This window comes from Arthrobacter sp. T572, assembly GCF_056780115.1.
The window spans coordinates 1-56,717 of sequence record NZ_JBRAZQ010000002.1 but is presented as its reverse complement, the minus strand read 5'-3'; the positions used below and the strand labels follow the sequence as shown (position 1 = coordinate 56,717).

54 protein-coding genes and 3 tRNA genes (1 of these 57 running past the window's edge) are annotated in these 56,717 nt (G+C 63.4%); 33 read left to right on the top strand and 24 right to left on the bottom strand.

Annotated elements, in window-relative coordinates; all coding sequences use genetic code 11:
• Window positions 1-241 carry the 3' portion of a DUF5997 family protein gene (locus ACUYMZ_RS01355; RefSeq protein ID WP_426005068.1) on the top strand. The gene continues 206 nt to the left of window position 1, outside the view, so 241 of the gene's 447 nt are visible here — the last part of the coding sequence; its start codon lies off the left edge, out of view; the stop codon is at window positions 239-241.
• A gap of 51 nt (window positions 242-292) precedes the next feature.
• Here ACUYMZ_RS01355 and ACUYMZ_RS01350 read toward each other — a convergent pair whose 3' ends face one another.
• A complete protein-coding gene (locus ACUYMZ_RS01350; RefSeq protein ID WP_481601848.1) occupies window positions 293-673 on the bottom strand; it encodes a VOC family protein in 381 nt (126 codons plus the stop codon).
• Between the two features lie 164 nt (window positions 674-837).
• Here ACUYMZ_RS01350 and ACUYMZ_RS01345 point away from each other — a divergent pair, with 164 nt between their 5' ends.
• Complete coding sequence (locus ACUYMZ_RS01345; protein ID WP_481601847.1) at window positions 838-1,386, top strand: hypothetical protein; 549 nt, start codon at window positions 838-840, stop codon at window positions 1,384-1,386.
• A gap of 34 nt (window positions 1,387-1,420) precedes the next feature.
• Here the strand turns inward: ACUYMZ_RS01345 and ACUYMZ_RS01340 are convergent, their stop codons facing one another.
• From ACUYMZ_RS01340 to ACUYMZ_RS01330, 3 genes are all read right to left on the bottom strand, one after another.
• A complete protein-coding gene (locus tag ACUYMZ_RS01340; protein ID WP_481601846.1) occupies window positions 1,421-2,935 on the bottom strand; it encodes an APC family permease in 1,515 nt (504 codons plus the stop codon).
• 23 nt (window positions 2,936-2,958) lie between these two features.
• Window positions 2,959-3,837: a universal stress protein gene (locus ACUYMZ_RS01335; protein ID WP_481601845.1), complete on the bottom strand. Its 879-nt coding sequence runs from the start codon at window positions 3,835-3,837 to the stop codon at window positions 2,959-2,961.
• A 75-nt stretch (window positions 3,838-3,912) separates the two neighbouring features.
• Window positions 3,913-5,286 carry a flavin monoamine oxidase family protein gene (locus ACUYMZ_RS01330; RefSeq protein ID WP_481601844.1) on the bottom strand — a complete coding sequence of 458 codons (1,374 nt, stop codon included), beginning with the start codon at window positions 5,284-5,286 and terminating at the stop codon, window positions 3,913-3,915.
• Window positions 5,287-5,393: 107 nt separating this feature from the next.
• Between ACUYMZ_RS01330 and ACUYMZ_RS01325 the strand changes: the two genes are divergently transcribed.
• The 4 genes from ACUYMZ_RS01325 to ACUYMZ_RS01310 are packed head-to-tail and all read left to right on the top strand — an operon-like array spanning window position 5,394 to window position 8,166.
• The gene (locus ACUYMZ_RS01325) at window positions 5,394-6,128 is read left to right on the top strand and encodes a TetR/AcrR family transcriptional regulator (protein WP_481601843.1); all 735 of its coding nucleotides are present in this window, start codon (window positions 5,394-5,396) and stop codon (window positions 6,126-6,128) included.
• An 18-nt stretch (window positions 6,129-6,146) separates the two neighbouring features.
• Window positions 6,147-6,569: an NAD(+)--rifampin ADP-ribosyltransferase gene (gene arr / locus ACUYMZ_RS01320; RefSeq protein WP_481601842.1), complete on the top strand. Its 423-nt coding sequence runs from the start codon at window positions 6,147-6,149 to the stop codon at window positions 6,567-6,569.
• Window positions 6,570-6,614: 45 nt separating this feature from the next.
• Window positions 6,615-7,220 (top strand): helix-turn-helix domain-containing protein, encoded by a 606-nt coding sequence (locus ACUYMZ_RS01315; RefSeq protein ID WP_481601841.1) that lies wholly within the window; start codon window positions 6,615-6,617, stop codon window positions 7,218-7,220.
• A complete protein-coding gene (locus ACUYMZ_RS01310; RefSeq protein WP_481601840.1) occupies window positions 7,213-8,166 on the top strand; it encodes an EamA family transporter in 954 nt (317 codons plus the stop codon). The genes ACUYMZ_RS01315 and ACUYMZ_RS01310 overlap by 8 nt, the downstream gene beginning before the upstream one ends.
• Here ACUYMZ_RS01310 and ACUYMZ_RS01305 read toward each other — a convergent pair.
• Both ACUYMZ_RS01305 and ACUYMZ_RS01300 read right to left on the bottom strand, forming a co-directional pair.
• Window positions 8,163-8,375 (bottom strand): DUF4177 domain-containing protein, encoded by a 213-nt coding sequence (locus ACUYMZ_RS01305; protein WP_426005057.1) that lies wholly within the window; start codon window positions 8,373-8,375, stop codon window positions 8,163-8,165. The genes ACUYMZ_RS01310 and ACUYMZ_RS01305 overlap by 4 nt on opposite strands.
• A gap of 182 nt (window positions 8,376-8,557) precedes the next feature.
• Window positions 8,558-8,947 (bottom strand): hypothetical protein, encoded by a 390-nt coding sequence (locus tag ACUYMZ_RS01300; RefSeq protein ID WP_426005055.1) that lies wholly within the window; start codon window positions 8,945-8,947, stop codon window positions 8,558-8,560.
• Between the two features lie 134 nt (window positions 8,948-9,081).
• Between ACUYMZ_RS01300 and ACUYMZ_RS01295 the strand changes: the two genes are divergently transcribed.
• The 10 genes from ACUYMZ_RS01295 (at window position 9,082) to ACUYMZ_RS01250 (ending at window position 20,987) form a co-directional block, all read left to right on the top strand.
• On the top strand, window positions 9,082-9,735 hold the full coding sequence (locus ACUYMZ_RS01295) for a hypothetical protein (RefSeq protein ID WP_481601839.1): 654 nt from the start codon (window positions 9,082-9,084) through the stop codon (window positions 9,733-9,735).
• Window positions 9,736-10,041: 306 nt separating this feature from the next.
• Window positions 10,042-10,908 carry an AraC family transcriptional regulator gene (locus ACUYMZ_RS01290; RefSeq protein ID WP_481601838.1) on the top strand — a complete coding sequence of 289 codons (867 nt, stop codon included), beginning with the start codon at window positions 10,042-10,044 and terminating at the stop codon, window positions 10,906-10,908.
• A gap of 115 nt (window positions 10,909-11,023) precedes the next feature.
• On the top strand, window positions 11,024-12,151 hold the full coding sequence (locus tag ACUYMZ_RS01285) for an L-talarate/galactarate dehydratase (RefSeq protein ID WP_442424920.1): 1,128 nt from the start codon (window positions 11,024-11,026) through the stop codon (window positions 12,149-12,151).
• A gap of 10 nt (window positions 12,152-12,161) precedes the next feature.
• Entirely contained in the window at window positions 12,162-12,860 is a 699-nt protein-coding gene (locus ACUYMZ_RS01280; RefSeq protein WP_481601837.1) for a FadR/GntR family transcriptional regulator, read from the top strand.
• Window positions 12,861-13,221: 361 nt separating this feature from the next.
• Window positions 13,222-14,631, top strand: a complete 1,410-nt coding sequence (locus ACUYMZ_RS01275; RefSeq protein ID WP_481601836.1) for an FAD-binding oxidoreductase — start codon at window positions 13,222-13,224, stop codon at window positions 14,629-14,631.
• 40 nt (window positions 14,632-14,671) lie between these two features.
• Window positions 14,672-16,324: an ABC transporter substrate-binding protein gene (locus ACUYMZ_RS01270; RefSeq protein WP_481601835.1), complete on the top strand. Its 1,653-nt coding sequence runs from the start codon at window positions 14,672-14,674 to the stop codon at window positions 16,322-16,324.
• Entirely contained in the window at window positions 16,321-17,274 is a 954-nt protein-coding gene (locus ACUYMZ_RS01265) for an ABC transporter permease (RefSeq protein WP_442424923.1), read from the top strand. The genes ACUYMZ_RS01270 and ACUYMZ_RS01265 overlap by 4 nt, the downstream gene beginning before the upstream one ends.
• On the top strand, window positions 17,271-18,125 hold the full coding sequence (locus tag ACUYMZ_RS01260) for an ABC transporter permease (RefSeq protein ID WP_481601834.1): 855 nt from the start codon (window positions 17,271-17,273) through the stop codon (window positions 18,123-18,125). Before ACUYMZ_RS01265 ends, ACUYMZ_RS01260 begins: the two co-directional genes overlap by 4 nt.
• 1 nt (window position 18,126) lies before the next feature.
• Window positions 18,127-19,791: an ABC transporter ATP-binding protein gene (locus ACUYMZ_RS01255; RefSeq protein WP_481601833.1), complete on the top strand. Its 1,665-nt coding sequence runs from the start codon at window positions 18,127-18,129 to the stop codon at window positions 19,789-19,791.
• Window positions 19,788-20,987 carry an aminotransferase-like domain-containing protein gene (locus tag ACUYMZ_RS01250; RefSeq protein WP_481601832.1) on the top strand — a complete coding sequence of 400 codons (1,200 nt, stop codon included), beginning with the start codon at window positions 19,788-19,790 and terminating at the stop codon, window positions 20,985-20,987. Before ACUYMZ_RS01255 ends, ACUYMZ_RS01250 begins: the two co-directional genes overlap by 4 nt.
• Window positions 20,988-21,114: 127 nt before the next feature.
• On the opposite strand, the gene ACUYMZ_RS01245 is transcribed toward ACUYMZ_RS01250, so the two are convergent.
• A tRNA-Leu gene (locus ACUYMZ_RS01245) sits at window positions 21,115-21,197 on the bottom strand.
• A 384-nt stretch (window positions 21,198-21,581) separates the two neighbouring features.
• Between ACUYMZ_RS01245 and ACUYMZ_RS01240 the strand changes: the two genes are divergently transcribed.
• Genes ACUYMZ_RS01240 through pknB form a run of 7 tightly spaced genes read left to right on the top strand, consistent with a single transcriptional unit; the run spans window position 21,582 to window position 31,298 of the window.
• The gene (locus ACUYMZ_RS01240) at window positions 21,582-22,331 is read left to right on the top strand and encodes an FhaA domain-containing protein (protein ID WP_426005040.1); all 750 of its coding nucleotides are present in this window, start codon (window positions 21,582-21,584) and stop codon (window positions 22,329-22,331) included.
• A gap of 5 nt (window positions 22,332-22,336) precedes the next feature.
• Window positions 22,337-22,816 carry an FHA domain-containing protein FhaB/FipA gene (locus ACUYMZ_RS01235; RefSeq protein WP_426007632.1) on the top strand — a complete coding sequence of 160 codons (480 nt, stop codon included), beginning with the start codon at window positions 22,337-22,339 and terminating at the stop codon, window positions 22,814-22,816.
• 3 nt (window positions 22,817-22,819) lie between these two features.
• Window positions 22,820-24,610: a PP2C family protein-serine/threonine phosphatase gene (locus ACUYMZ_RS01230; protein ID WP_481601831.1), complete on the top strand. Its 1,791-nt coding sequence runs from the start codon at window positions 22,820-22,822 to the stop codon at window positions 24,608-24,610.
• Window positions 24,607-26,037, top strand: coding sequence for an FtsW/RodA/SpoVE family cell cycle protein (locus ACUYMZ_RS01225; RefSeq protein WP_426005038.1), 1,431 nt, complete (start codon window positions 24,607-24,609; stop codon window positions 26,035-26,037). The genes ACUYMZ_RS01230 and ACUYMZ_RS01225 overlap by 4 nt, the downstream gene beginning before the upstream one ends.
• On the top strand, window positions 26,034-27,491 hold the full coding sequence (locus ACUYMZ_RS01220; RefSeq protein WP_426005037.1) for a penicillin-binding transpeptidase domain-containing protein: 1,458 nt from the start codon (window positions 26,034-26,036) through the stop codon (window positions 27,489-27,491). Before ACUYMZ_RS01225 ends, ACUYMZ_RS01220 begins: the two co-directional genes overlap by 4 nt.
• Window positions 27,488-29,311 (top strand): protein kinase domain-containing protein, encoded by a 1,824-nt coding sequence (locus ACUYMZ_RS01215; protein WP_481601830.1) that lies wholly within the window; start codon window positions 27,488-27,490, stop codon window positions 29,309-29,311. The genes ACUYMZ_RS01220 and ACUYMZ_RS01215 overlap by 4 nt, the downstream gene beginning before the upstream one ends.
• Before the next feature lie 10 nt (window positions 29,312-29,321).
• On the top strand, window positions 29,322-31,298 hold the full coding sequence (gene pknB / locus ACUYMZ_RS01210) for a Stk1 family PASTA domain-containing Ser/Thr kinase (protein WP_426005033.1): 1,977 nt from the start codon (window positions 29,322-29,324) through the stop codon (window positions 31,296-31,298).
• Window positions 31,299-31,314: 16 nt separating this feature from the next.
• Here the strand turns inward: pknB and ACUYMZ_RS01205 are convergent, their stop codons facing one another.
• From ACUYMZ_RS01205 to ACUYMZ_RS01195, 3 genes are read right to left on the bottom strand one after another with little or no spacing between them, the layout of a single operon-like run.
• A complete protein-coding gene (locus tag ACUYMZ_RS01205; RefSeq protein ID WP_426005031.1) occupies window positions 31,315-31,956 on the bottom strand; it encodes an aminodeoxychorismate/anthranilate synthase component II in 642 nt (213 codons plus the stop codon).
• Entirely contained in the window at window positions 31,953-32,099 is a 147-nt protein-coding gene (locus ACUYMZ_RS01200) for a hypothetical protein (protein WP_442424942.1), read from the bottom strand. The genes ACUYMZ_RS01205 and ACUYMZ_RS01200 overlap by 4 nt, the downstream gene beginning before the upstream one ends.
• Before the next feature lie 27 nt (window positions 32,100-32,126).
• Window positions 32,127-32,933 (bottom strand): class E sortase, encoded by an 807-nt coding sequence (locus ACUYMZ_RS01195; RefSeq protein WP_481601829.1) that lies wholly within the window; start codon window positions 32,931-32,933, stop codon window positions 32,127-32,129.
• A gap of 173 nt (window positions 32,934-33,106) precedes the next feature.
• Between ACUYMZ_RS01195 and ACUYMZ_RS01190 the strand changes: the two genes are divergently transcribed.
• The 7 genes from ACUYMZ_RS01190 (at window position 33,107) to ACUYMZ_RS01160 (ending at window position 37,925) form a co-directional block, all read left to right on the top strand.
• On the top strand, window positions 33,107-33,361 hold the full coding sequence (locus tag ACUYMZ_RS01190; protein ID WP_426005028.1) for a cell division protein CrgA: 255 nt from the start codon (window positions 33,107-33,109) through the stop codon (window positions 33,359-33,361).
• Between the two features lie 43 nt (window positions 33,362-33,404).
• Complete coding sequence (locus tag ACUYMZ_RS01185; protein WP_481601828.1) at window positions 33,405-33,914, top strand: methylated-DNA--[protein]-cysteine S-methyltransferase; 510 nt, start codon at window positions 33,405-33,407, stop codon at window positions 33,912-33,914.
• The gene (locus ACUYMZ_RS01180) at window positions 33,914-34,465 is read left to right on the top strand and encodes an RNA polymerase sigma factor (protein ID WP_481601827.1); all 552 of its coding nucleotides are present in this window, start codon (window positions 33,914-33,916) and stop codon (window positions 34,463-34,465) included. The genes ACUYMZ_RS01185 and ACUYMZ_RS01180 overlap by 1 nt, the downstream gene beginning before the upstream one ends.
• 77 nt (window positions 34,466-34,542) lie before the next feature.
• Window positions 34,543-35,133, top strand: coding sequence for a methylated-DNA--[protein]-cysteine S-methyltransferase (locus ACUYMZ_RS01175; protein WP_481605788.1), 591 nt, complete (start codon window positions 34,543-34,545; stop codon window positions 35,131-35,133).
• Complete coding sequence (locus tag ACUYMZ_RS01170; protein ID WP_481601826.1) at window positions 35,130-35,840, top strand: alpha-ketoglutarate-dependent dioxygenase AlkB family protein; 711 nt, start codon at window positions 35,130-35,132, stop codon at window positions 35,838-35,840. Before ACUYMZ_RS01175 ends, ACUYMZ_RS01170 begins: the two co-directional genes overlap by 4 nt.
• Window positions 35,841-35,891: 51 nt before the next feature.
• On the top strand, window positions 35,892-36,509 hold the full coding sequence (locus ACUYMZ_RS01165) for a DNA-3-methyladenine glycosylase I (RefSeq protein ID WP_481601825.1): 618 nt from the start codon (window positions 35,892-35,894) through the stop codon (window positions 36,507-36,509).
• Window positions 36,510-37,268: 759 nt separating this feature from the next.
• Entirely contained in the window at window positions 37,269-37,925 is a 657-nt protein-coding gene (locus ACUYMZ_RS01160; RefSeq protein WP_481601824.1) for a GyrI-like domain-containing protein, read from the top strand.
• 3 nt (window positions 37,926-37,928) lie between these two features.
• Here the strand turns inward: ACUYMZ_RS01160 and ACUYMZ_RS01155 are convergent, their stop codons facing one another.
• Both ACUYMZ_RS01155 and ACUYMZ_RS01150 read right to left on the bottom strand, forming a co-directional pair.
• On the bottom strand, window positions 37,929-38,780 hold the full coding sequence (locus ACUYMZ_RS01155; protein ID WP_426005022.1) for a rhomboid family intramembrane serine protease: 852 nt from the start codon (window positions 38,778-38,780) through the stop codon (window positions 37,929-37,931).
• A gap of 9 nt (window positions 38,781-38,789) precedes the next feature.
• Window positions 38,790-39,332 (bottom strand): peptidylprolyl isomerase, encoded by a 543-nt coding sequence (locus ACUYMZ_RS01150; RefSeq protein WP_426005021.1) that lies wholly within the window; start codon window positions 39,330-39,332, stop codon window positions 38,790-38,792.
• A 153-nt stretch (window positions 39,333-39,485) separates the two neighbouring features.
• On the opposite strand from ACUYMZ_RS01150, the gene ACUYMZ_RS01145 reads away from it, so the two are divergent.
• A complete protein-coding gene (locus tag ACUYMZ_RS01145; protein WP_426005020.1) occupies window positions 39,486-40,454 on the top strand; it encodes a hypothetical protein in 969 nt (322 codons plus the stop codon).
• A gap of 125 nt (window positions 40,455-40,579) precedes the next feature.
• Entirely contained in the window at window positions 40,580-41,455 is an 876-nt protein-coding gene (locus ACUYMZ_RS01140) for a glycosyltransferase family 2 protein (protein ID WP_426005018.1), read from the top strand.
• A 25-nt stretch (window positions 41,456-41,480) separates the two neighbouring features.
• Here the strand turns inward: ACUYMZ_RS01140 and ACUYMZ_RS01135 are convergent, their stop codons facing one another.
• Window positions 41,481-42,389, bottom strand: coding sequence for a DMT family transporter (locus tag ACUYMZ_RS01135; protein ID WP_426005016.1), 909 nt, complete (start codon window positions 42,387-42,389; stop codon window positions 41,481-41,483).
• 119 nt (window positions 42,390-42,508) lie between these two features.
• On the opposite strand from ACUYMZ_RS01135, the gene ACUYMZ_RS01130 reads away from it, so the two are divergent.
• The gene (locus ACUYMZ_RS01130; protein ID WP_481601823.1) at window positions 42,509-44,497 is read left to right on the top strand and encodes a glycoside hydrolase family 84 protein; all 1,989 of its coding nucleotides are present in this window, start codon (window positions 42,509-42,511) and stop codon (window positions 44,495-44,497) included.
• Window positions 44,498-44,623: 126 nt separating this feature from the next.
• On the opposite strand, the gene ACUYMZ_RS01125 is transcribed toward ACUYMZ_RS01130, so the two are convergent.
• The 11 genes from ACUYMZ_RS01125 to dnaA all read right to left on the bottom strand — a co-directional run.
• Window positions 44,624-44,699, bottom strand: a tRNA-Ala gene (locus ACUYMZ_RS01125).
• Between the two features lie 70 nt (window positions 44,700-44,769).
• Window positions 44,770-44,889: a DLW-39 family protein gene (locus ACUYMZ_RS01120; protein ID WP_426005012.1), complete on the bottom strand. Its 120-nt coding sequence runs from the start codon at window positions 44,887-44,889 to the stop codon at window positions 44,770-44,772.
• Between the two features lie 43 nt (window positions 44,890-44,932).
• Window positions 44,933-45,006, bottom strand: a tRNA-Ile gene (locus ACUYMZ_RS01115).
• Between the two features lie 114 nt (window positions 45,007-45,120).
• On the bottom strand, window positions 45,121-45,783 hold the full coding sequence (locus ACUYMZ_RS01110; RefSeq protein ID WP_481601822.1) for a DUF3566 domain-containing protein: 663 nt from the start codon (window positions 45,781-45,783) through the stop codon (window positions 45,121-45,123).
• Window positions 45,780-48,452 carry a DNA gyrase subunit A gene (gyrA, locus tag ACUYMZ_RS01105; RefSeq protein ID WP_481601821.1) on the bottom strand — a complete coding sequence of 891 codons (2,673 nt, stop codon included), beginning with the start codon at window positions 48,450-48,452 and terminating at the stop codon, window positions 45,780-45,782. The genes ACUYMZ_RS01110 and gyrA overlap by 4 nt, the downstream gene beginning before the upstream one ends.
• Window positions 48,453-48,513: 61 nt before the next feature.
• A complete protein-coding gene (gene gyrB, locus ACUYMZ_RS01100) occupies window positions 48,514-50,592 on the bottom strand; it encodes a DNA topoisomerase (ATP-hydrolyzing) subunit B (RefSeq protein ID WP_481601820.1) in 2,079 nt (692 codons plus the stop codon).
• A gap of 339 nt (window positions 50,593-50,931) precedes the next feature.
• On the bottom strand, window positions 50,932-51,486 hold the full coding sequence (locus ACUYMZ_RS01095; RefSeq protein WP_426005005.1) for a DciA family protein: 555 nt from the start codon (window positions 51,484-51,486) through the stop codon (window positions 50,932-50,934).
• Window positions 51,473-52,666 carry a DNA replication/repair protein RecF gene (gene recF / locus ACUYMZ_RS01090; RefSeq protein ID WP_426005004.1) on the bottom strand — a complete coding sequence of 398 codons (1,194 nt, stop codon included), beginning with the start codon at window positions 52,664-52,666 and terminating at the stop codon, window positions 51,473-51,475. Before recF ends, ACUYMZ_RS01095 begins: the two co-directional genes overlap by 14 nt.
• 23 nt (window positions 52,667-52,689) lie before the next feature.
• Window positions 52,690-53,574: a phosphogluconate dehydrogenase (NAD(+)-dependent, decarboxylating) gene (gene gnd / locus ACUYMZ_RS01085; protein WP_481601819.1), complete on the bottom strand. Its 885-nt coding sequence runs from the start codon at window positions 53,572-53,574 to the stop codon at window positions 52,690-52,692.
• 32 nt (window positions 53,575-53,606) lie between these two features.
• Window positions 53,607-54,731 (bottom strand): DNA polymerase III subunit beta, encoded by a 1,125-nt coding sequence (gene dnaN / locus ACUYMZ_RS01080; RefSeq protein WP_481601818.1) that lies wholly within the window; start codon window positions 54,729-54,731, stop codon window positions 53,607-53,609.
• A 564-nt stretch (window positions 54,732-55,295) separates the two neighbouring features.
• Window positions 55,296-56,717 (bottom strand): chromosomal replication initiator protein DnaA (gene dnaA / locus ACUYMZ_RS01075; protein ID WP_426004998.1); only part of this gene is annotated, 1,422 nt, incomplete at its 5' end.

The following is a 56,717-nucleotide window of genomic DNA, read 5'->3' as shown; positions in this document are numbered from 1 at the left end:
CATCTCCATCAGCGGCCTCACCCGCGGCGGCGTGACGGAACCACTCACGACGGCGGAAATCGCCGAACTGCTGCAGGCTCCCCCACAGTGGCTGGTGGTTGAGCGCGCCACCCATGCCGCCGTCCGCGCCGACGCCTTGCGCGTCAAGGAAGAGCAGCGGAAAAAGGCAGCCACCAAGGAAGCCAAGGAGAACGCGGCCGCCAAGCGCGCAGCTCCCAAGGGAACCAAGCGCAACTCATGATCCATCAAAGCCGGCGGCCGGGACGGCAATGTCCCGGCCACCGGCTTTTAACTAGTCCTGGTGCAGTTGGACGAAGTTGCCGCAACCGTCGTCGAAGACCGCGCTGATGCCGGAGGGATCCTCTGCCGGCTCCCCCTTGAACACGACTCCGGCCGCGAGCAGGCGCTCATACTCTGCCCGTACGTCCGGAACGCCAAGCACCACAGCCGGCATCCCGGCGTCGTACACGGCGTTCATGTAGTTGGCGCCGATGGGGTTGTCGCTGGGTTCAAGCAGCAGACCTGTTGCGTTGTCATCGGCACCGGGATTCTTGATGATGAACAGGTTGTACTCCGGCATGGCCATCAGCGTGCCGAAACCGAGCGTACCCGTGTAGAACGCGTGGGCTGCTGCGGGGTCCTTGACATGGATACTGCACATTTTCAGTCTCATGGGCTTAGGCTACGCTCCGGCCCCGACAGTGTCCCGCGGGCAGAATCACCCTCAACCGGACAAGACACCGGCGCACGCCGTGGTGAATTGTCCGGTGGAGGTGTCGCGCAGCCAGCCGCTGCCGCATACTGAAACCACAGCCTTTGCGTCCGGGAGGTGCTCCGATGCTCTTGTGGGGATTGGCCCTGGTCCTCGCCACCGCGGCCACGACGTTTCTCCTGCACCGCAAGCTCACCCACGGCAGAGGCCCGGAGCCGGACACCATTTTCTGGGATGTGTTCGCAGGGCTCACCATCATTGCGCCAGCCATCCTGGTTCCCTCGGTGCAGTGGCCACCGGCCGGATTGGTGATGGTCGCCCTGGCAGGAACGACGGCGGCCGGAACCCTGGCTGCCATCCGGAAAGTCGAGCGCGTGCAGGCTGCGGACCCGTGGCGGCGGGCAGGTTTTGCTGACGACTCCGCCCGGCATACCGAGATCCTCACCCAATGGCGGCGCTACGAGTTGGACCCTGCACAGACCATTGACTACCCGGGCATGACCGACGTCCGGATCACGGAAACCGCAGCCCTCGCCAAGGCCATGCGGGAGGCCGAGCGCTGCAAGGTGACTGCGGGCACCGACTACAGGGCCGCCGTCGAGCACCTTGCAGAGGCCCTGCGTGAAGCCGAACGGGCGGCGGGCGTCCCCAGCACCCTCCCCTCGCCGAGATGACACTTAATGACAATCCTGGGCCGCAACATTGTCATCAATTGCCACCTCGGCGGGAGAAGTTCCTGAAGAACTCCGGGCGCACCCGATACATCACCAGCATGATCACGACGCCCAACAGGATCACTCCCATGCCCAGGATGAACACCAAACCCACGCCACCGACCGACGAACCCGAACCGTACGCCGGGTCCAGGGAGTCGATGGCGGTCTTCACGAACATGACCAGCAGGATCACGCCGCCAAGCAGGGGTGCCAGGAACTTGAAGAAGAATGACCGCACGCCGGCAAACGCCGCAGCCCTGAAGTACCAGACGCAGGCCAATGCCGTGATGCCGTAGTAGAAGCAGATCATCATGCCCAGGGCCGTGATGGTGTCCCAGAGCGCATTCTCGGAAACGGTACGGGTGACCACGTAGAAGCCCGCCGCGGCGATGGCTGCTGCAATGGTGGCGGTGCTCGGGGATTTGAAGGTGGGGCTGATGCGGCCGAACTTGGGCGAAATGGCGCGGTAGTGGCCCATCGCCAGCAAGGTCCGGGCGGGTGAGACGAACGTCGACTGCAGGGATGCCGCGGAACTGCTCAGGATGGCCAACGACATCAAAATCGCGAACGGACCCATGACCGGACCGGCCAGGACAGCGAAGATGCTCGACTGGTTCTCCGGGTTGCCCGCCCCCAGGCCCGTGTCCCCAACACCCGCAAAGGACAACGTCGCCAAGGCCACGGTCATGTAGATGACCACAATCACCAGCACGGTCACGGTTGCGGCGCGTCCCGGTGTCTTTTCAGGGTTCTTCGTTTCCTCGTTCATGGTCAGCGTGACGTCCCAGCCCCAGTAGATGAAGATCGAGAGGGACACACCCGCTGTGAATGTCGTGAAGGAGTCAACCGCAAACGGGTTGAACCAGTCGGGCGAAATGGCCGTGGCATCGAAGGCCGTGCCATTGGCAACATGCGCGAACGCGGAAACTGCGAACCAACCAAGGACCAGCAACTGGAAGGCCACCAGCACGTATTGCACGCCCTTGGTAGTCTCCATGCCCCGGTAGGAGATCCAGCAAGCCACCGCGATAAACACCAGCGTGGTCGCGATGTTCAAGGGAAGAATCTTGCTCAGCTCTGCAAGCGAGGGATCACTGAACACCTGCCCGAGCATCAGATAGAAGAAGTCCACGGCAACCGCGGCAAGGTTGGATAGCACAATGATCGTCGCCGCGATGAGCCCCCAGCCGCCCATCCAACCGATCCACGGACCAAAGGCGCGCGTTGCCCACGTAAAGGAGGTTCCGGCGTCGGGCATGGCGTTGTTGAGTTCGCGGTAGCCCAGCGCCACCAACAGCATCGGGATGAAGCCCACCAGGAAGATCGCGGGCAGGTGGACACCCACCTCGGAAACAGTAGGGCCAAGGGCGGCGGTGAGCGTGTACGCCGGCGCGATGCAGGAAACACCGATCACGACGGCGCCGATGAGGCCCACCGATCCGGCTTTCAGGCCCTTCTCACTCAGGGCCGAATCTTTCGACTGGACCGTCTTTGGTGCAGTTGACATGGGTATTGCCTCTCGAGCGACGGCTAAGAGCGCTGTCGCGTGTAGTCGCGGGGAACCACGATCATGGGAACTGGCAGGGCACGCAGGATCCGGTTCGCGGTGGTGCCCAGGAAGGTGGCGCGGTGCTGCGCCAGGCGGCTGGAGCCGATAAGCAGGATTTCGCCGTCTTCCCACTCGAGCCGGTCCACGGCCTCCTCGATCGTGCGGCCTTGCGCGACGACGATTTCGGGTTCAGCGCCTGCGTCACCGGGGGCGGAGCCGGAGTCGGAACCCCCGACGGCGGCAAGACGGTCGGCGGCATGCACCCAGGCGGCGTCGGCGAGCCCGGGCGAGTTACCGCCGTCGAGCGCCAACAGGGAGACGAGCCGCAGGGGAAGCTGCCGGTCACGCGCAGACTCAACTGCCACGTCGAGCAGTTCATCGGCACCGGCGCGGGCGCCGAAACCACAGCTGAGCCGGGTAACTGACTCTGTCCGATCAAACCCGTGGGGCGCCAAAGCGACCGGGACCGGCGATGAGTGCAGCAGCGAACTGGCCACTGAACCGATGGTGAACCGCTTGAACAGGCCGTTGTTGGTGGCACCGATGACCAGCGCGGCCGCATCGAACTCAACCGCGGCGTCAATGAGCGCCTGCGCTTCGGAGTCCCCGCGGCGAATGTGGGCGCGGGCTGTGACGTCGTCGGGAACCAGGGCCAGGCCGTCGTCGAGCCACTGCCGGGCTTGCTCGTTGAGGATCGAGTCGTAGCCGGGCTCGGGCGGGTACACGGCGTTGTACGGGGAGTCCTCAGGGACCACCAGGACCAGGTCCAGGCTGGCGTCCTGGCCGCGGGCCAGCGCGATGGCGAGGTGCACGGCGTCGCGGCCCCTCGCGTTAGCGGTGTAGCCGACCACGTAGCGCATGATTCTCCTTAAACAGTGCTGCCGGCAGTCCGGGGACGGCACTTCCCCCGGACTGCCGGTTGCTTGATTCTGCGGCTAGACCGCTACGGAAGCCAGCTTGTTGGCTTCGACGATCCGAGCGGCGGTCGCCTGGCCCATGCGGACCGCGCCATCCACGTGCTGGTAGCCTTCGGCGGCGAGGTCGGACGAGGACCAGTAGATCGGGCCGACGTTCGCGTGCTGGTCCTTGCCGTAGCGGTGCAGGCCGCCAAGGTCATAACTGGACGCGTATGCGCCGCGGGTCCATTCCTCCGAGCCCCAGTCGGACTCGTAGTAGACCTCGGGGGTCAGGGCCTTGTCGCCGAGGAAGCCGGCGATTGATTCCAGGATGGCCTTCTTACGGTCCTCGGCGCTGAGCTCGAAGACGGCATCGGCCTTTTCGTCGGATACGAAGCCCACCAGGGTGCCGCGGGTGTCGCCGTGGTTGGTGTTGTCGTAAACCTCCTGGACCAGCGCGCCGGCGCTGAAGCCCGTGCCGGACAGTCCGTCTTCGCGCCAGAACGGGGTGTCGTAGACCGCGTGCACCTTGATGACCAGGCCCAGGGACTGGTGCTGGTGCATCTGGTGCTGGCGGCGCGGCAGCGGCGGGTTGAAGGAGACGCGGGAGTACAGGTTCGGCGGGACGGCCATGATCACGTAGCGGGCGTTCACGGTGGCGCCGTCGGAAACGACAGTGACGTTGTTCTCTTCCCAGGTGATGCTGCGGACCGGGCTGTTAAGGACGACGTCGGAACCCAACTCCGCTGCCTGGAGCAGCGAAACCTGCTGCATGCCGCCGATCACGCGCTTGTCCAGGATGAAGTCCTCATCCGTCAGGTGCGTGAAGGAACCGGCCGAGGCAGCCATGAGGATCGCCTGCAGGGCAGAGAAGGCATGGGCGGGTTTGGTGAGCATGCCGCCTGCGATGAAGAGGCCGATGTTGTTGCAGGCTTCCTCGTCATTGGAGTTCTGGCGGAGCCAGTGGTGGAAGGAGATGGTGTCCAGCTCCCGGGCCTTGGGGTGTGCCCAGGGTTCGGTGGGGCCGATCTCCGCGGCGAGCTCATCCAGGATGGCGACGAGCTTGTCCATCTCCGCCTTGGTGGTCTCGTTGACCGGGAAAGTGTCCCCGGTGTACTGGACGCGCTTGCCGTCTGCGCCAATGTAGACGGATTCGCCATCGCGGTAGCGGGAGTACATTTTCAGGCCGAGTTCGTCCAGCAGCTCCATGAGGGCCGTCTGGTCAGGGGAAACCCACTGGCCACCGATTTCCAGCATTGCGCCGTCGATGGTGTCGGTCCAGGTGCGGCCGCCCACGCGGTCGCGCGCTTCGAGCACTGCGACGCTGAGTCCGGCCTTCTTCAATTCGCGTGCCGCCGTCAGCCCTGACGGTCCGGCACCGACGATCACAACGTCGCGATCAAGATTCTGCATGATGTCCTCTCCGTGGCCGTCCGTTGGTGACTGACCAATAAATGAATGTCATTCATTTATCTCCATGGTAGCCCGGGAATCGGCACCTGTGAAGCCCCGATGGAATAATGCAGGGGACACTGGCAGCAGAAAGGCTCCCGATGCCCGCACCCACACCCGAGGCCGCACCCGCGGCTGTTGGCTCAGCCCCCGCCGCCGGCAAGTCCCGCCGTCGTGCCGGTCGCCCGGTTGCGCGGATCCTGGACCAGCACGGAATTACGACGGCGGCACTCGAGTTGATCAGCAGCAAGGGTTACGACGGACTCACCATGGCGGCGCTGGCCCGCTCACTGGGCGTTGCACCGTCTGCGCTGTATAACCACGTCTCCTCCAAGGACGACGTGCTGGTGCTGCTCGAGGATCACCTCGCGGCCATGGTGGACGTGTCCGCCTTCGGCAAGGAGCCGTGGGAAGCTGCCGTGCGTCGTTGGGCCTGGTCCTACCGCGACGTCTTCTCCGAGCACACTCCCCTGATTCCGATCATCGCCGTGCTCCCCGTTGCCAACGCCCCCAAAACCTTGGCGATGTACGAGGCCGTGACAGCCGGGTTCCGGGATGCCGGATTCCCCGAAGAACGCATCATCTCCGCGATCGTTGCGTTGGAGGCCTTCGTGTTCGGCGCCGCTTACGACGTCACCGCACCGGAGGACATTTTCGACGCCGGCAACCTCGCCGAAGACGTCCCCAACTTCACCTCCGCGGTGGACCGCTTGTCCCTGGCGGGCCACGAGCGCCCCACGGATGCGGCGTTCAGCCTGGGGCTGGAAGCGCTCATCGCGGGGTTCGGGGCGATGCGGGCCTGATTTGCCTAGGCTAGGTCCATGACTGAACCGCTGGATGAAGGTCCCTTCTATCACGGTACGAAAGCTGAAGTTCAGGTGGGCGACATCCTCTCGCCGGGCTACCGCTCCAACTACCGGCCCGACGTCGTCATGAACCACATCTACTTCACAGCGTTGCGCGACGGTGCAGGACTGGCGGCGGAGCTCGCCGTCGAGCTTGCCTCCGGCAACGGGACACCGCACGTCTACCTCGTTGAGCCGACCGGGCCGTTCGAGAACGATCCGAACGTTACGGACAAGAAGTTTCCCGGCAACCCCACGCGCTCGTACCGCAGCACTTCTCCGCTCAGGGTGGTTGAGGAAGTCAACGACTGGACACGGCTGACACCCGAAGCGCTGCATATGTGGCGGGAGCGGCTGAATGCGCTCCTTGCTGATGACCGCGGAGAGATTATCAACTAGCAGCTTGGATTCATAATGCCAAGCTAGTGCAGTATGCTGCACTCTATGGATCAGAGTGCGGAATCGCTGTCACGTGCCATCGGCATGCGGGTGAACCAGGAACGCAAGGGCCGCGGCTGGACACTCGACCAGCTGGCTGAACTGGCGGGCGTCAGCCGCCGGATGCTGGTAAATGTCGAGCAGGGCGGCGTGAATCCTAGCATCGGAACACTGCTGCGGCTCAGCGATGCGCTGGGGGTGGGATTGCCGGCCTTGGTCGAACCTCCGGCATTACGGGCGGTGAAGGTGGTCCGCGCAGGCGAGGGTGCCGTGCTGTGGACCGGGCCCTCGGGAGGCCGCGGCATCCTGGTCGCGGGCACTGAGTCTCCCGACGTCGTCGAGCTTTGGGACTGGACGCTTGCCCCCGGCGAGCGGCATGAAAGTGAGGCGCACTCCGACGGCACCCGCGAGCTGCTGCAGGTACTGGAGGGCTCCCTCACCGTGCTGATCGAATCAGAGGGCCACGAGCTCAACACCGGCGATGCGTTGACGTTCCGAAGCGATGTTCCCCACTCCTATGTAAATCCCTTTGCGTTGCCCACCCGCTTTACGTTGGCAGTCTTTGAACCGGGCGTTGGAGCTGGACATCGCACGGAGAATCCCAATGCGTAGCGCCCTGACCCGTACTCTCACGGCAGCTCCGCCCTGGTCGATGGCCGTCGCAGCAATGCTGACCATTCAGCTGGCCAACGCCCTGTCGGTATCAGTCATCGGCCAGGTGGGACCTGCGGGTACCGCTTGGGTGCGCATGTGCTTCGGCGTTGTGTTCCTGTGGACGATCAGCCGGCCGGCCATTCGTTCCATACGCCGGCGGGATCTTCCGGCGCTGATAGCCCTTGGAGTGGTCACGGGTTTCATGACCGCTTTCTTCCTTGCCGCCGTCGAGCGCATCCCGCTGGGCACCGCCGTCGCCATTGAATTCCTCGGACCCCTCACGGTAGCCGGCATCATGAGTCATCGCCGGAAGGCGCTGGTGTGGCCATTGCTCGCACTGATCGGAGTGGTTCTCCTGACGGAGCCGTGGCACGGCACCATCGACCTGGTTGGTGTGGGCTTCGCCCTGGCCGCAGGCGCGTGCTGGGGTTTGTATAACGTGCTCACCCAGCATGTGGGCGACCGCTTCTCGGGGATCAGCGGGCTGTCGCTCACCATCCCCGTTGCCGCCTTGGCCACCCTGCCCGTTGGCTTGCCGCAGGTATTGGGTGGGTCGCTTGAATGGTGGGTGCTGCCGGTTGCCGCGGGAATCGCGCTGATTACCCCCGTGATCGCGTTTGGCCTGGAGATGCTTGCCTTGAGACGCATGACCCATACGGCCTTTGGCACTCTGCTGTCGATTGAACCTGCCTTCGGTGTGCTGATCGGGTTGCTGGTGCTCGCGCAGGCGCCGACGCTGATGCAGGTTCTCGGGATCGCCCTGGTTGTAGTGGCGGGGACGGCGGCGCAGCAGGGTGGCAGGCGGTCTGCCAAGCCGGTGGTGACGACGGACGTGCCGGCGACACCGGGCGGCGTGGCGACGCCGGGCGGCGTGAGGAACGAAGACGGACGCGTTGAAAGCTAGTTGAGGCGTTCGAACACCATCGTCGCTTGAATCCGGTCGCCTCCACCAATCATCCCTTTGCTGCCGCTGCTCGCGGTGGTGATGGTGTGCAGGCGATAGCCTTTGGCAGCTTGGTCGTTGATGGCTTTCTCGAGGGACGGCAAATTCCCCGATCCGGCTCCCATCAGCTTTTCTTTCAGGATCACCTGGAGAACGACATACTGCTGCATGAGTGAAATCCCTTCGGTTGGTGATCAATTGAACGCAATGCTAATGGATCCGTGGGGTGCGGCACGCATTGTCGGATTCTACCGGCGGTGGCGATGGGTGAGGAACGTGACAGTGAGACCTTCTCAATGCGGTGAACGGAAAAGCGGTAGCGAGAAGGCCAGCGCAAGACAGGCCTATCCGTTCAGTCCTTTACGCTGAGCTCACCTATCAGGGCTACAGGGGTGTTTAGTACGGGGCAGGCCCAAAAACCTTGATCATCGATCAGTTGGGCGGCCAGAGGGTGATTGTTGGGATGCCAAGGGCAACAAGGCCAATTACTGTTAGTGGGGCTGTTCTCTTCGATAACCCATTCTTGGACCTGGTCCGCCACTGATACAAGCTGCTCGGCCTGTGGTAGGTCCTCTTTGACCGACACACCCTGACCTGTGGAATCTCGCGTACTGTAAATCATCGCCGAGAGCATCCGCGGGTCGTCGTCCCAGTCGCTCTCTTCGATGCGTGGTTCTTCAAGCCCGGCGGAACTCACATCCCGCAACACCTGACGGATGATCTCTACGATCTCTACTCTCATGAAGGCCTCTCTCACTACCGCTATGTGCCCGCCTCCGCTGCTCGAGCCTCTTCATCTGCTACGTTACCCCTGACCGCGGCCGCTAGTTCGACGTGACAGAACACCGGGATCAATGTTCAATCTATGGGGGAGATATGCGGCATCCTGGCATCAAATTCAGGCAAGCAATCATAGGCATTCTTACAGCGCTTGGCTTGTCGCTTCTAGGAGTTACTCCCGTCGCCCAAGCCGACACCACGCAAGACTCCCAAGTATTCGTCATAAATGACCCCACTCCAGCTGCCGATTCAACACTAGAGATTGTGTTCGATATACCCTTATCCAAGGAATCCACCCGCGATGTAAAGACCTCACTGGGCGACAAGCCTTTGATACAGCCCATGAGCTACGTTGCACCTCCGCTGGTACACGGTCCAGCGGTCAATCAGAATATCAGCTGCAAAATTGGGAACTACCGTTTCTCGGATACTAACGGCGCTTTCCAGATCCGGAATAATTGCCCCTACAATAATGCTAACTGGAGTTACCAGATCTCCTCCTTACTTCGGGGTAAAATAACAAGCAATGTCAGTGAATCAGGCCTTGTTTGGTACAAAGCGGGGGTTCGTCAAGGGAAGAATGCACCCCACACAGTTCCTGCGAACTATTATTTCCACGGCACTATGAGCAATGTAAGAAACTATGAAACGGTTACCTATGGCGATCAGCTCTCATTCCGAGTCCTCATCGCCGGACGAGCTGGTTCGGCAGTGCTCACCATTGGAGGCACGGTGAAGATGGTCCCTTAGATGAGGGAATCCGTCTCAAGGTGACGAGCCATCGGCTAGCCCGGCGCACTCCATTGCCGTCCACATGGCCTATATTCCAGCGCGTGCATGTGGCCCGACACTTACCGCTTCGCGTGCGCGCCGTCCGGGTGGCAATGGTGCCGCCAGAAGTGTGCCATTTACCTCCCAGCGTCAACGCACAAATGCAAAAGCGCCCCGGGAGGTGCGCCCTGGTGTGCTCTGCAGGATGGGCGACGATCGAATCGGACCGCAATAGTAGGGTTCGGGGTGAACCGGACGAGCAGGCTTGTAGTCGAAGGGAGAACCGTGATCTCAGCGCTAAACCAACTCGTCGACTTTATTGATGGCCACCTCACTGAGGAGATCAATGTTGATGACTTGGCGATCAGTCTCGGCATGACGGAGTACCACCTCCGTCGGATGTTCTCATCGCTGGCCGGCATGCCGCTTTCCGAGTACGTCCGCAGGCGCCGAATGACGGTGGCTGCAACGGACGTTCTCGGAACGGGTGACCTGCTGGCTATTGCGGTGCGGTATGGCTACGGTTCCACCGAGGCTTTCAGCCGGGCATTCCGGTCAGTGCACGGCTTCGGTCCGAGCGACGTGCGCCGAAACGGCGGACCCCTTCGCACACAACCGCAGCTCAGGTTCCGCCTGACCGTAGAAGGGAACACCACAATGGACACTCGCATCGCAGACCGGCCGGCATTCAAACTCATCGGTCATTCGGCACGTGTCCCACTGATACACAGCGGCCCAAACCCGCACATCCAGGCACACATCGCCTCACTCCCGGTATCAGAGCACGCACGGCTCAAGGAATTGAGCAACACCAACCCCGCTGGCCTGCTCCAGGTGAGTGCCGACGTCGACCCTGACTATACGGAGGGCAGCGAGCTGACCTACCTTCATGGCGTCGCGGTCACCGAAACAACACCGGTGCCCGAAGGGCTCGACACGATTGAGGTCCCCGCCGGCACGTGGGCGGTGTTCCACGCCGAAGGGGCCTACCCGGAGGTTCTTCAGTCCACGTGGGCCTCCACTGCCACCGATTGGTTCCCCTCCAACCCGTGGCGGCTCCGCCCGGGCCCAGCGATCGTGGCAGTTCTCGATCGCGCGGCCGACTTCCGGACAGCGAGCTGTGAACTCTGGCTACCGGTGGAACGCGGCTGACGGATCAGCCCGCCGCCAGGTCAGTGGCCATCCGGCGGGCTCCTCCGAAAAATTATCTCTTGTAGCACAAGTACCAAACTTGTATCCTAAGTATCACACCCACTTAGGAGACCCAGTGAGCCCCGTAGATCTCATCCGGCACGTCAAACTGTCCACCGCCCGGCTACCCCTCAGCGTGCCCATCAGCGACGCCAAAGTCTTTACGGGCCGTCAGAAGCCCATGACCGAGGTCGTGTTCCTGTTCGCGGAAATCACCACGGAACAAGGTCACAGCGGCGTTGGCTTCAGCTATTCCAAGCGGGCCGGAGGCCCCGCGCAGTACGCCCACGCCAAGGAAGTCGCGGAGGGCATCATCGGCGAGGACCCCAACGACATCGGCAGGATCTACACCAAGCTCCTCTGGGCCGGGGCGTCAGTGGGAAGGTCAGGGGTGGCAACGCAGGCGCTGGCAGCGATCGACATCGCGCTCTACGACCTCAAAGCCAAGCGTGCCGGCCTTCCCCTGGCCAAGCTCCTTGGCTCGTACCGCGACTCGGTCCAGACGTACAACACCTCCGGCGGCTTCCTCAACGCCACCTTGGACGAAGTCAAGGCAAGGGCCACGCAATCCATCGAAGATGGCATCGGCGGCATCAAGATCAAAGTTGGACTGCCTGATTCCAAGGAAGACCTCCGCCGCGTTGCCGGAATCCGGGAGCACATCGGATGGGACGTCCCGCTCATGGTGGATGCCAATCAACAGTGGGACCGCGCCACCGCCTTGCGGATGGGCCGCCAGCTCGAGGAGTTCAATCTCATCTGGATCGAAGAACCCCTGGACGCTTACGATTTCGAGGGCCACGCGCACCTCGCACAGGTCCTGGACACCCCCATCGCCACGGGTGAGATGCTGGCTTCGGTCGCGGAGCACAAGGGCCTCATCAGCGCGCATGGCTGCGACATCATCCAGCCGGACGCCCCACGGGTCGGCGGCATCACCCAGTTCCTGCGGCTCGCCGCGTTGGCGGATGAAAGAGGCCTTGGCCTGGCCCCGCATTTCGCCATGGAAATCCACCTCCACCTCGCCGCCGCCTACCCCACTGAACCCTGGGTGGAGCACTTCGACTGGCTGGACCCGCTCTTCGAGGAACGGCTGGAAACCAAGAACGGCCGCATGATCGTTCCGGACCGCCCCGGTTTGGGCGTCACCTTGTCCGAACAGGCCCGCGCCTGGACCACCGAGTCCGTGGAGTTCGGCGCGTAACCTTGAACGCATGAGCCGAAACCTGACCGCGGACCTCGCCGCCGACCTTCGCAACCGGATCGTCGACGGCGTCATCCAGCCAGGTGAGAAGCTCCCCAGCGAAAACACCCTCATCAGCGAGTTTGGCGTGAGCCGGACCGTTGTCCGCTCCGCACTCACCCGCCTGCAGGCCGAGGGACTGGTGGAAACCGAACGCGGGCGGGGCAGCTTCGCGCTGACCCCGCCCGCCGACGGCCCCACCCAGGCGCCCGGCACCCGGCAGGTTTCCACCGCTGAAGACCGCCTGAACATGCTGGACTTCCGCATCGGTGTCGAAGCGGAAGCGGCAGCCCTGGCGGCGCAGCACCACTTGGACCGCCAGTTGAAGGCTGTCCACGGTGCCCTGGAACTATTCACCGCCAGCTCCGGCCACCCTGCGCACGCCATGAAGGCCGACTACGAGTTCCACCGCGCAATAGCCGCAGCCTCGGGCAACCCCTTTTACACGGATTGCATCACGGCTTTGGGACAAACGATGATCACCATGCCGCGACCCCGACTGCTCTCCAGCGAAGAACCAGACTCCCCCGAGCGCTTCGCCCAAGTGGTCCATGAGCACGCCTCCATCTACGCAGCCATCGCCGAGCGCGACCCAGCCGCTGCCGCTGCCGCCATGCGCCTTCACCTGGCCAACTCACGACGCCGGTTCAAGGCTTCCGCACGCAGCTAACCTCTAACCCCTCACCTACCCAACTGGGTCGCAGTTAAGCACGTTTTGAGCGCTGAAAACGCGCACAAATGCGACCCAGTTGGGTAGGGGCGGCGGGAGGGCGTCACATGACGAATTACTCCGCCCCCCGCCGACATATTTCGTCGTGCAATGACGCTATTTAACGAAATGGGAATCACCGCGTCGCTCCGTTGAGAAGTATTGATCGACATTTCCTTTAACTGGCGCCCGGATTCCGAGGACCGATAATTTTTTATGACTGACTCCCAGTCATTTCGCGGCCGGGATATTCATCAAAAGAGTCCGGGCTGCACGCTGCGCCATTCCGTCATGTGTGCGCCCCGGGAGGAGAGATCCCGGCATGACAACCCAGCAGATCACGGAAGCACCGGCCATACAGGCATACCTCCGGAAGCTCACTGAGCTGTCCCCGGAAATAGCTGTCCTCGAACCGGGCGCTGAAACTACCCGGTACAGCCACGACGCAGCCACCGCCAAGGCTGCCACTGCAGCGCAAACGCAAGGTCCCGCCGTCGTGCTTCCAGCATCGGCGGCCGAAGTCCGGCAAGCCGTGAAGCTTGCCGGGGACCTCGGTGTCACCGTGGTTCCGCGAGGTGCCGGCACAGGCCTTTCGGGCGGTGCTGCGGCTACCGGGAACCAGGTGGTTATTTCCACGGAAAAACTCAGCCGCATCATCGAAGTTTCTCCCCTGGACGAAGTAGCAGTTGTAGAGCCGGGCGTCATCAATGCTGATCTGAACAAACACCTCGAGCCCTTCGGCCTTTTCTATGCCCCGGATCCCGCGAGTTTCGACATTTCCTCCATCGGCGGCAATATCGCCACCAACGCGGGCGGGTTGCGTTGCGCCAAGTACGGGGTGACGCGCGAATCGATCCTGTCCCTCGACGTCGTACTCGCCGACGGCAGCCTCATCTCGGTCGGCCACCGCTCCATCAAGGGCGTCACCGGTCTTGATCTGACGTCGTTGTTTGTCGGTTCCGAAGGCATCCTGGGTATCGTCACCCAAGCCACGGTGCGCCTCCGTCCCATCCCGGTAGCCCGCAAGACCGTCAGCGCCTTCTTCGACAGCACCGCTGAAGGCACCGGCGGCCTGGCAGCCATCACCCGCTCGCCCGTGCGCCCTGCGGCCATTGAATTCTTTGACACGCCCAGCCTGGCAAACATCGACGCCCACTCCGGCACAGCCCTCCGCAGCCGGGGCGCCGCCTTGATCCTGATCGAGCTCGACGGCTACGGCATCGGCGACCAGGCCGCGGACCTCGCCACCGCCCTCAGTGCGGTGGGTGGCCGGGTCACCGTGGAAGCGGACGACGACGGCGTGCGGCTTTGGGAGCTGCGCCGCAGCGGCCGCGGACTCCCGCAGGACAAGTGGTACATCGGTGAGGACATCGCGGTACCCAAGTCGCGCCTGGCCGAGGTTTACGCCGCATTCCCAGCCTTGGAAGCCCGCTTCGGCGTCACCATCTCGGCCGTCTCACACGCCGGCGACGGCAACCTCCACCCCCTGATCACCCTGGACAAAACGCCCGACGACGGTCCCACCCCGCCTGCCCCGTTGCAGGAAGCTGCCACTGAACTGGTGAAGGTTGCCCTGTCCCTGGGCGGCACCGTCACCGGTGAGCACGGCGTGGGAACCATCAAGAAGGAATGGGCTGCCTTGGAACTCTCCGAGCGCAGCCGTGTATTGCAGCACGCCATCAAAGCAGCCGTGGACCCCGCCCACCTGCTTAACCCCGGCAAAGCCATCTAGGCCCGGCCACGCAATCCCAACAGCATCAAGGAGACCCCTCATGAACATCATTGGCACCCCCGAATTCCGCAGGCGCGCGTTCCTCGCAGGCCTCGGCGCCCTGTCCACCTCGGCATTGGTCACCGCTTGCGGCGGGCCTACCGCCAGCACCGGCTCTACCGGAGGAAGCCCGGTAGAGGGCGGAAACATCACCTTCCTGATCCAGGGCTACGACACCGGCTGGGTTCCCAGCAAGACCGCGATCTCAAGCTACGAGGGCAACCTTTGGGGCCAAATCACCGACAAGCTGGTGTACGTCAACGAGAAGGGCGAGCTCAGCCCGTGGGTTGCCGAGAAGTGGGAAGAGTTCAACGGTGCCAAGGACTTCGTCCTGCACTTGAAGGAGGGCGTGACCTTCTCCGACGGAAGCCAGCTGGACGCGGCCGCCGTGGTGGCCAACCTCAATGCCTGGGCCAAGGGCGATGCAGAGCGCGGTATCAGCAAGGTCGGCCTGTTCCCCTCCACGAACTTCGTCTCTGCGGAGGCCGTGGATCCCAGGACGGTCAAGGTTGCTTTCTCCTCGCCGGCCCTGGGCTTCATCGCCACCCTGGCGTACCACGGCTGCATCCTGCTTTCCCCGAAGACCTTGGCATTGCCGGTTGAAGCGCAGGCAGACCTCAGCCAGGAAATTGGCAGCGGTCCCTTTGTGGTCAAGTCCTGGAAGCAGGGCGACAGCTACGTCCTGGAGAAGCGCAAGGACTACAACTGGGGCCCGGCGGCACTCGGACACACGGGTCCGGCCCGCTTGGACACCATCACGTACAAGGTCATCAAGGACACCTCGGTCCGTACATCCACCGTGGTGTCCGGCCAGGCGGACGTGGCCTTCAACGTGGAACCCCAGGAAATCGAGTCCCTGAAGGCTCAGGGGTTTACCGTTGGCACGCCCCGCTACCTTGGCTTCGTCGACGGCTTCCAAGTCAACACCACGGCATTCCCGACCAACGAGCTCGCCGTCCGCCAAGCCATCCAGCACGGCATCGACCGTGAAGAAATCCGCAAGACCGTCTACACCGACGACTGGAACGCTGCCACCACCTTCATCCAGGGCAACGTCCCCGAAGCGGGCGAGTTCAGCGACTCCTTCGCGTTCGATCCCGGGAAGGCCAACAAGGTGCTGGACGACGCCGGCTGGACCAAGGGCTCCGATGGCTACCGCACCAAGGACGGCAGGACCCTCGAGTTCACCCTGACACCGAACCCCTACGTCCCCTCCACCAAGGCCGAGGACGAGCTCATCGCCCAACAGCTGAAGAAGGTCGGCATCAAGGTCAACCTCAAGGTGGTCGATGTTGCGGGCTACGCAGCTGTCCAGGCCAGCAAGCCGCCGCTGTTCCAGACCTCCCGCAGCTTCGTCGACGTCGGAACGGTCGCCGGTGTCCTGACCAGCCAGAACAAGGGCGAGGACTGGTTCAGCGTCGGAACCAGCGACCAAAAGCTGAACGACCTCTCGACGGCGATCGCCACTGCCTCGGACCGCGCTTCCCGTGAAAAGGTTGCCGACGAACTGCAGAAGTACGTGCTGGAGCAGGGCTATTTCGTTCCCCTTAACCAGCTGGTCCAGCGCCTCTACCTCATCAGCCCCAAGGTCCAGGACGTTCACTACAACGGCCTTGCCTACGCCAACTTCTACACCGCCTGGATAGCAAAGTGACCTCCGGGTACAAGCGTTTCGCTGTGGTCAGGGCGGGACAGGCGGCCATCGTCATCCTGCTCGCTTACGTAGTGACGTTCCTGGTGATCAGCGTGCTCCCGGGCGACGCCATCACCAACACGCTGCGTGACCCGCAGCGCGGCCTCAGTGAAGAAGACATCCAAAGGATTGTGTCGTACTACGGCCTGGACGAACCTGTGATCGTCCAGCTGTTGCTCTCCCTTGGCCGCTTCCTCACCGGTGAGCTGGGCTTCTCCCTGCAGTCCAACCTGCCCGTGGCACAGCTGGTGGGTGACGCGCTGCCGTCAACGCTGACGCTGGCTTCCACGGCACTCGTCATCGCCGTTGTCTTCGCGGTGGGGATCGCCTACGGTGCGCAGTACCTCCCAAGCCGGGCAGCCGCCGTCGTGCGTTCCATCCCATCGCTGTTCCTGTCGGTGCCCAACTTCGTGATCGGCCTGGTGCTGATCGAGCTGTTCGCGTTCCGGCTGCATACCTTCACTACTACCGACCCCAACAGCGCCGTGGCGACGTTGTTCGCTGCCATCACGTTGGCTATTCCGGTGTCGGCACCCTTGGCCGAAGTGCTGATCGCCAGCCTGGATCATGAATCCCGGCAGGAATACGCGCTGGTGGCACGGTCACGGGGGCTGACCGAGGCGAGGCTGTTCGCGAAGCACCTGGTGAAGCCTTCAGCCCTGCCGTCGGTGGCCATGATCGCCCTCATCGTTGGCGAGCTGCTGGGTGGGTCGGTCATCACCGAGACCATCTTCGGACGCGACGGAATCGGCACGGTCGTCCAGAGCGCCGTGACGGGTGAGGACCAGCCCGTCCTGCAGGCCGTGGTCTCCCTCTCCGCAGTGGTGTTCGTCGGCGTGAACCTCCTGGCCGACCTCGCCTCGCCGCTGCTCGACCCCCGCGTCAAACTCCAGGAAAAGGTGGGCGCATGACTGCCATCCTCAGCAACCCCGAACTCGCCGGACCGGTGGCTCCACCCAAGCGGCTCTTCGCGGGCCTGCCGCCCGTTACAGTGCTCCTGTCTTTCACCGTGGTGCTCATCGTGATCCTCTGGTCGCTCGCTCCCGGGCTTTTCACGCACTACAGCCCGGTTACCGGCGATACCGCCAGCAAACTGGCCGCGCCCAGCGCCGCACACTGGTTCGGAACCGACTACCTCGGCCGCGACCAGTACGCCCGGGTGGTCTACGGAACGGCATCCTCGGTCACAAGCGCCCTGGTGGCCGTACTCATCGGCCTGGTGGTAGGCAGCATCATCGGCCTTGCCAGCGGGTTCCGCGGCGGCTGGCTGGATGCTGTGCTGGGCCGGTTCGTCGATGTCCTGCTGGCCATCCCGGGATTCCTCCTGGCCGTGGTGATCGTCAGCTCCCTGGGTTTCCAGACCATCAACGCTGCCATCGCTACCGGAGTGTCCGCCGTCGCCGTCTTCGCCCGGCTGATGCGCGCGGAAGTGATCCGCGTCCGCAGCGCCAGCTATGTGGAAGCGTCCTACCTGGAAGGCGGCAACCGCCGCCACGCCCTGCTTGGACACATCCTGCCCAACGCCTACCGCTCGGTGCTGGTGCTGGCGGTGCTCCAGTTCGGCACGTCCATCCTCGTCATCGCCTCGCTGGCGTTCCTCGGCTACGGCGACCCGCCACCGTCCTCCGATTGGGGACTGCTGGTGGCCTCCGGCAAGACCTACGTCACGGCTCCATGGCTCGTGTACGCGCCGGCGCTGGTCATCGTTATCACCGTGTTGTCCGTGAACCGCATCAGCCGCTGGCTGCGAAAGGCGAAGTGACATGAGCTCCCTTTTAACAGTGCAAGGTTTGTCGATCGCGTACGGCCGTACCGCCGTCGTTCATGACGTGTCGTTCTCCCTCGCCAAGGGTGAGAGCCTCGCGCTCATCGGTGAGTCTGGTTCCGGCAAGTCGACCATCGCCAAGGCCGTCCTCCGGCTGCTTCCGCACGACTCAACCGCCACAGGTGCAGTGGAGCTTAACGGCAGGGACGTCCTGGCCCTCCCGGAGAGGCAGTTCCGCCCGCTCCGGGGAAGGGAGCTTGGGTTTATCCCGCAAGATCCCGCCTCCGCCTTGAATCCCGTGCGGACCATCGGCGCGCAGGCTCACGAGGCCGCCGCGCTGCTGGGCGAAACCGATCCGCAAAAGCGGCGACCGAAAATCCTGGACGTCCTGGAGCAGGTGGGGCTCCCGGATCCTGCCCGGGTTTACGACTCCTATCCGCATCAGCTCTCGGGCGGAATGCTGCAGCGCGTACTGATTGCACTGACGGTGCTGCCACGTCCATCCCTGATCGTCGCCGACGAGCCCACCTCCGCGTTGGACGTGACGGTGCAGAAGCTGATCCTGGACATGCTGACCGAGCTTCGCAGCGAGCTGGACATCAGTCTGCTCCTCATCACCCACGACCTCGCCATCGCGGCCGAACGCACAGACTCCCTGGTGGTGCTGAAAGACGGTTCGGTCCAGGAAAGCGGGGCGTCCCGGGACATCTTCGCGTGGCCAAGGACCGAGTACGCCCGTAACCTCCAGGCCGACGTTCCCGCGCTGCACCCTGACAGGTACCGGAACCAGCGCTCCACCCGTGAAGAAACGTACGACGGCGGCTTCCGGACTGCGGCGGACAGCACACCGTCGGCCGGCGAACGGCAGATTGACGTCCGGGCCGTGACCAAGCGCTTCACTGCGGGCGGCAAGGAAGTGGTGGCCCTTGATGGTGTTTCCTTCTCCGTGGAACGGGGACGCACGCACGCGCTGGTGGGCGAATCGGGTTCCGGAAAGACCACCGCTGTCCGGCTGCTGTTGGGACTGGAACAACCGGATGGCGGGGATATCACGGTAGCCGGCCAGTCGACATCGGGCAGGTCGCGGTCGGAAGTCCGCGGGATCCGGCGCCATCTCCAGCTCGTCTACCAGAACCCGTTCACGTCCCTGGACCCCAGCTGGCGGGTGGGCCGGATCATCCGGGAGCCCCTGGACCAATTCGGCGTCGGCACCAAAGCCGAACGGGCACAGCGTGTCCGGGAAGCATTGGACGCAGTGGGCCTGCCGGAGTCCGTCGCATCCCGCACGCCCGCACACCTGTCCGGTGGCCAGCGGCAGCGCGTGGCCATTGCCCGCGCGCTGGTGGTGCGTCCCGACGTCGTGGTCTTGGACGAACCGACGTCCGCCCTCGACGTGAGCGTCCAAGCCGGAATCCTGGAACTGCTCTCCAAACTGCAACGGGAACTGGGCCTGACGTACCTGTTCGTCTCCCACGACCTCGCACTGGTGCGCCAGGTGGCAGACACCGTCTCCGTGCTGCGCCGTGGCCATGTTGTGGAAGACGGCCCTGTGGAGGACATCTTCCTGCGGCCGCAACATGCATACACCCAGGCGCTTCTGGACGCCATTCCCTTGGCAACGCCTGTATCCGAAACCAAACAACCAGCGAAGGCAACCGCATGACCGTGAACCTGACAAGCACCCGCCGGCCTGCACTGATCGAGGCCTTCACCGCACCGAAGGGATTCGGTGACGCCACCCTGCGTGACAAGCGGGCTGACGCGATTGAACTCCTCGGCGGCATACCGGACCCCGGCGTCCTGCCGACCCAGGAACTCGCCCAAGCCACGGCCCGGGTTTTGGCCAGGCCGGGCGTACCCGCGCTCCAGTATTCGCGCACTGAAGGCATCTCTCCGCTGCGCGAGTGGATCGCCGAACGCGAGGGAGTCTCCGTTGACCGGATCCTGATCACCAACGGCGGCTTCCATGGACTGTCGCTGGCCATTCAGGCTGTGGTGGAGCGCGGCGACCTGGTGGCCGTGGACAACCCGATCTTCCCGTTGTTCCTCCGCGGCCTGCAGCTCTCCGATGCACAGACACTGCCCGTGTTCGTTGGCCCGCGTGGGCTGGACGTTGACCATCTCAGCGACCTGTTGCGTTCGGGAGCCCGTCCGTCCGCGCTCTATACAGTGCCGGACTTCCACAACCCCTCGCAGGGCACGCTTCCGGGCGAGGCGCGTGCGGAGCTGGTGCGGCTGGCGGAGCACTACGGATTCGTCATCCTGGCGGACAACCCCTACCGTGAACTGCGTTTTTCCGGCGAACAGGAAAGTGTGGAGGAGTTCAACACCTCGGACCACGTGCTGCACATTAATACGTTCACCAAAACACTGGGGCCGGGCCTGCGGCTTGGCTGGACTGTGGCACCGGAGCACCTGGCCCGTGATCTGGTGGCGCTCCGCAGCCGCCAGGACTCGCACAGTTCCACTTTGGTACAGGCGATCATCGGCGAACTGGTCACGTCCGATCCCGGAATCTTCGATAGGACGCTGGAGAGTGCACGCGCGCTGTACCGTAGCCGTGCGGAGACTCTGGTAGAAGCGCTGCACAGGGAAGCCCCGGGAGCTTTCGAGACTGTCCTTCCGGAGGGTGGCCTGTTCCTGTGGCCGCGGCTGGCCGATGACTCTGTGGACGCGGATCAGTTGGCCGCCGATGCCAGTGCCGAAGGCGTGGAGTACCAGCGCGGCTCGTTCTTCCCCTCGGGACCAGGAACGGACGCCGACCGCCACCTTCGCCTTGCCTATGGAGATGTATCCGGGGACAAGCTGGAAGAGGCCGCCGCCCGCCTGGGACGGGCCCTGAAGCGCCAGTCCCTCTAACCCCTCACCCAACTGGGTCGCATTTGTGCGCGTTTTGAGCCCTCTAAACGCGCACAAATGCGACCTAGTTGGGGGCGAGGGGAAACAAAAGAGCCCCGATCCGTAGATCGGGGCTTTTTTCATTGCGTGCGCGAGGGGGGATTTGAACCCCCACACCCTTTCGGATACTGGCACCTGAAGCCAGCGCGTCTGCCGTTCCGCCACTCGCGCGCAACTTCTTTTTCAGGCGATCCACCGGAAACCGGCTTCGCTTCCTTCAAAAGCAGCGAGATCAAGCATAACGGACACCCCGGGCAAAACACCAATCGAGCAAAACAGGGCATCATGGCAAGGTCTTTGAAGGAAGCTTCACAGACGAAACTTCTCCTGAACAGCGCGGAAATTTCACCCCGCAGGAAGGCCGTAAGGACGGGGCGCAAGCGAACTTTTCCGGGTCGCAAGGCGTTGTGGATTAAGGCCATTCCCAGTCACGCCCAGTAGTATCGGGAAGTGGAAGGGCCGTTCGGCGCTCATTTCGCTGTGTGCGCAGAAGGGTGAACGGACGGACTATCGGACAGGCACTGACCGTGCCGCGGCAAGGAAAGGAGAAGGACCATGGGTTTGCTGGATAAAGTCGAGCGCGGCATCGAAAAAGCTGTCCGCAACGTCTTCTCCACAGGGTCGCGGGCACGGGTCGAGCCGGTGGAGATCGCGAGCAACCTGCGCCGGGAACTGGACAACAAGTCCATCACCATCGCGGCCGGGCGTACCCTGGCTCCCAATGTCTTCGACGTCCTGCTCAGTGACGAAGACTTTGCCCGGGCCCAGGAATGGGGAACCCCGCTGGCCGAGGAACTGTGCGACGTCGTGATCCAGCACGTCCGCAGCCAGGGCTACACCCTCCAGGGGCCGGTCCGGATCTCCTTCCGCCGCAACGAAGAAGAGCGCGCCGGGCATTTCGAGATCACCTCGCGGACGGAGAAAACCTCCGACGGCGGCGCTCCCGCCCCCCAGGCGCCGCGGCCGAACGTTCCAGCAGCCCCCTCCAGGCAGCCCACCCGCCTCCAGCCCGTGCTGGACATCGGCGGACAGCGATACTCGCTCAATGCCCAGTCGATCGTGCTGGGCCGCTCTTCAGAAGCCGACATCCTGGTCGATGACACCGGAGTGTCCCGCAAGCACCTTGAAGTCCGCACCCAGAACGGCACCACCTGGGCTGTGGACCTGGGTTCCACCAACGGCAGCTATGTCAACGGGCATAAAGTCGACGGCAGCGTGGAACTCACTGACGGCTCAACCATCACGATGGGACGTACCAAGATCATTTTCCGCCTCCTCCCCCAGAACCCGGGTGGCCACGCGTGAACGACATCAGCGAACTGACCATTACCGCTCTTCGCTTCGGCTTCCTCCTCCTGCTGTGGATCCTCATTTTCAGCATCGTTTCCACCATGCGGCGGGACTTCCAGATCGGCCGCAAGGCTGCCACGGGTGCGCCCACGGCGCGTGAAGTGCGCAAGCACCCGGAACTCGCTGCATCGCCGCCGCCTGCCATCCAGCATGCCCGCAACCTGGTGGTGACCGAAGGGCCGCTCAAGGGCACCACGGTACCGCTGGCTGCGAGCCCGATCCTGCTGGGCCGGGCCCAGGAGGCCACCCTGGTCCTCGAGGATGATTACGCTTCCGGACGCCACGCCCGGCTGTTCCCCCAGGGCAGCCGCTGGTTCATTGAGGACCTCGGCTCCACCAACGGCACCTACCTCGCCGATCAGCAGCTCACCCGGGCGCTTCCGGTCGAGCTTGGCGTCCCCGTGAGGATCGGCAAGACGGTCATCGAATTGAGGCCGTAGTCCATGGCTGCACCCCAGACCACCGAAGGCAAGGAGAAGCCGGCGGAGCGCCCCCTCATCATGCGCTACGCCGCGCGTTCCGACGTCGGCAGGATCCGCTCCAAGAATGACGACTCCGCATACGTGGGCCGTCACCTTGCCGTGGTTGCCGATGGCATGGGCGGTCACGCAGGCGGCGATGTCGCCTCCGCTTCCACGGTGCTGGACATGATCCATCTGGATCACGACGACTATCCGGACGGAGCTGACACCGTCCTGGCGGACGAGATCCAGACCGCCAATTCGCTGCTTTCCGAGCTGGTGCACCAGAATCCCAAGCTGTCGGGCATGGGAACCACAGTCACTGCCCTGCTCCTTGAGGGCCGCAAGCTCCATTTCGCCCACATCGGCGATTCCCGCGCCTACCGGCTGCGGAACAAGACGTTTGAGCAGGTCAGCATCGACCACACGTTCGTCCAGCGCCTGATTGACGAGGGCCGGCTGCGTCCGGAGGAAGCCGAGACACACCCCCACAAGAACGTGCTGATGCGCGTTCTGGGTGACGTGGACGCCAGCCCGGAGCTGGACCTGGACATCCTGGATGTCGAACCCGGCGAACGTTGGCTCCTGTGCTCGGATGGACTGAACTACGTGGCCGGCCATGTGGTGGAGCGTACGGTCCGTGAAACCAAGGACCTGCGTGAATGCGTCGAGACCCTGGTGGACCTCACGCTGGAGGCCGGCGCGCCGGACAACGTCACCGTGGTCATGCTGGAAATCGCCGAGGAAACCGACGACGACGTCACTACCGCCGCCGTCGACGTCGTTCCGCCCGCAGCACTTGCCGCGGTGGACGGACCTGCGGCCTCGAAGGATGCGGCCAAGGGCAAAAAGGTAACGGAAGGCCCCTCCGCCACCAAGTCCGCGGAGGAAACCCCGGCTGCTTCCACTGCTGCTTCCCGGGAAAAGTCCGGCGAAGAAACCCCTGAAGACGCCAAGCCCCAAGACGCCACCGAGGACAAGGACGCCGCAGAGGAAGCAGAGCCCCCTGCTACCACTGACCCCAACCTCGGCGAACACCTTTCCGCGGAGGTTCTCCGCGAAGAACTCGCCAGCAGACCGCACGAACTCGTCGGCGCCGCTGCAACTGCTGCCGAGACGGGCTCCATCCCCACCGTGGCCGGGCGAACAGTGGCCCGCCGCGCGGCGACCGTCCTGACGCACAAAGCCGAACAGGACAGGCTAGACCTCGAAGAGCCACCGCGCCGCCGCGTGCGCTGGCTTATGCCCGCCGTCGCAGCCTTTGTGGTCCTTGGAGTGGTGGTCGGGTTGTGGCTCGGCTACGCCTGGACACAAACCCGCTATTACGTGGGCGAGTTCGACCAGCGGGTGGCCATCTTCAACGGCATCTCGCAGCGGCTGGGTCCCATCCAGCTGTCGCGCCTGGAATCGGTGACCGAACTGCGTGTCGACTCCCTTCCGGAGTACGGCCAGCAAAGCGTCCGGCAGACGGTGCCGGCAGGAGACCTGGACGACGCCCAAAGGATCGTGGAGAACCTCAAGAACTTCGGCAGCACGTCCGGCGCCTGCCCCACGACGAGCGGCACCCCCACCGCACCGGCTGCATCACCCGGCGCGGGAAGCCCCGCAACCGCGGGAGCCAGCCCAAGCCCGGGAACACCGGCTACGGGCACCCCCACGCCGAGCCCGGCACCTGCCACCAGCGTGGCAGTTCCCAGTACTGCTGCGATCGCCAGTTCACCTGGAGAGCCAACGCCCTCGCCCGTCCCGACTCCCTGTGAGGTGGCACCGTGATTCAAACAGATACCGCCACCAAGCCACGCCGCAATGTAGAGCTCGTCCTGATCGTGCTCGCCCTGGCCGTGGGAATCGGCGCGAGCGCCCTGGTGAGCATCAACTCGGACAGCGGCCTGGACCGGGACTTCTGGTTCCAGTCGAGCCTGCTTGCCGTGGCCGCGTTCGCCTTCCACGTCGTACTCCGGCTCCGCGCCAAGTATGCCGATCCGGTAATTCTTCCCATTGTGGTGGCGCTCAACGGACTCGGCCTTGCTCTTATCCACCGCATGGATGGGCCGGCGGACGATACCGGCAACAACCAGCTGCGGTGGACCCTCATCGCCATGGCTGTGTCCATCGCAGTCATCTGGTTCCTCAAGGACCACCGGATCCTGCGCCGTTTCACCTACATTTCGCTTGCAGCCAGCGCCTTCCTGCTGATCCTTCCCTTGGTGCCCGGCATATCCGCCGGTGAAATCCTGGGTGCCCGGGTGTGGATCAGGGTGGGCCCCATGACGTTCCAACCCGGTGAAATCGCCAAGATCACCCTCGCCATATTCTTCGCCGGGTATCTTTCGTCCAACAGGGACCTGATCCTCCTTGCCGGCCGGAAGATCGGGCCCATGCAGTTCCCGCGGTTCAAGGACCTTGGCCCCATGATCACGGCCTGGCTGGTCAGCATCGGCGTCCTGGTGTTCCAGCGCGACCTCGGTTCGTCCATCCTGTTCTTCGGCCTCTTCATCGTGATGATCTATGTGGCCACGAGCCGTATCTCCTGGGTGGTCATCGGCCTGACCCTGATCCTGGGCGGCGGATTCATTGCCTCGCGGATCTTCTCGCATGTGGCCTTCCGCATCGACAGCTGGATCAATGCCTTCACCCCGGAGGTCTTCGGCAGGTCTCCCGGCGGCAGTGGCCAGATCGTGCAGGGCCTGTTCGGCATGGCCGACGGCGGCCTGGTGGGTACCGGCCTTGGCCAGGGCCGGCCGGATCTGGTTCCCTTTGCCAACAGCGACATGATCGTTGCGCTCATCGGCGAAGAGTTGGGCCTTATCGGGCTTTTCGCCGTCGTGATGCTCTACCTGTTGCTCTTCACCCGCGGTTTCCGTGCCGCGCTGGGTACGCGGGATGCTTTCGGCAAGCTGCTGGCGTGTGGCCTGTCCTTCGCGATCGCCCTGCAGTGCTTCGTGGTCATCGGTGGCGTAACGCGCCTCATTCCGCTGACCGGCCTCACCACGCCGTTCCTTGCCGCCGGAGGGTCCTCCCTGCTGGCCAACTGGATCATTGTCGGATTGCTCCTGATGATTTCCAACACGGCCCGGGGTCCTGTGGACACTACACCCATGGTGAACAAACCCCCGGCCACCAGCAGCAACCCGGCTGCCCGCAAGCCGGCCAATCCCCCCACATCAGGCGCACCAACCGAGGCGGTGAAGCAACAATGAACCAGGCCATCAGAAGTTCGTGGATGGCAGCCGTGGCCATGTTTGCTTTGATCTTCGGCGCCATCAGCTACGTCCAGGTCATTGGCGCGGACGACCTCAACGCCAATCCGTGGAACCAGCGCGCCATCCTGGCATCGTTCTGCAACGACCGTGGATCCATCATTGTCGGGGGCAAACCGGTCGCGGAGTCCGTGACCGGCACCGAATCCTGCGCGTTCCAGCGCAAGTACACGCAGCCGGAGCTGTACGCAGGCGTCACCGGGTACTTCTCCCGTGGCTTCGGTTCCACGGGCCTTGAGCAATCCATGAGCGATACTCTGGCGGGAAATTCCGACCAGTTGTTCCTGGACCGTGTGAGTCAGATGTTCCTGGGCAACGAGCCCAAGGGCGCATCGGTGGAGCTGACGTTGGACCCCGAGGTCCAAAAGCTTGCCTTTGACCTCATTCCGGACGGCCAGCGTGGCTCCATCGTGGTCACCAACCCCAAGACCGGCGCCATCCTGGCCATGGTCTCCAAGCCTTCCTATGATCCCAACCTGATCGCAACGCACGACACCGCCGCGGCAGAGGCCAATTACGCCGAGCTCAACCAGGTACCGGGCATCAACCTGAACCAGAACGTCAGCGGCCCCACGGGCAACCTGCTGTCCCCGGGCTCAGTCTTCAAGCTGATCGACACCGCCGCGGCATTGAACTCCGGCAAGTACAACAAGGACAGCGAGCTTCCCAACCCCAGCAGCCTGCCCTTGCCCGGCTCGAGCGCCAGCCTGCCCAACTATGCGGGCGGCAACTGCAACGTGCGGGAGACGGCGTCGTTCTCCTTCGCGCTGGAGCAGTCCTGCAATACGCCGTTTGCCAGTATCGCCCTGGACCTCGGACAGGACGCGATCCGCGAGCAGGCCGAGAAGTTCGGTTTCGGCCAGAACTTCGGCGACCAGCTGAAACTGCAGATGGCCCCCAGCATCTTCCCGACCGACCTGGACCAGGCCCAGCTCGCCCAGTCCTCCGTGGGCCAGCGCGACGTCAAGGCGACGCCGCTGCAGATCAACATGATGACTGCCGCGATCGCCAACAACGGCGTCCAGATGAAGCCGTACCTGGTCAAGACCGTACGGGCTCCCGATCTGCGCGTCATCACCGAGACCAGGTCCGAACGGCTCCGCACCAGCACCACCGAGCCGATCGCCAACCAGATCACCGAGTGGATGACCAGCGCTGTAGACAACGGCATCGCCAATGGAGCTTCCGTTTCCGGGGTCAAGGTGGCCGGCAAGACCGGTACCGCTGAACTGGGCGATTCAGGTTTGAACAACTCATGGTTCACCGGGTTTGCCCCGGCGAACGATCCGCAAGTGGCCGTCACCATCGTCATGGAGGGTGTGGATGTGGTCACCGGTTCCAAGCTAACCAGTCCGAACGCAAAGAAGATTTTTGAGGCGGTGTTGAATAAGTGAGGCCTACTTCGGGAATCACACTCGGCGGCAGGTTCCAGTTGACCAGTCGCATTGCGATTGGCGGCATGGGTGAAGTCTGGAAGGCCAAGGACCAGATCCTGGGCCGGATTGTTGCCATCAAGGTGCTCAAGGAGGAATACACCGGCGACCCCGGGTTCCTGCAGCGGTTCCGCGCCGAGGCCCGCCACACCGCCCTGCTCAACCACGTGGGCATTGCCAACGTCTTCGATTACGGCGAGGAAGCCGGTTCGGCATACCTGGTGATGGAGCTCGTTCCGGGACACCCGCTGAGCGCCATCCTTGAAAAGGAACAGGTGCTGTCCCCGGACATGACCCTGTCCATCATTTCCCAGACGGCACGGGCTTTGGCCGTGGCCCACGCGCAGGGGCTGGTCCACCGCGACATCAAGCCGGGCAACCTGCTGATCACGCCGGACAACCGCGTCAAGGTCACCGACTTCGGCATCGCCCGCCTTGCCGACCAGGTGCCGCTGACCCAGACCGGCCAGGTCATGGGCACTGCGCAGTACCTTGCCCCTGAGCAGGCGACAGGCCAGACGGCCACGGGCTCTTCGGACATCTACTCCCTGGGCGTCATTGGCTACGAGTGCCTCACCGGGCACCGTCCGTTCTCGGGTGAGTCACAGATCGCCATCGCCTTGGCACAGGTCAACGATGCTCCGCCGCCGCTTCCGGAGACGCTGCCTACGCCCGTGCGCGCTCTGTTGATGTCCATGCTGGCCAAGGATCCCAAGAACCGCCCGGCCAACGCCATCAAGCTGGCCGAGGCCGCCGAGGCCATCCGCAACGGTGACATCGCTACGGCACACGCGGCCGTTCCCGGCATGCTCCTGTTCGAAGGCGCCACAGGACCCATCACGGCCCCCACCGGCGTAGTCACGTCGCCCATCGCCAAAGAGCAGACCACGACGGCGACCTCCGCACTTCCGGTGGTTGGCGCCGGTGCGGCAGGGGCTGCTGTTGGGGCCGCCGCTGCAGCTTCAGCGGACAACCCCCTGGCGCGTGCGAATGCGCTGGAGGCCGAACGCCAGCTGAATGATGACGCCACCATCTACGAGGAAACCACCTACGACGACCCCGAGCCCGAGCGGAAGAAGCGCAGCCCGTGGACGTGGCCGCTGGTGGCCCTCATTCTCCTGGTCCTGTTTGCCTTGGTCGGCTTCCTGATTTCACAGTCTGGTTTCTTCTCACCGAGCCCTGGTCCCAGCGAAACAACGTCGTCCAGCCCCAGCCGGACGTCGAGCCCCGCGTCCTCGTCGGCCGCACCCACGCCTACGCAGACCTCGCAGGCGCCCTCACCATCGCCCACGCAGAGTACTCCCCAGAAGATCAACGTCATTCCGGAGCAGTACCTGGGACAGCCCTTCGAGACCGTCAGTGCCGAACTCCGGGGCCTCGGTTTCGGTGTAGATGGCCGGGAAGAGTTCAGTGACACGGCTGCTGTTGGCCTGGTGACCGGCCTGAACCCCACCGGTCCGCTCGATCCGGGCACCACCATCACGGTCACGTACTCCAAGGGCCCGGAGAAACCGGCTACAGTCACCGTTCCTGCGATCGGCGTCGGGGCCACGGAGGACCAGGTCAGGGCGGCGATCGAAGGTGCCGGCCTGAAATGGATTCCGGGTGATCCCGTCAATGGTGCAGTCGGCCAGCAGCCGGGCACGTTCGTCCGCTCTTCGCCGGCCGCCGGGACCGAGGTGCCTGAGGGCTCCAACGTCACCTACTACCTCTCCAGGTCAGTAGTGCCCACCAGCCCGTCTACGTCCAGCGGCAGCCCCACCAGCCGTCCGGGCAACTAAGCAGCCCGCCATGTCAACACCCAGGCCTGGTTCCCCACATCGTGAGGGGCCCGCACACCGCGAAGGTCCCGCGCACAGGGAGGAGAACCCTTCTGTGTCTTCACAGCGCATCCTCAATGGCCGCTACGAACTCGGCGACCTGATCGGTCGTGGCGGAATGGCCGATGTCTACCGCGGCACGGACACGCTGCTGGGCCGGACCATCGCGGTCAAGGTCCTGCGTGCAGACCTCGCCCGCGATCCCCAGTTCCAGGCCCGCTTCAAACGCGAGGCCCAGGCTGTTGCTGCCCTGAACCATGCCTCCATCGTGGCTATTTTCGATACCGGCGAGTTCTCCGTGGACGGCGGCCCCGCGGAGGATGTGCGCGTTCCGTACATCGTGATGGAGTTCGTGGCAGGCCGGACGCTGCGGGACATGATCAAGGCCAAGGAACTGGGCGTGGAGGATTCCATCCGCTACACGCTGGGTGTCCTCTCCGCGCTGGAATACAGCCATCGGGCCGGCATCGTCCACCGCGACATCAAGCCGGCCAACGTCATGGTGTGCGAGGACAGCGGTGACGTCAAAGTCATGGACTTCGGCATTGCCCGTGCCATGGCCGACTCAGCAGCAACCATGACCCAGACCCAGGCCGTGGTGGGCACGGCCCAGTATCTTTCACCGGAGCAGGCCCGCGGTGAGACCGTGGATAACCGCAGCGACCTCTACTCGGCGGGCTGCCTGCTCTACGAACTCCTGACCAGCCGTCCGCCGTTTGTTGGGGACAGCCCGGTGTCCGTGGCGTACCAGCATGTCCGCGAAATGCCGGAACCCGCCAGCACGCACAACCCGGATGTCACCGAAGCCCTGGATTCCGTCCTGGCCAAGGCCCTCCAGAAGAACCGTGAGGACCGTTTCCAGGATGCAGCTGCTTTCCGCCGCGCCCTCCGGGCGGCAAGCAATGGAATTGCCGTACCCGTCGTACCGTCGGGGGAGGCAGCCACGGATCCTCAGGACCACGTAGCTGCGGAGGATCCGCCGACCCAGCTGCTCAGCGCCACTGCCGTGGGTTTCCTCGACGTTGACCCCGTGGACGACGACAAAACCACTGATGTGTACAACGATGCCCAGTACGCGGCCGGACGCTTCAACCCGCCTGCTGACGAGGCCCTTCCGCTGGGCCTCCCACCGGAACGCGAGAGGACCGCACGGCAGAAGTCCCGCCGTCGTGCCTGGACTGCCACCCTGGTGATTTTCACTGTCCTGGTGTTGGCAGGCGCTGGTTTCTGGATCTACAACGTGGTGAACACGCAGCCACCCGCCCCCGCCAAGGTTGCCGTTCCCACGGTCGCCAACATGACCGAATCCGAAGCCCTCCAGGAGCTGTACTCGGCCAAGCTGGTCCCGAAAACCTCACGGGTTTCCAGTGAATCGGTCGCCAAGGACATGGCCATAGGCACGTCCCCGACCGCTGGCGCCATGCTGGAGGAGAATTCGGAGATCATCCTCAACATCTCCAGCGGACCGACCTCCCTCACCATTCCCGCAGACATCGTGGGCCGGACCGAGCCCGATGCCAGGGACTACCTGAAGAGGCTCGGCTTCACCGGGGTCATGGAAACCGTGCGTACCCACAGCCCCACCGTGCTGATGGGCCAGATCGTCGGGACGTCCCCGGCTCCCGGCGGAGCGATTGCGCCGGATGCCAAGATCCTGCTGCAACTTTCGTCGGGCAAGGTCCTGATGCCGCAGCTGATCGGTATGACCCAGCAGGAGGCCGAGGCGCGCCTGAAGGAAAACGGCCTGGTCATGAACGTCGTGGAGCAGGAAAACTCGCAGGTGGCCGCCGGAAAGGTAACCGCCCAAAGCGATCCTGCGGACACGGAAGTCGATCAGGGCAAGACCATCACGGTTACTGTCGCCAAGGCCCCTGCGCCGGACCCCACGCCGACGCCGAAGCCAACGGAGACGTCGAGCTCCAAGCCCACGCCCACCAAGAAGGACTGAGCCGGCCCCCTGAACGCTAGTGCTGGATCAGGGGGCTGAGCTTCGCGGCACGCTCTGCGGCGCCGTGCATCCCGAGCGACTCGAGCCAGTTGCCCAGCATCTGGTAGCCGCCTTCGGTCAGCACGGATTCGGGGTGGAACTGCACTCCGCAGAGCGGTGCGGTCTTGTGCTGCAAGCCCATGACCACACCATTGGTGGTTTCGGCGGTGATTTCCAGGACGTCCGGGATGGAGTCGCGCACGGCGGCCAGTGAGTGGTAGCGCGTAGCTGTCACCGGGGAAGGCAGTCCGTAGAAAACGCTCTTGCCTTCGTGGCTGACCGGAGAAGTCTTGCCGTGCATCAGCTCCGGCGCGTGGGTCACCACGCCACCGTAAGCCTCGGCGAGGGCCTGATGGCCCAGGCAGACCCCGAACATGGGCTTGCTGGCTTCACCACACCATTTGATGAGGTCGATGCACACGCCGGCTTCAGCGGGCGTTCCGGGGCCGGGGGAGACCAGGACGCCGTCGCGGGCGGCGGCGAGTTCCTTGGCTTCGGCCAGGGTGACGTCGTCGTTGCGGACCACGGTTGTTTCGGCGCCCAGCTCCTGGAGGTAGCCCACCAGGGTGTAGACGAAGCTGTCGTAGTTATCCACGACCAGGATTTTTGTAGTGCTCATGGCTGCTGTACTGCACCAATCGTTGAGTCGGTCAAGGTGGTGAACTGGGAGAACCAGGGGAAGAGGAACTGAACCATCAGGACCAGGGCCACGGCCACCAGCACCACTGATGTCAGTATCCGCACCCACAAGGGGCCGGGCAAATTGCGAAAGATCCAGGCGTACATCCGTTACCCCTTTCCTTGGGCTTGGGCTACTTGGGCGGCTATTTCCGACGGCGGTCCCGCTGAGGAAGGTTGCCAGCTGTCCAACACGGAGTAGGCGATGATTCTCTCCTGCGCGCCAAAGCGGGGATTGCAACTGGTCATGGTCAGGATGCTCTCCTCGGGCGCGGCCCCGGGCTGCGTGGGGACGGGCAGGAGAACATCAGCACGGTTGGGCAGCACGATCTGGTTGTTCCGGAAAACGTAGGTGTAATAGCCGTCGGGTGTCTGGACGTAGATCCTGTCGCCCGGGACCAGGGTGTGGATGCTGTCCAGGACTGCGCCGTGGGTCTGGCGGTGTCCTGCTACCGCGAAGTTGCCTTTGGCCCCTGGCATGGAGGTGCCTGCGTAGTGGCCGATTCCCAGGGTGTCCAGGACATCTGCCCCGGTTCCCTCAATGATGGGCCGGGTGTACGTGGCGCCGAAGCGCGGGATGTACATGATGCCGATCGTTTGTCCGTTGGAGGGAGCGGTGCCCACTACGGGTGGTCCGTAGTCCGTGCCCGGGACAGCCGGTTCAACCGGGCCTGACAGCTCCTGGGCGAAGCTCTTGATCGCCTCTGACTGCTTGGCATCGGCTTCCACATTGGTCCACCACAATTCCCAGCCCACAAACAGCAGCAGGACGATCCCCCCGGTAATCAGGAGCTCGCCGAATATCTGGCTGATTTTGCGGAGGACATCGGAGACACGGAGGCGCGTGGTCGGCTGCCGGCGCCTCTGCCCGGGGGCAGGCGGACGGCTGGCATCGGCCGTCGTCTGCTGGTGCGCCACGGGGGGTCTCCTTGATCGGTGCGGGCGGCACAGGATGACCCGGAGTTGCGGCTAGACTTGACAGCTAGTAACAACCCGGAACGCCGCGTGGCCGTTGACCGCTGGAATTTTCCTTCCTGCAGGATACCAAGGCCGGCGCATCGGGGGTCCACACCGCCAGCCAAGGAGGCTCCGTGCCCGAGTCCAAGCCCCGCAAGCGGCCTGCCCGTCAGGCCGAGCAGACTTCCGCAGCGCAGCAGTACAAGCCGAACCCCGTGTGGTACAAGGCCGTCATGTTCGGACTGATGATCCTGGGGCTGCTGTGGATCATCACGTTCTACATCACCGAGGGCCGCTTTCCCGTCCAGGACTGGGGTTCCTGGAACATCGTGGCCGGCTTCGGCATCGCGATCGTCGGGTTCCTCATGACCACGCGCTGGCGCTCCTAGGAACCGCACCTCACATTAAGGTGCCCGTGAGCGTCTACAGGGTATGACCACCAGGCACACCACCATGGATTCCCCGTTGGGGCAGTTGACGCTGACTGCCCACGGGGACTTCCTCACGGGCGTCTTCTACGAAGGCCACTGGCACCTGCCCCCACCGGACTACTTTGGTGCTGCAGCACCCGCCGATGACCCCGTTTTCGCGCAAACTGCGGCAGAGCTCAATGAGTATCTTGAAGGCCGCCGCACCGCGTTCAACATTGGATTCAAGACAGCGGGCAATGCCTTCCAGCAAAGGGTGTGGGAGCGGCTCCACCTCATCCCTTTCGGCGAAACCATTACCTATGGGGAACTTGCCGCGGAGTTGGGCGACCCCCACCTGGCCCAGGCAGTGGGTTCAGCAGTGGGCCGCAATCCGGTCAGCATCATCGTTCCATGCCACCGCGTGGTGGGCAGAAACGGGCAGCTGACCGGTTACGCCGGGGGCCTGCGGAACAAGCGTTTCCTCCTGGATCTCGAAGAACCGGCTGCCGCCAAAGAGGGCAAACTCTTCTGATGGCACGCGCGCCGGGGCACCGCAAGCTGCCGTTTGAAGTGATCGTCCAGGAACACGGGGCGTCCGTACTCAGGGTTTGCCGCGCCGTGGTGGGTGCCCAGGAGGCCGACGACGCCTGGTCGGACACTTTCCTCTCTGCCCTGCAGGCGTATTCCAAGCTCCCCCCGGACGCCAACATCGAGGCGTGGCTCGTCACCATCGCGCACCGCAAGTGCGTGGACATCCTCCGGGCCCGTTCCAGGCGGGCTGCGCCCGTCGACCAGCCGCCGGAGCGGCCTTCCGTGCTGGGCATCCCGGGCGGGGGCTACGCGGAACTGCTCGACGCCGTGGGGCAGCTGCCGCCCAAGCAGCGGCAGGCGATTGCCTACCACTTCCTGGCCGGAGTTCCCTACAAGGACATTGCGCTGCTGCTGGGCGGAACACCGGAAGCAGCAAGACGTGCAGCGTCCGACGGCATCAAAGCCCTCCGTGGAACCCTGCAGCGTCCCTTATACACACCGCATGAGCCTGCACCCCCCACCTCCCTCACCGCGAAAGGAGCGCCACGATGACCCTGCCATCATCTTCTCCGGAGTCCCTCCACCAGGACGGAACAGCCGTGGAACACACAGACAGCGCCGGGGTGGCCATGCTGCTCGAACCACTGGACCATCGACTGGAGCCGGCACTTGCCGGGCTTCATGAGCGGCTTGCCCAGGCAGCGCTTGAGACCGGCGACCTAAAGATCGCCTATACCGTGGTCACCTCCCCCGTGGGCAACCTGTTGGTGGCGGCAACGCAACAGGGAATAGTCCGCGTAGCCTTCGAAAACGAAGATCACCAGGCGGTGCTGGAGAAATTGGCCGCAACAGTCAGCCCCAACATCCTTCACGTACCGTCGCAGCTTGCGGAACCTGCCCGGCAATTGACCGAGTACTTCCGCGGGACACGCAGGACCTTTAATCTTCCGCTGGACTTCCAGTTGTCGCGGGGCTTCCGTTTGAACGTCCTTCACCACCTTCCGGAGATTGCCTATGGCCGGACCGAGAGCTACGCGGAAGTGGCTCGTGCAGCAGGGAGCCCGAATGCCGTCCGCGCGGTGGGGACAGCCTGTGCCACCAACCCGATCCCCGTCATCGTCCCGTGCCACAGGGTGGTCAGGACGGACGGCAGCTACGGTGGCTACCTCGGGGGAACCGAGGCCAAACGGACCCTCCTCGCGTTGGAGGCGGCCGCATGAGTGAAGACGCGTTGCTCCCACGGGAGCTGGTGGCACCTGCCGATGACTCACCCTCCGGACCCCGGGAGATAGCTCCCGGGGCAGTCCATGTGCCTGGGTGGCTGACCTTGGAACAACAACAGTGGATTGTGGCCCGCTTCGAGGAGTGGAGCCAGGGACCAGTACCTTTGCGTGCCGCAACCCTGCCAGGAGGCCGCCGGATGTCCGTGCGGACAGTGTGCCTGGGCTGGCATTGGCAGCCGTACCGCTACACGCGGGAAGCAACCGACGTCAATGGCCTGCCCGTCCTGGACTTCCCGGACTGGATGGTGCGGCTGGGAAGGAAGGCGCTGGAAGCCGCGTCTTCCGGGGCAGACCCCTCCCTGTCAGGACTGTCAGCAAAATACACGCCTGATGCCGCGCTGGTGAACTTCTACTCCGACGGCGCAGCCATGGGCATGCACCAGGACAAGGACGAACTGTCTGATGCCCCCGTAGTGTCCTTGAGCATCGGAGACGAGTGTGTTTTCCGCTTTGGGAATACGCTGACCCGGACCAAGCCTTACACCGACGTGCACCTTCGCTCCGGTGATCTTTTCGTCTTCGGTGGACCGTCCCGGTTCGCCTACCACGGGATTCCCAAGGTCCTTCCCGGAACAGCACCGGACGGAAGCGGTCTTTCGGGGGGACGGATCAACATCACCATGAGGGTGACCGGCCTGTCCTGAAAGCGTCATCAGAAAATGTCAGGGCCGCGGTGCACAATATCCGCAGGAGCAATGGAGGAGAACTGCGTGACCCCTGGAGAAAACGGCATCATCGTCGGTCCTGACGGCCTGGCGCGTCCACTGTGGGCAGCCGCTGACCCCTTGATGCAGTCGTACTACGACCACGAGTGGGGCATGCCGGTCCGGGACGAGCAGGGGATGTACGAGCGCATCAGTTTGGAGGCATTCCAGGCTGGACTGTCCTGGGCCACCATCCTCCGCAAACGCGATGCTTTCAGGAAAGCTTTCCTGGACTTCTACCCTGAGAGTGTGGCCGCCTTCAACCAGGCCGACGTTGAACGCCTCATGCTGGACGCCGGGATCGTCCGCAACCGCTTGAAGATCAACGCTGCCATCACCAATGCCAAAGCCACCATTGCCCTGCGCGAAGAGGGCGGCCTGGTGGATTTCGTGTGGTCCTTCCAGCCCGCTTCAACTCCCGCCCCCCGGACCGTGGCTGACATACCCACCACGTCACCGGAATCCATTGCCTTGTCCAAGGCGCTGCGCAAGAAGGGGTTTGCTTTCGTGGGACCCACCACCATGTTTGCCCTCATGGAGGCAGTGGGGATCGTGGATACCCACTTGCTGGACAGCCACAGGCGCGGTTCATCCGGAGTGTGGGCCTGAAGCCCTCGGCAGCACAACGCCGCGTGCATGGAGGCCCGGCCCTGTCCACAAAAGTGCGTAACTTTATCCACAGGTGGGGATAAAGTTTGTGGACATCCACGCATCTCAGCACATCTCCCGCGTCCTGACGGTGTCCAGCCACCAAAAGTACCCTGCTGAGAGTTTTACCCAGTGTGCACATCGCTGTGGATAGTGGCCGTGACTTCACGGAAAGTTCACGGTCACAGCATTGCCGGCGTCACCCACTCTGGTTCCTCCCCGCAGAGGATGATCCGCCGCTCCACCCGGAGCGCCAAAGCGTCTCCATGAGACTTACCCACTTAACAACATGCCAGTACCCACAAGTTATCCACAGGTGGGGAAAACCTGTGGCACTTCACTTGAGAGGGCCCGCCGTTGCTGGGATCCGGGGCCCTCGTCACGCCTGAATTACAGTCCTGTAAGTTATTAACAGTGTTGATAAACCTGTTGAAACCCGGGCTAAGCGTGCGGAATTAACAGTGTTTTCCACAGATGGTGGTCCTGGACCTCACTTGTCCACATTTCCAGCCCCGTAGGGGACAAAGTTATCCACAGATGTGGACTAATTCATGCCTTTGAGGGGATATCTGTCCCCACAGGCCACCTCTGACACCGGGGTCACCTTTAACTACACCTATGTAAGTTACTCACAGTGTGGAAAACTCCTGTGGATAAACGCTAAAGAGACGAAGGGCGGCAGGGACAGTGACAGCCGCCGAAAGAAGGAGTGGAGTGGGCATGGAGAAGGCAGAACTGAAAAAGTCCATTCCCTCCTACACTGCGCCCCGCGGAAAGTTCTCACTCGTCACAGTGCCGCGGCTGCAGTACCTGATGATTGACGGGCACGGTGATCCCAACAGCTCACAGGGGTATCAGGATGCCCTCAAGACGATCTACCCCGTGGCGTATGCACTCAAGTTCTTCAGCAAGAAGGAACTGGACAGGGATTACGGTGTGATGCCGCTGGAGGGTCTCTGGTGGGCAGACGATATGGAGAGTTTCACCAGCGCACGCGACAAATCTCTATGGTCATGGACAGCCATGAACCTGGTCCCGGACTGGATCGGCCAAGACCATCTGGAACGGATCCTTGAGGTGGTTGCGGCCAAAGGGGAAGCGCCATCCTTGGATGCGTTACGACTGGAGCCCTTGGAGGAGGGGCTCTGCGTCCAGACCTTGCACATTGGCCCTTACGATGCCGAGGGGCCGGTGCTGGAGAGTATGCACAACGGGTTCATCCCGGAAAACTCACTCACGATGACCGGCAAACACCATGAGATCTACTTGAGCGACGCCCGCCGCACGGCGCCGGAGAAGCTCAAAACGATCCTCCGCCAGCCCGTAATACCATCAGCGGGCCAACTGCCCCGGAAACCCGTCGTCCCTGGGGAATAGGCGCTACGCAGCCAGCCTGAATCCGGCAACTACGGCCAGGAGACCGGCGACCAGGACCAGCCCACCCGCTTGCAGGAGCGCTTGGTTCTTGCCGCGCGGCGCGTACGCAATGGCGGCAGCAGCAAGGCCACCGGTGATGAGCCCACCCAGGTGTGCCTGCCAGGCGATGCTGGGGACAAAGAAGCCGATCGCACCGTTGATCGCGATCAGGACCCACAGCTGCTTGGTTTCTCCGCCGCGGTGCCTCTGCACCACCAACATGGCGCCGAACAGGCCGAAGATGGCGCCGGAGGCCCCCACGACTCCCACGATCGGACGGTCGGGTGTCAGGAGCAGGAAACCTATGGAACCACCGATCGCGGACATCAGGTACACAGCGAGGAAGCGGATCCTCCCGAGCAACGGCTCAAGGGCTTGGCCGAAGATCCACAGGGTGTACATGTTCAGGACGATATGGAGCAGGAAGCCCTGCGAATGCAGGAATGCCGCGGTGAGCATGCGCCAGGGCTGGCTCTCCGCGAAGATGTTGGCGAACGCGAAGTTCTGGAAGATGACGTCTCCCGGCAGCACCCACTGGAGGATGAAGACCAGCAGGCACAACCCGATGATCGTGTACGTCACCAAAGGACGCCCCATGGCCAAGGCGCCGCCGTATGCGGACTTGTAGGCCGGCGTCGTACGTTTTTGCTCGTTGACGCAGTCAACGCATTGGAACCCGACGGCGGCCGCCCGCTGGCATTCGGGGCACGCGGGGCGCCCGCAGCGTTGGCACCTCACATAGGAGGGCCGGTCCGGGTGCCTCGGGCACACCGGGATATCAGCGGACGGCTCTGCCGACGGGATTCCGTAGCTCATGGGTGCAGGTTAGAGCTGTTCGATGTCGATGCTGTTGATGACGACGTCCTCAACAGGGCGGTCGCCCATACCGGTGCGGACGGCCTCAATCGCGTCCACAACCTTGCGGGATTCCTCGTCCGTGACTTCACCGAAGATGCTGTGCTTGCCGAACAGCCAGTCGGTGTTGACAGTGGTGATGAAGAACTGTGAACCGTTGGTTCCCTTGCCCATCTGGATGCCCGCGTTGGCCATGGCCAGCTTGTAGGGAGCGTTGAAGGTCAGCTCGGGGTGGATTTCGTCGTCGAACTTGTAGCCCGGTCCGCCAACACCACGGCCCAGGGGATCGCCGCCCTGGATCATGAAGTCCTTGATGATCCGGTGGAAGATGGTGCCGTTGTACAGCGGCGTACCGGTCTTGTCTTCACCGGTTTCCGGGTGCGTCCAGGACTTTTCACCGGTGGCGAGGCCGACGAAGTTGGCCACGGTCTTGGGGGCGTGGTTACCGAAGAGGTCAACCTTGATGTCGCCCAGGCTCGTGTGGATTGTTGCTTTTGCGGTTGCAATGGTCATGGAGCCATTCTTTCATGCAGGGTCAACGCCGGTGGGGCCCGCAAGCCGGTTCCGCGCTGGGTGAAATCCGGGAAGAATCGCGCAGATGAATAGCCGGTGTTCCCCAAGCCACGTAGGCTAGCAACAAACGAGCATGTGTATCGGGAGGTAGTTGTGAAGAAATCAGACCGTATTGCCCGCGACATTGAACACTCCGTGGTGGTTGGTGTGGATAACGCCCGCGACTGGGCGGCGCCCCGCGTTGAAGCTGCCGTCAACTGGGCTGTTCCCCGCATCCAGCACGGCATTGACACCGCTTCCCCCAAGATCCAGGAGGGCCTGAAGAGCGCAGCCCACAACCTGGCGGACGGCGTTGCGACCGTAACCCCGCGGATCCAGGATGGGTTGGCCCACCTCGCGCCGAAGATCCATGACGCTGTGGAAGATGCGACTCCCAGGATCCAGGAAGCACTGAACAAGGCCACCCCGGCCATCGGCCTCGCGCGGGACAAAGTTGTGGTGGAGTACCTGCCCAAGCTGTCCGAACAGCTCGGCCAGGCCTCGGTGGCAGTCCATCACGTCCTGGAGAACGCTCCGGCGCAGGTGGACGCCGTTGCCCAGAAGCTTGCGGACTCGGGTGTTGTCCACAGTGTGCAGGAACAGGCCCAGGCAACTGGCAAGCACATCAAGGTCGTTGCGGACGAGGCCGGTAAGGCTGTCTCCGCGCAGCTCGGCAAGCAGCAGAAGCCCCGGAAGCGTGGACTGCTGATCGTCACCGTCATCGCTGCTGCCGTGGCCGCCGGGGTAGCAGCCTGGAAGGCTGCGAAGCCGGTTGAAGATCCCTGGAAGACACCGTCGCCCGTGACCCCCACACCGTCAACCACTCCCGTGGCATCGGACACGGCTGCGTCGGATGCCACGGCATCGGCAACCGCCGCCACCGCGGCAGCATCCACTGGTCCGGAGAAGCACGCTGCTGACCTGACGCCGGAGGAAGCTGCAGCCGAGGCCGAGCAGGCCACCAAGGACGCCTTCGCCAACGTGGAGGGCACCGTCGCCACCGACGCCAAGACGGCTGTCAAGAACATCGCCGCAAGCCTGGACAAGGACAAGGGCGCCGAATCCAAGGACTCCGGTCTCTAGGAACTCGCGGCAATCACTGCCGGACAAAACACTGAAGGGATCCCGGAAGGGGTCCCTTCAGTGTTTGCCGGGACGTCATCCGGCGCTCAGCCTGACGCGGTGTGGCTGGTGTTAGATTTGAAGTGATGTCTGCCGATAGACCCCTCGCGGGTGCCCTCAAGGATGCTCCGGAACCGCCCGGCGTATCAATCGTCATCCCGGCGTATAACGAGGAAAGCGTGATCCGCCAGTGCCTCATCGCGGCCATCTACCAGTCTGTTCCGGCCAATGAGATCATCGTGGTGGATAACCTGTCCACGGACCGGACGGCGCGGATCGTGCGCCAGATGCAGCAGGAGTACCCGGAAAGCCCCATCATCCTGCTCAAGCAGGACACGGTGCAGGGCCTCATCCCTACCCGCAACTTCGGACTGAACAGCGCCACCTCTGACATCGTGGGCCGCATCGATGCCGACTCGGTGCTGGAGCCCGACTGGGTGGAGCAGGTGCAGAAAGCCTTCATGGACCGGCATGTGCAGGCTGCCACCGGCCCGGTGGTCTATTACGACATGCCCATGCGCCGCTTCGGGCTTAAGGCGGACGACAAAATGCGGCAGCTCATGCTGCGCCTGGCCAAGCACCAGTACCACTTCCTGTTCGGCTCCAACATGGCCCTCCGGCGCACCGCCTGGGAAACCATCCGGGACGAAGCCTGCCTGGATGAGAAGGATGAGATGCATGAAGACATCGACCTCTCACTGCACCTGGCTGAACACGACCTCCACATCCAGTACTGTCCGCAGATGGTCTCCGGCATGTCAGCGCGCCGCCTCGAAGATTCACCGCGGGATTACCGCTACTACGTGACGCGGTTCGACCGCACGTACAAGGCACACAACGTCAAGAAGATGGCCCTGAAGGCACCCATGGTGGTGTTCTTCTCCGTGTATTTCCCGGCCAAGCTGTTGCGCGCAATCCACACGGCCAACGCCGCCCAGGGCGCCAGACGCGTCGGGCTGTAATTACGGACAGCCCGACGGCGGCACGTCAGTCTGTGCCAAGTTCCGCCTCGCGCCGGTGTGCTTCCGCCCGGTCCCGGCGCTGGCCGGCCACCACCACCGTTAGTCCTGCGAGGATCAGCCCCAGGCCCGCGTAAATCCCGGCGGGTAGGGCCTCGGCCAGGAAAACCGCCGCAAGGACGGCAGCGCCGGGGATCTCCAGCAGGATGATCATGGAAACGACCAGCGGGCTCATGGTTGCCAGCAGATGGTTGAACGCCGTATGTCCCACCAGTTGCGCGCAGACGGTGATGGCAAGGATCCCAAGCCAGCCTCCGGCGTCGAACCCTGTCAGTTGCTGGCCGCCCACCAACGCCATGACCGCCACCAAGGCCGCGCACATTCCGTAGCACAGGGCGGTGTACGTCCCGATACCCATGCTCTGCCGCGCCTTTCCGCCGGCCAGCGTGTACAGGCCCGCCAAAGCTCCGCCGGCCAAGGCCAGGATGTCGCCCAGCAGCGCTTCCGGGGACGAGCCCATGTCGAATCCCGTAATGGCCACGACACCGGCAAAGGCGATGCCGAGGCCCGCCAGCACAGGCCAGCGGTGACGGGTGCCGCGGAACAGTTGGAAGACGGCAATCCATGCCGACTGCAGACAGACAAGTGCCGTGGCGGCCGCGACCGACGTCAGCTGGAGCGCCGTGATGAAGCAGGCAAAGTGGAATGCCAGTGCCACGGCCGCAACAACGGACCAGCCCAGCTCGCGGCGCGTGATCTGCGCAAACTGCCTTGGCTCCTTGATGGCCACCGGCGCCGCCATGATGACGGCTGCAAGAGCGTTCCGCCAAAACGCGATGGCCAGTGCCGTCACGGAGGTAGCGCCGAGGGTACCTGCGATCAGGGGCCCGGACGACGCAACGCCCAGCACACCCAGCGCGGCAATGAGGAGGTTCACGCAACAACTCTAGTTTGGCGCGACGCTCGTCCCGCCTCTATCCAGCACCATTGGGGTGTGATTGTCTTGACACATCGTTCCAGTGAGCCGGAGACGGCATACCCAAGGGGATACCCGATTTGAACGCAGCACCTGCCGGCGCTGGCACCAGGCGGAGGCGATCCCTGCTGATCGTTGCCGCGGCTTTCGCGATGGCATTGGTGGTTGTGGTGGTGTGGATCGCAGTTGCCCGTGATGGCGGGGATTCCCGGGGGGAGGACCGGAAAGGCATACCGGCCGTCCATCCGATGCCCCAGGATGTCAGGTCCGGAAACGGCACTGTTCCCTTGAACGGGCGGGTCTACATTGTGGCCGCGCCGGGAACGGACCCGGCGTCAATCAGCGTCATCCAGGACCTTGTGGCAGATGCCGGGGGTATGTCCGAACCCGGGGCCGCCACCGGGAGTCCGGAGGAGGGTTCCTCGGAAGTCCACCTCGGGACTGATGAGGCTGCGGGCACGCTGCTGAAGGACGTGGCGGGAGGGAACCCCGAAACCGTGCAGGACGCCCTGGAGCGCCCGGAAGGTTACGCGATCGCCACCGGAGAGCGGGAGGGGATCCCGACGGCGGTACTCGCCGCGAGCGACGGTGACGGGCTGTTCCATGCCGTGCAGACCCTCCGCCAGCTCGTGAAGGACGGTGCGGTGGCCAGCGTACGGATCAGCGACTGGCCGCTGATGGAAACCCGCGGCGTGATCGAGGGGTTCTACGGCACTCCCTGGTCGCACCAGGCGCGCCTTGATGTCATAGCGTTCGCGGGCCGCCAAAAGATGAACACCTACATCTATTCACCCAAGGACGATCCCTTGCTGCGGGACAAATGGCGGGAGTTGTACACGGACGAGGAGCTGGCGGAGCTGCAGGAACTCATCGCCACGGCCAACGCCAACCATGTCCGCTTCAGCTACGCCCTGTCGCCCGGAATCGACATTTGCTATTCGCGTCGCTCCGATCTTGAGGACGCGCTGGCCAAACTTGAATCCTTGTATTCGCTGGGGGTCAGGTCCTTTGTCATTCCGCTGGATGACATTGCCACCCGCGTGCAGTGTGCGGGGGACCTGGAGGAATTCGGCGCGGGACAGGCCAACCTGGCCAGGGCCCAGGCCCGGTTCCTTAACCGGGTGAATGAACAATTCAGTGCGGCCAAGGAGGGCCTCCAGCCATTGGAAACGGTCCCCACTTTCTATAACGGCTCGGCAAGCAATGCCTACAAGGAAGTGCTGGGCGAATCGCTTGATCCCTCGATCGTGGTGCAGTGGACCGGCGAGGACGTCGTCTCCCACCGCATCACCGCACAGTCCGCACGGGACGCCAGCCGCACCTACGGGACTGCCGGCACACCCCGTGCCCTGGTGGTCTGGGACAACTACCCGGTCAACGACTTTTCCCAGGACCACCTCTTCATGGCTCCCGTCGTTGGCCGTGATGCCACATTGCACCAAACCGTCCGCGGGATGGTCACCAACCCCATGATCCAGCCGTATCTGTCCCTCCCGGCAGTCTTCACGTATGCGGACTTCACCTGGAACGGACCGGCCTACGATCCCAAGGATTCCATGGACGCTGCCTTGGACCTCCTGGCCGGGCCGGACCCTGAGGTGCGCTCGGCAGTCCGCGCCTTCGCTGACCTGAACCAGGAGTGGCAGGATGATCCGCTGACGCCGTCAGCTCCACAGCTGCGTGCTGATATTGAGCGGTTTTGGTCGGATTACGACGCCGGCAGGTCACCTTCAGGGGATCTCCTCGCCAGGGCGCGGCTATTACAGCGGCTGCCCGAGCTGCTGCAACGGATGGCGGTCCCCGGGTTCGCATCCGATGCCTTGCACTGGAGTACCGCGGCCGCTGAGTATGGCCGCGGTGTGGAAGACGCCCTCGAGATGCTGGAGGCCTCCGCACGGAACGATTCCGCAGGAGCGGCTGAGGGCCGGCGGAACGTAGAGCGGGCACTGATGGCTGCCGGCGCAAGAACCCAGCCCACCCTGGAACTGGGCGTGGTCACCCCGATCCTGGGAGACAGCGAACTGAAGACTTTCCTCGAACGGGCACTCGAAACCCTCCCACCCAACTAGGTCGCAGTTAAGCGCGTTTTGAGCCCCCAAAACGCGCACAACTGCGACTTAGTTGGGTGCCGGGGGGACATCGGGGAATGAGTTAAACGAAAAAGTCCCGGCCATTCCTGGCCGGGACTTTCCTTATGGTGGAGGCAAGGGGACTCGAACCCCTAACCCCCTGCTTGCAAAGCAGGTGCGCTACCAATTGCGCCATGCCCCCATAAGAAGCAACCCGTCAATCATACCCCATGCCCGAACTGGTCAAGACCAGTTGGTGCCGGGATCCATTGCTAGTCAACCTTGTCGGTGGACTTGCTCCAGACTTCTTTCCGGGCTTCGGATTCCTGGGCCTTTTTGTAGACCAGGACACCTGCGATTGCCGCTGCTACTGCTACCAGCAACTTCTTCACAAGTACCTCATTCCGTTCAGTTTCCTGAACCTGTTAGGTTCCGTGGGCGTACCAGGACTTGAACCTGGGACCTCTTCGTTATCAGCGAAGCGCTCTAACCGCCTGAGCTATACGCCCCGATGCCTCATCGGGCCGAGATATGACTGTACAGCACATCCCGGCCCGATCTCAAATCGAGGCTTTCGTCCCGCTGCTTTCCGCCGTTTTTCGGCGGATTTTCGCGGTTTTTTGCTAGTCGTCGGTCAGCGTCACGCCGATGCCGCCCACCAACGTTGCCGAAATGTTATAGAGCACTGCGGAGAGCATGGACAGGGCGGTCAGCAGGACCACGTTCACCACGGCGATGATCGTGGCAAAGGATGCCACCTGGCCCAGGGATGCGATCTTCTTCAGCTCGAAACCGCTGCCTTCGGAGCCCGCCAAGGTGCCCAGCAGGCTGTCCACTTGGTTGAAGATGCCTGTGAGATCCAACACGGTCCAGAGAACGATGGCTGCCACCACGGTCACGATCCCGAGTGCCACGGACAGCAGGAACGCCATCTTCAGCACGGACCATGGGTCAACCTTGCTCACCAGCAGGCGTGCGCGGCGGACTTTGGCCTTCGGCGCCGGCTTCACGAGCCCGGGGTTGCCCTGGGCCGGCCTTTGGGCGCCGGCACTGACCGGACGTTGACCCGGCTGGGTCGGACGCTGGCCGGGTGTGCCTGACGGCCGCTGGCCTGCCGATGCGGGGCGTTGGCCCGGCGCGTTCGCCGGCCGTTGTCCGCTCTCCTGGCCTGCGGTTGGCCGCTGCTGCGGCCGGGCCGGCGTCCCGGTCTGTGCGGTGCCCGAGGGCTGCCGGACCCCGCCGGATACACCCGTGCTCGGCTTGGGATATGAGTCCGAATTGCTCACTCGTTACCTCCGGTGTTGTCTTCGTTCAGCTCCGCGCCCGCATCGGTATCCGGGTCTGCGTCGTCTTCCGTTACTGCCGTCGCGACGCCCTCTGAGGCATCGTTGTCTGCAGCCAACGTTACGTCATCGTCCAGTGCGTCCTCGGATTCTTCGCCTTCCAAGCCGCGTTCGCTGTTGCGGGCAACCTCGATGATGCGGTCGTTCTTGTCGGGCTTGGCGAAGATCACGCCCATGGTGTCACGGCCCTTGGCGGGCACGCCACTGACCGCCGAACGGACCACCTTGCCGCCTTCCATGACCACCAGGACTTCGTCTTCTTCCTGCACGATCAGGGCCCCCACGAGGTCACCCCGGTCTTCGGCAAGCTTGGCCACCTTGATGCCCAGGCCGCCACGGCCCTGCAAGCGGTACTCGTCAACAGCTGTTCGTTTGGCATAGCCACCTTCGGTGACCACAAAGACGAACGAGCCGTCCTGGACGACGTCCGCAGCCAGCAATTCGTCGTCTTCACGGAACTTCATACCGGTCACGCCTGAGGTAGCGCGGCCCATGGGACGCAGAGCGTCATCGGTGGCAGTGAAGCGGATGGACTGGCCCTTCCGGGACACCAGCAGGAGGTCGTCGGTTTCGCTGACCAACTGCGCGGATACGAGCTCGTCTTCATCGCGCAGGTTGATGGCGATAACGCCCGCGGAGCGGTTGGTGTCGTAATCTTCCAGACGCGTCTTTTTGACCAGTCCGTTCTTCGTGGCCAGCACCAGGTAAGGTGCCTGCTGGTAATCACGGAGATCCAGTACCTGGGCAATGTGCTCGTCCGGCTGGAAAGCCAGGAGGTTGGCAACGTGCTGGCCCTTTGCGTCGCGGCCACCTTCGGCGAGCTCGTAGGCCTTGGCACGGTAGACCCGGCCCAGGTTGGTGAAGAACAGCAGCCAGTGGTGGGTGGTGGTGACGAAGAAGTGCTCCACAACATCGTCGCCGCGCAGCTGGGCACCCTTGATGCCCTTCCCGCCGCGTTGCTGGGACCGGTAGTTGTCACTGCGCGTGCGCTTGACGTAGCCCCCGCGCGTAATGGTGACCACCATTTCCTCTTCGGGAATGAGGTCTTCCATGGACATGTCGCCGTCAAAGCCCATGAGGATCTGCGTACGGCGGTCGTCGCCATGCTTGGCAACGATCTCGGCAAGTTCCTCGCTGATGATGCCACGCTGGCGTTCCTCGGAAGCGAGGATCGCGTTGTATTCCTCGATCATGGCTTCGAGCTCCGCATGGCGGTCCTGGATCTTCTGGCGTTCCAGGGCGGCAAGGCGACGCAGCTGCATGTCCAGGATGGCACGCGCCTGGAGTTCATCGATGTCCAGGAGTTCCATCAGGCCTTCGCGTGCGGCGTCCGTGGTGTTGGAAGCGCGGATGAGGGCGATGACCTCGTCCAGCATGTCCAGCGCCTTCAGGAGGGCCCGCAGGATGTGGGCTTCTTCTTCGGCCTTGCGCAGGCGGTACCTGGTGCGGCGCGCTATGACGTCCATCTGGTGCGCCACCCAGTGCCGGATAAACGCATCCAGACTCAGGGTCCGCGGCACGCCGTCCACAATGGCCAGCATGTTGGCAGAGAAGTTGTCCTGCAGCTGCGTGTGCTTGTACAGGTTGTTGAGGACCACCTTGGCCACGGCATCCCGCTTCAGGACGATCACGAGCCGCTGGCCTGTGCGGCCCGAGGTCTCGTCGCGGAGGTCGGCGATGCCCTGGATCTTGCCGTCCTTGACGAGTTCGGCGATCTTGATGGCCAGGTTGTCGGGGTTGGCCTGATAGGGAAGCTCCGTAACCACCAGGCAGGTGCGGCCCTGGAGTTCCTCGACGTTGACTACGGCCCGCATCGTGATGGATCCGCGACCGGTCCTGTATGCGTCTTCGATCCCCTTGTGGCCCAGGATGGTGGCACCCGTCGGGAAGTCGGGCCCCTTGATCCGCACCAGGAGTGCTTCAAGGAGTTCCTCGCGGGTGGCGCCGGGATTCTCCAATGCCCACTGCACGCCCTCGGCGACTTCCCGGAGGTTGTGCGGCGGGATATTGGTGGCCATTCCCACGGCAATGCCGGAGGATCCGTTGACCAGCAGGTTGGGGAACCGCGACGGCAGGATGGTGGGTTCCTGGTTCTTGCCGTCGTAGTTGTCCTGGAAGTCGACGGTTTCCTCGTCGATGTCACGGACCATTTCCATGGCCAGCTGGGCCATCTTCGTTTCGGTGTATCGGGGCGCAGCAGCGCCGTCGTTGCCCGGTGATCCAAAGTTTCCCTGGCCCAGGGCAAGCGGGTACCGCATGGTCCAGTCCTGGATGAGACGGACCAGGGCATCGTAGATGGCCATGTCACCGTGGGGGTGGTAGGTGCCCATGACGTCGCCTACCACGCGGGCGCACTTGTTGAAGGCACGGTCCGGGCGGTAGCCGCCGTCGAACATCGCATACAGCACGCGCCGGTGGACCGGCTTCAGGCCATCGCGGACGTCCGGAAGGGCGCGGCCAACAATGACGGCCATGGCGTAGTCAAGGTAGGACCGCTGCATCTCGGTCTGCAGGTCCACCTGTTCGACGCGGTCGGTCAGCAAATCGCCTTCCAAAACCGCATCCGGGACGTCGGTGTTTTCCGCCGGGACTTCGGGAGTTTCGTCACTCATAATGTCATGTTCCGTTTCAGGTATATGTCAGTTCTGGAATATCTCTTGAGCGATGGAGGCCCTAGATATCAAGGAACCTGACGTCCTTGGCGTTCTGCTGGATGAAGTTTCTGCGGGATTCGACGTCTTCGCCCATGAGCACGGAGAAGGTTTGGTCGGCTGCAAGGGCGTCGTCCATGGTGACCTGCAGGAGCGTCCGGCGATCCGGGTCCATGGTGGTGTCCCAGAGTTCCGTGTAGTCCATTTCGCCCAAGCCCTTGTAGCGCTGGATGCCGTTGTCCTTGGGCAGGCGCTTGTTCATGGCGGCACCCTTGCGGATGGTCTCGTCACGCTCTCTGTCACTGAAGACGTAGTCGTGCGCGGCGTTGGACCACTTGATCCTGTACAGCGGCGGCTGGGCCAGGTACACATACCCGTTCTCGATCAAGGGCCGCATGTAGCGGAACAGCAGCGTCATCAGCAGCGTGGTGATGTGCTGGCCGTCGACATCGGCATCTGCCATGAGGACGATCTTGTGGTACCGCAGCTTGGAGATGTCGAAGTCCTCCCCAATGCCCGTACCGAACGCGGTGATCATCGACTGGACTTCGGCGTTGCCGAGCGCCTTGTCCAGCCGGGCGCGTTCCACGTTCAGGATCTTTCCCCGGAGTGGCAGGATGGCCTGGGTCTCAGGGTTGCGTCCACGCTTGGCGGAGCCACCTGCGGAGTCACCCTCCACCAGGTAAACCTCGCACCGCGAAGGATCCTTGGAGGAGCAATCGGACAGCTTCCCTGGCATGCCAAAGGATTCCAGCGGGCTCTTGCGGCGTGCATTGTCACGGGCCTTGCGCGCAGCCATGCGTGCCTGCGCAGCCTGGATGGCCTTGCGGATGACGTCGCGGGCAGGGCCGGGATTGCGTTCCAGCCAGTCACCCAGCTGGTCGGTGACAACGCGCTGCACGAACCCCTTGACTTCGGAGTTGCCCAGCTTGGTCTTGGTCTGGCCCTCGAACTGCGGTTCGGAGAGCTTCACCGAGATCACGGCAGTGAGCCCTTCACGGATGTCATCGCCGGTGAGGTTGTCTTCCTTCTCCTTGATGATGCTCTTCTCGCGCGCGTAGCGGTTGATGAGCGAGGTCATCGCGGCCCGGAACCCCTCTTCGTGGGTACCGCCCTCATGGGTGTTGATGGTGTTCGCGTAGGTGTGGACGCTCTCCGAGTAAGCGGTGGTCCACTGCATGGCGACCTCGACGGCGATGTGCCGCTCAGTGTCTTCGGTTTCGAAGGCGATGACGTCCTCGTGGACGATTTCCACCTTCTTGCTGGAGTTCAGGTGCTTGACGTAATCCAGGAGGCCGTCCGGGTATTCGTACACCACGGTGCGGTGCTCGGCAGCCACTTCGCCCTCGGTGGCAACGGCATCGAGGTCCAAGTCATCATCGCCTTCACCGGCAACGGGACGCTCGTCCGTCAGGGTAATCTTCAGGCCCTTGTTCAGGAACGCCATCTGCTGGAAACGGGCACGGAGGGTCTCGAAGTCGAACTCGGTGGTTTCAAAGATCGAGCCGTCAGGGTAGAACGTCTGGGACGTCCCGGTTTCCTCGGTGGCTTCTCCCTTGACGAGTTCGCCCTGGGGCTTGCCGCCGTCGGCGAATGACATGCGCCAGACATGGCCTTGGCGGCGCACCTCCGTGTTGACCCGGCGGGACAGGGCGTTCACAACGGAGATGCCCACGCCGTGAAGACCGCCGGATACGGCGTACCCGCCGCCGCCGAACTTGCCGCCGGCGTGCAGGATGGTCATGACCACCTCGACCGTGGGCTTGCCTTCGGTGGGGTGGATGTCCACGGGGATACCGCGGCCGTCGTCCACGACCTTGACTCCGCCGTCGGCCTGGAGGGTGACCTCGATGTGGCTGCAGAAGCCGGCCAGGGCCTCGTCGACTGAGTTGTCCACGACTTCGTACACCAGGTGGTGGAGGCCGCGGGGCCCGGTGGAACCGATGTACATGCCGGGACGCTTGCGGACGGCCTCGAGGCCTTCCAGCACGGTGATGTCGCTGGCGCCATACTCCCTTGGGGTTTCCGCAGGGGCGTCGGGGCTGGTAACAGTCTCCTCCGCGGGCTCTACTGCCAAGGTCTCTGCATTGTCGTTAGCCACAGGCGCTTTCGACTCCTCTGTACTCGATGACGGTCGTCCCCGGATCAGGCAGCGGCGAACCGCAGCCGTCAAAGGGCACGTGACTGATTGCGCCGTCTACTGCGACAGAGGGGGTCCCGGATGGCACGGAACTGCATACAGGACCCCAACGGACGTTTCACCGGCGCTCAGTGATCTAGGGCAATTCTATCGTGGAAACCGCCGGATCCCTGCAAATATGGAGGCAGCCGAGAGCTGAATATGCCCGTGGGAGGCCACTGGCCCTATCTGAAACGGCCCTGCGTGGGTGCCGATGGGGGCCTATACGGTCCGGGGGCCTTGAATCGCCCTGCACGCCGTTCAGCCGTACGTGTCCCTGGGTCCACGACCATTGACGCTGCGGCCACCCTTGCGCCAGTTCGGTGCCGAGGGTCCCAGCACCTGAATGCTGGTGACCACACCCTCACCGAGCTCATTCCGGAACTTCCCCAGAAGGCTCGAGCTCAGCAGCCTCAGCTGGGTGGCCCATGCCGTCGAGTCGCACCGGACATGCAACGTGGTGTCCGTAAAGCTCTCAGGCGTACAGTGGGCGGAAATTTCCGGTCCAACCAAGGCGTCCCACTCCGCCATGACCGAGCCCACCGCAACGGGCGAGGTCCAGCCGCGTTCGGCGACCAGCCTGCCCACCACCTTCCCGAGGCCCAAAGGATCCCGTCCAGTGCCATGGAACTGGCTGAAACCACGGGTGTCGCGTACTCCCTTGCGGTTGGCTGCCTGGCCCGGCCTCGGCGCACGCTGGCGCACTTCGCCCCGCGCGGCCGCAGCTTCCCGCACGCGGTTCAGCGCAGCCTGCGCGGCATCGATCTCATCCGGTTCACGGCCGGGTTGGAGTCCGTCGGGACTACCCTTCGCCATCGATGCCTCCCGGAACAACGGTTACGCGCCGTCCGGCCAGCTCCTCGGGGATATCGGCGTCGACGGCGGCTGTCACCAGTACCTGTTCGGCACCGGCCACTATTGCAGCCAGTTTACGACGGCGTTGGACATCGAGTTCAGCGAAAACGTCGTCCAGGATCAGGATTGGTGCCGTGCCGCCGGTGCGGGCGTCATCAAGCATGACGTAGTACGACGCCAGACGCAGCGACAGACACATCGACCACGTTTCGCCGTGTGAGGCGTACCCCTTGGCAGGTGCTTGTCCGAGGACCAGTTCAAGTTCGTCCCGGTGTGGGCCCACCAACGAAATTCCGCGTTCCAGTTCCTTCTTGCGGGACGCTGCAAAGGCTTGGATGTAACGCTCGGTGAGCTGTTCGACGGACAGCACCCGGAGGTCCTCGTACGACGCCGGAGGTTCCGTCGCGCGGTCGGCCGGACCGCCGTCGTCGTCAAGGACGCCCTGGATGGTTGAGCGGTAGACCGCGCCGGCCTCTTTGGACCCGTCCGTCAGTTGGGCGTAGGCGCTGTTGAGGTGCGGACGAAGCCGCTCCACGAGCTCCAGCCGGGCATGAAGAAGTTCAGCTCCGGCCCGCGCCATATGTTGGTCCCACACATCCAGGGTGGCTTCATGCCCTGCTGTGAACTTGCCCGTGCGGGCGGATTTCAACAAGGCATTTCGCTGCTTGAGGACCCTGTCGTAGTCACTTCGGGTGGCGGCGTGGCGCGGAACGAGACTGACCAGGAGCTCATCGAGGAAACGTCGCCGATTGGAAGGATCGCCCTTTACCAGTGCCAGGTCTTCCGGCGCGAAGAGTACGGTCTGGCATATGCCCAGGATGTCCCGGGCCCGCACCGGGTTCCCCCGGTTGATCCGGCCCCGGTTGGCCCGGCCTGCGTTGATTTCGAGCTCGATGATGGTTGATTGTTCGCCCCGGACCAAGCGGGCACGGATCAGGGCCCGTTCGGTGCCGAAGCGAAGCAGTGGCGCGTCCGTGCTGACCCTGTGGGAACTCAGCGTCGCCAGGTAGCCGATGGCTTCCATGAGGTTGGTCTTGCCGATCCCGTTGGACCCCACCAGGACCGTCACCCCGGGGCCAAGCTTCAGATCAACCTGTGCATAACTGCGGAAGTCCGTCAGTGAAAGATGTTCTAGGTACACGCCGTCAGCAGGGCTCCTGCAGCCTAGTTGGCTGGACGGGTGGCGTGTCCGCCGAACTGGTGGCGCAGGGCGGAAACCATCTTCATGGCCGGTGAAACGTCTTCACGGGAAGCAAAGCGCGCAAAGAGGGCAGCCGTGATGGCCGGAGCCGGGACCGCGTTGGCGATCGCTTCTTCCACAGTCCAGCGGCCTTCCCCGGAATCTTCCACGTAGTCGTCGATCGAGGCCAGGCCGGGGTCTTCGTCCAGTGCCTTGACCATCAGGTCCAGCAGCCAGGAACGGACAACCGTACCTTTTTGCCATGCACGGAACGTGCCGGGAAGATCCTTGACGATGTCCTTGGCCGCAAGGAGCTCGTAGCCCTCGGCGTAGGCTTGCATCAGACCGTACTCGATACCGTTGTGGACCATCTTGGCGTAATGGCCGGCGCCGACTCCACCGACATGGACGAAGCTGTCGGCCCGTTCACCTTCGGGCCGGAGCGCATCGAAGACAGGCATGGCGAATTCAATGTCTTCTTCGGCGCCGCCGGCCATGAGGCCGTAACCGTTCTGGAGGCCCCAGACACCACCGGAGACGCCGCAATCGACGAACCGGATGCCCTTTCCGGCGAGGACCGCGCCATGCTTTTGGTCCTCAGTGAACCGGGAGTTGCCGCCGTCGATCACCAGATCGCCGTCGGCGAGTTTTTCGCCGAGTTCGGTGACCACGGCATCGGTGACGGCTCCGGCGGGAACCATGACCCAGACCAAGCGAGGGGTGGGAAGGGCAGCGATGAGTTCGTCCACCGAGGCGACGTCGGTGACGTCCAGGTTTCGGTCATAGCCGGTGACTTCGATGCCGCCGTTCCGCATGCGTTCACGCATGTTGAAGCCCATCTTGCCAAGGCCGATCAGTCCGATGTGCACGGTGTGAACTCTTTTCTGCGAAGGGTGCCGGGCTAGTTGGGAAGTCGGACGGGCATCACCAGGTAGCGGTAATCGTCCTGGTCTTCGCCGTCTGCCTCCGCCTGCGCGGTGATCATGGCGGGCTTGGGAGCTGTGGTGAACGAAAAGCGGACGAACTTGGTCTCGATGACGCTGAGGCCTTCGACCAGGTAGTGGGGGTTGAAGGCCACTGTGATGTCATCACCGGAAAGCTGGGCTTCCAGTTCTTCCGAAGCCTGGGCGTCCTCGCCGGTTCCGGCGTCGAGGTTCAGGAGCCCCTGGGTGAAGGCAAGCCGCACCGGGGTGTTGCGTTCGGCAACAAGCGACACACGGCGAACAGCCTCCACGAGTTCCTGCGTCTGCACCGTGGCATGGATGGGCGTGGATTCGGGGAACAGGGAGCGGATCTTGGGGTAGTCGCCATCCACCAGGAGCGACGTGGTGGTGCGTCCGGCGCTCTCGAACCCAATGAGCCTGCTGTCGTCGTCAGCAAGGGCCAGGTTGATGTCACCACTGCCGCCCAGGGTCTTGGCGACCTCGTTGAGGGTCTTGGATTTCACCAGTGCGCTGGTGGAAATACCCGGGGTGACAGGCTTCCAAGGCACTTCACGCATGGCCAGGCGGTACCGGTCGGTGGCGAGCAACGTGATGAGGTCGTCTTCGATCTCCATCCGAACACCGGTAAGGATCGGCAGGGTGTCGTCCTTGCTTGCGGCGATGATGACCTGGGAAACAGCCTGGGCGAAGGCGTCACCGGGCAACGTTCCGCTGATCGCAGGCAATGCAGGAAGGGCGGGGTACTCGGACTCCGGCATGGTGGCCAGGTGGAAGCTGCTTCGGCGGCAGGTCAAGGTGACTTTGCTGCCGTCGGTCTCTACCTCGACCGGCGCGGAGGGCAGGCTGCGGCAGATGTCGGCCAGAAGGCGCCCGGACACCAGGATGGTGCCTTCAGTGGCGATGTCTGCAGGAATTTCGAGCCTGGCAGAAGTCTCGTAGTCGAAGCTTGAAAGGCTGACTGTTCCGGCTTCCGCCTTGAGGAGGAGGCCCGAGAGTACGGGCACTGGCGGCCGCGGAGACAACGACCGCGCGGTCCATGTAACGGCTTCTGCCAGGACGTCGCGGTCGACTCTGAACTTCACGGAAGGGTGCCGCCTTTCATTGCTGCTGCCATGTAGTGCTGCGGACTTCCTGGTGGGCGCCCGCCAATTCTTCGCGATCCAACCCGGAAACCTGCATGGTCCGCACGCAACGAATGACACAACAGACCCGGGGATGGGAACGCTGCTGACAGCTTAGCCGGAAGATCCGCGATTAACCCATCCCCCACGGGCGCCGCCCCTTATAGGTGGACAGCCGCAGGCTGTCCTTCAGCCTGGCCTTGGGGCCGGCGGGTGTGCGGGAGAACGAGGTTGTTATTTGAGGGATTTCAATTTTTTGGGATTCGTAGTGTTAATAACTGCTGTGGAAACTGTGGATAAGTGGCTCCTGCCGCGCGGTTCCGCGGTTAAGCCCTGTTTACGGCCTGTGCGTTAACTGGGTTTTAAACAGGGTGTGGATGGGGACAACCGGAAGGGGCATTTTTAACGATCCACAGACGGCTTAAGGGTTTTAAGCCCATTAAGCGCGCTTGTCCCCTTAAGAATCCACAGGGTTATCCACATGCGCCTGTTAATAAGGTATGGAGTGCGCGGCCTGATGTGGATTCAGGAGTCCCGTTGCTGCTGCTTGATCCGGTTGGTGAGCTCGGTGACCTGGTTGTAGATCACACGCCGCTCGGCCATGAGTTCGCGGATCTTGCGGTCTGCGTGGATGACGGTGGTGTGGTCCCGGCCGCCGAGCTCCTGTCCGATCTTGGGCAGGGACATGTCCGTGAGTTCGCGGCACAAGTACATGGCGATCTGGCGGGCCGTCACCAAGGTGCGTGTGCGTGACTTGCTGCACAGCTCTTCCATGCTGAGCTTGAAGTAGTCCGCGGTCTGGTCGAGGATCTGCTTGGCCGTGATCTCCTGCGCGCCGTCGTCGGTGATGAGGTCCTTGAGGACCATTTCGGCCAGGGCCACGTCCACGGGCTGCCGGTTCAGGCTGGCGAATGCCGTGACCCTGATGAGGGCGCCTTCGAGTTCACGGATGTTGCTGGAGATCTTGGACGCGATGTACTCCAGGGCGTCGTCCGGCGCGGAAAGTCCTTCGCTCAGGCCTTTTTTGCGGAGGATGGCGATACGGGTTTCAAGTTCCGGCGGCTGGATGTCCGTCAGCAGGCCCCACTCGAAGCGCGAGGTCATGCGGTCCTCGAAGCCGGCAAGCATCTTGGGCGGCTGGTCCGAGGTGATCACAACCTGCTTGTTCGCGTTGTGCAGGGCGTTGAACGTGTGGAAGAACTCTTCCTGGGTCCGGTCCTTGCCGGCAAGGAACTGGATGTCGTCGATCAGCAGCACATCCACGTTGCGGTACGTGGTCTTGAAGCTGGTGCCTTCGTCGTCGCGGATGGAGTTGATGAAGTCGTTGGTGAACTCTTCAGAGTTGACATACCGGACGCGGATGCCGCTGTAGAGCCTGCGGGCGTAGTGTCCGATCGCGTGGAGCAGGTGGGTCTTGCCCAGTCCGGAGTCACCGTAGATGAACAGCGGGTTGTAGGCCTTGGCCGGTGCCTCCGCCACGGCTACGGCCGCCGCGTGGGCGAAACGGTTCGAGGAACCGATCACGAATGTGTCGAAGATGTATTTCGGGTTGAGCCGGCCGAACTCGTGCGACGTGCTGGGAGGGGTCGGCTGGGGCTTGGGCTCTACCGCCAGGTCCGGTGTGGCGGCAAGTTCGACGGCGGGTTCGGGCTCAGCGTGGACAGGCACCAAATCGGTATCAACGTCGATCGCGCACCGGATGTCGTCAGAGAACACGCTGCGCAGGGCGTCATCCAGCGCGTCCTTGACCTGGGTCTGGAGCACTTCCCGGGTCAGCTCGTTGGGAACGGCTACCAGGAGCGTGGAACCAATAAGGCCCTGTGCCTGGGCCAGGATGACGAAACCGCGCTGACGGGGTGTGACCCGGTCGTCCTGCTCCAGCAGGCTCAGCACCCGGCGCCAGGAACTTCCGACAGTATTGGCGTGGTTGGCTTCGTCTACTGTCAT

What these genes read in the sequence shown, in the direction of transcription:
- ACUYMZ_RS01350 (WP_481601848.1), bottom strand. Translation starts at nt 673, where the DNA reads ATGAGACTGAAAATGTGCAGTATCCATGTCAAGGACCCCGCAGCAGCC.
- ACUYMZ_RS01345 (WP_481601847.1), top strand. Translation starts at nt 838, where the DNA reads ATGCTCTTGTGGGGATTGGCCCTGGTCCTCGCCACCGCGGCCACGACG.
- ACUYMZ_RS01340 (WP_481601846.1), bottom strand. Translation starts at nt 2,935, where the DNA reads ATGTCAACTGCACCAAAGACGGTCCAGTCGAAAGATTCGGCCCTGAGT.
- ACUYMZ_RS01335 (WP_481601845.1), bottom strand. Translation starts at nt 3,837, where the DNA reads ATGCGCTACGTGGTCGGCTACACCGCTAACGCGAGGGGCCGCGACGCC.
- ACUYMZ_RS01330 (WP_481601844.1), bottom strand. Translation starts at nt 5,286, where the DNA reads ATGCAGAATCTTGATCGCGACGTTGTGATCGTCGGTGCCGGACCGTCA.
- ACUYMZ_RS01325 (WP_481601843.1), top strand. Translation starts at nt 5,394, where the DNA reads ATGCAGGGGACACTGGCAGCAGAAAGGCTCCCGATGCCCGCACCCACA.
- arr (WP_481601842.1), top strand. Translation starts at nt 6,147, where the DNA reads ATGACTGAACCGCTGGATGAAGGTCCCTTCTATCACGGTACGAAAGCT.
- ACUYMZ_RS01315 (WP_481601841.1), top strand. Translation starts at nt 6,615, where the DNA reads ATGGATCAGAGTGCGGAATCGCTGTCACGTGCCATCGGCATGCGGGTG.
- ACUYMZ_RS01310 (WP_481601840.1), top strand. Translation starts at nt 7,213, where the DNA reads ATGCGTAGCGCCCTGACCCGTACTCTCACGGCAGCTCCGCCCTGGTCG.
- ACUYMZ_RS01305 (WP_426005057.1), bottom strand. Translation starts at nt 8,375, where the DNA reads ATGCAGCAGTATGTCGTTCTCCAGGTGATCCTGAAAGAAAAGCTGATG.
- ACUYMZ_RS01300 (WP_426005055.1), bottom strand. Translation starts at nt 8,947, where the DNA reads ATGAGAGTAGAGATCGTAGAGATCATCCGTCAGGTGTTGCGGGATGTG.
- ACUYMZ_RS01295 (WP_481601839.1), top strand. Translation starts at nt 9,082, where the DNA reads ATGCGGCATCCTGGCATCAAATTCAGGCAAGCAATCATAGGCATTCTT.
- ACUYMZ_RS01280 (WP_481601837.1), top strand. Translation starts at nt 12,162, where the DNA reads ATGAGCCGAAACCTGACCGCGGACCTCGCCGCCGACCTTCGCAACCGG.
- ACUYMZ_RS01275 (WP_481601836.1), top strand. Translation starts at nt 13,222, where the DNA reads ATGACAACCCAGCAGATCACGGAAGCACCGGCCATACAGGCATACCTC.
- ACUYMZ_RS01270 (WP_481601835.1), top strand. Translation starts at nt 14,672, where the DNA reads ATGAACATCATTGGCACCCCCGAATTCCGCAGGCGCGCGTTCCTCGCA.
- ACUYMZ_RS01260 (WP_481601834.1), top strand. Translation starts at nt 17,271, where the DNA reads ATGACTGCCATCCTCAGCAACCCCGAACTCGCCGGACCGGTGGCTCCA.
- ACUYMZ_RS01255 (WP_481601833.1), top strand. Translation starts at nt 18,127, where the DNA reads ATGAGCTCCCTTTTAACAGTGCAAGGTTTGTCGATCGCGTACGGCCGT.
- ACUYMZ_RS01250 (WP_481601832.1), top strand. Translation starts at nt 19,788, where the DNA reads ATGACCGTGAACCTGACAAGCACCCGCCGGCCTGCACTGATCGAGGCC.
- ACUYMZ_RS01240 (WP_426005040.1), top strand. Translation starts at nt 21,582, where the DNA reads ATGGGTTTGCTGGATAAAGTCGAGCGCGGCATCGAAAAAGCTGTCCGC.
- ACUYMZ_RS01230 (WP_481601831.1), top strand. Translation starts at nt 22,820, where the DNA reads ATGGCTGCACCCCAGACCACCGAAGGCAAGGAGAAGCCGGCGGAGCGC.
- ACUYMZ_RS01220 (WP_426005037.1), top strand. Translation starts at nt 26,034, where the DNA reads ATGAACCAGGCCATCAGAAGTTCGTGGATGGCAGCCGTGGCCATGTTT.
- pknB (WP_426005033.1), top strand. Translation starts at nt 29,322, where the DNA reads ATGTCAACACCCAGGCCTGGTTCCCCACATCGTGAGGGGCCCGCACAC.
- ACUYMZ_RS01205 (WP_426005031.1), bottom strand. Translation starts at nt 31,956, where the DNA reads ATGAGCACTACAAAAATCCTGGTCGTGGATAACTACGACAGCTTCGTC.
- ACUYMZ_RS01185 (WP_481601828.1), top strand. Translation starts at nt 33,405, where the DNA reads ATGACCACCAGGCACACCACCATGGATTCCCCGTTGGGGCAGTTGACG.
- ACUYMZ_RS01180 (WP_481601827.1), top strand. Translation starts at nt 33,914, where the DNA reads ATGGCACGCGCGCCGGGGCACCGCAAGCTGCCGTTTGAAGTGATCGTC.
- ACUYMZ_RS01175 (WP_481605788.1), top strand. Translation starts at nt 34,543, where the DNA reads ATGCTGCTCGAACCACTGGACCATCGACTGGAGCCGGCACTTGCCGGG.
- ACUYMZ_RS01170 (WP_481601826.1), top strand. Translation starts at nt 35,130, where the DNA reads ATGAGTGAAGACGCGTTGCTCCCACGGGAGCTGGTGGCACCTGCCGAT.
- ACUYMZ_RS01165 (WP_481601825.1), top strand. Translation starts at nt 35,892, where the DNA reads ATGGAGGAGAACTGCGTGACCCCTGGAGAAAACGGCATCATCGTCGGT.
- ACUYMZ_RS01160 (WP_481601824.1), top strand. Translation starts at nt 37,269, where the DNA reads ATGGAGAAGGCAGAACTGAAAAAGTCCATTCCCTCCTACACTGCGCCC.
- ACUYMZ_RS01155 (WP_426005022.1), bottom strand. Translation starts at nt 38,780, where the DNA reads ATGAGCTACGGAATCCCGTCGGCAGAGCCGTCCGCTGATATCCCGGTG.
- ACUYMZ_RS01150 (WP_426005021.1), bottom strand. Translation starts at nt 39,332, where the DNA reads ATGACCATTGCAACCGCAAAAGCAACAATCCACACGAGCCTGGGCGAC.
- ACUYMZ_RS01140 (WP_426005018.1), top strand. Translation starts at nt 40,580, where the DNA reads ATGTCTGCCGATAGACCCCTCGCGGGTGCCCTCAAGGATGCTCCGGAA.
- gyrA (WP_481601821.1), bottom strand. Translation starts at nt 48,452, where the DNA reads ATGAGTGACGAAACTCCCGAAGTCCCGGCGGAAAACACCGACGTCCCG.
- ACUYMZ_RS01095 (WP_426005005.1), bottom strand. Translation starts at nt 51,486, where the DNA reads ATGGCGAAGGGTAGTCCCGACGGACTCCAACCCGGCCGTGAACCGGAT.